We start from the raw sequence: 57,671 nt of genomic DNA, 5'->3' as shown, positions 1-57,671 counted from the left end.
GCGTTGAAATGACGCGGCAAATCTGGCGCATGGCCGGATATTCGGCGGCGTCGATTGGCACTTTGGGTGTCACCACGGCAGATGAAAGCGTCTCCACCGGCCTGACCACGCCGGATATCGTCACGTTCCTATCGAACATGACGGGTTTGGCGCGCGAAGGGGTGACGCATGTCGCCTATGAAGCGTCAAGCCACGGTCTTTCGCAATACCGCAACGAAGGTTTGCGGGTTGTTGCCGGAGCTTTCACCAACCTCAGCCGCGACCATCTCGATTATCACGCGACGATGGATGACTATTTCGCGGCCAAGATGCGCCTGTTTGATCACGTTGTCGAAGATGGCGGCACTGCCGTTGTCTGGATGGACGACGAATGGTCTGAACGGGCGGTCGAGCATGTCCGCCAGCGGGGTCTGCGGCTGCTCAGTGTGGGCGAGCAGGGGGCATCAATCCGCCTGCTCGCCCGTACACTTTCCCAATTAGGTCAAGTACTTGAGGTGGAATTTGAGGGCAAGGTCCGCAAGGTCAGCCTGCCTCTGATCGGCGCCTATCAGGCGGCCAATGCTCTGGTATCAGCAGGCTTGGCGCTAGCTTCCGGTTTGGACGCTGCGCATGTGTTTGATCAACTTGGCCGCCTGCAGCCAGTGCGAGGACGGCTTGAACGCGCCGCAATCAACCGCGCAGGCGCGCCGGTCTACGTTGATTATGCCCACACGCCAGACGCCATAGATGCCGCAATCGCCGCGCTACGCCCGCATGTGAAAGGGCGCTTGATCACGGTGTTTGGCGCAGGCGGTGATCGCGATGGCGGCAAGCGTCCGGAAATGGGCCGCGCAGCCTGTGCGGGGTCCGACGTGGTGATCGTGACAGACGACAATCCGCGCAGCGAAGATTCGGCGCAGATCCGCGCAGCAGTTCTGGCCGGATGCGATGCAAAGGCGCGCGAGATTGCCGACCGGCGCACCGCGATTGCCGCCGCGATTGCCGAGGCTGGCCGCGATGATATTGTGCTGGTAGCGGGCAAGGGACATGAACAGGGGCAAATAATCGGGCGGGGCGATGCCATGCGCGTCCTGCCATTTGACGACGTGCAGGTTGCAAGGGAGTGTACGGCATGACCGCTCATCCAGCGCTGATTGAATGGCCCGAAGATACCTCTGACGCCGCAGGACTGGCGTTATGGACCAGCGCGGAGATCGCCGCAGCGACTGGCGGCAGGTCCAGCGCGCCATTTGCCGTTTCGGGCGTAGAAATTGACAGCCGCGAAGTGCGGGAGGGCGATCTGTTCTTCGCGTTGAAGGGCGAAGCTTCGGACGGGCATCGCTTTTTGGAAGGCGCGTTTGGCAAAGGTGCCGCCGGTGCTGTGGTTGAACATGCGTGTTTTGGCCCGCACGTTCTGGTATCCGACACCGCGACCGCACTGGAAGATCTGGGGAAAGCCGCGCGCAATCGTGTGGATGCGGGCATTATCGGTGTTACCGGATCGGCGGGCAAGACCGGCGTTAAGGAAGCGCTCTATGCAGCGCTTGACCGGTCAAGCAGGGGGCGTGCGCATCGTTCGGTCAAAAGCTACAACAACCACGTTGGCGTGCCGTTAAGCCTTGCGCGCATGCCCGCTGCCACGCAGTTTGGCGTGTTCGAGATGGGCATGAACCACGCCGGTGAACTGTCCGCACTGACGCAACTGGTGCGTCCGCATGTTGCCATCGTCACGACGATCGCACCGGCCCATATCGGCCACTTCAACGGCGAAGAAGCCATTGCCGATGCCAAGGGCGAGATCTTCGAAGGACTTGAGCCGGATGGCGTTGCCATCGTTCCTGCCGATAGCCCCCATTTTGAACGCCTGCGCGCAAAAGCGGCCTTGCATGCAGGGCGTGTGATGAGTTTTGGCTCCCACGCCGATGCCACGGTAAGGTTGATTGATGCTGTGCCCGCATTGGGCGGCGGGACATTGGTTACCGCCGATCTGGGCGGCCGCAAGGTGTGCTACACCATCGCCCAACCCGGCGCGCACTGGGTGGCCAATTCGCTGGCCGTGATGGCTGCGGTTGAGGCCATCGGTGGTGATCTTGGCGCGGCGGGGCTAGCGCTGGCCGAAATGGAAGGGCTGGCGGGGCGCGGTGCGCGTCATACCATTCCCGGTGCAGGCGGCGATGGATCAGGCGCGGCGCTGTTGATTGATGAAAGTTACAACGCCAATCCGGCGTCAATGGCGGTGACGCTACAGCAACTCGGGCAAACGCCTGCCAAACGACGCGTCGCCATTCTGGGCGCGATGCGGGAACTTGGCGCAGATGAGGCGCGCTATCACGCCGAATTGGCTGGCCCGATTGCGCAAGGCAAAGTTGACCGGTTGATCCTTGTTGGTCCCGAAATGCAGGCTTTGGCCGACGCGCTGGGGAAAAATAGCAGCACCTCGCTTGCCGCTGCAATCGATGTGGCGCATGTGGAAAACACGCAAGAAGCGCAAGTATGCCTTGCTGCTGACGGCGTGCGCGGGGGTGATGCCATCCTCGTCAAGGGGTCGAATTCGGTCGGTCTGGGTGCCGTTGTGCGCGCACTTACTGCCAGGGAACAATGAATGCTTTACCTGCTGGCGCAATGGCTTGAATTCGAAGGATTCAGCAATCTTATCCGGTATCAGACCTTTCGGGCTGGTATCACGTTGATAACCGCCTTGGTGATCGGATTGATCATCGGTCCTCGCTTTATCAACATGTTGCGCATCAGGCAGGGCCGGGGGCAGCCCATCCGCGAGGATGGCCCGCAATCACACCTTGCCAAGCGTGGCACGCCCACGATGGGCGGCTTGATGATCGTGACCGCGCTCACATTGTCACTGCTGTTGTGGATGGACGTAAACAGCCGGTTGGTCTGGGCTTGTGTCGTCGTCACGATGGGCTTTGGCGTGATCGGCTTCCTCGACGATTACGATAAAGTCACCAAATATGCGCACAAAGGCGTTCCGGCCAAAGTGCGCCTTGCTGGCGAGTTTGTTGTCGCTGCCATTGCCGCCTGGCTGGCCGTGGGTGAGACGAACCTGTACGTGCCGGTGTTCAGCAACCTCTACATCCCGCTCGGCCCGTTCTATTATCTTTTCGCGATTTTCGTGATCGTTGGCGCCGGCAATGCGGTGAATTTGACTGACGGGCTTGATGGCCTGGCAATCATGCCGGTGATCATAGCCGCAGGCACCTTTGCGATTATCGCCTACCTTGCTGGTCGCACTGACTTTGCGGCCTACCTTGGCATTCCCCATGTGAAAGGCGCTGGCGAATTGGCGATTTTCTGCGCGGCGATGATGGGGGCCGGCTTGGCGTTCCTGTGGTTCAATGCGCCGCCTGCCGCTGTATTCATGGGCGATACCGGCAGTCTTGCACTTGGCGGTGCCCTTGGTGTTATCGCCGTTGCTGCGCATCACGAAATCGTGCTGGCCATCGTTGGCGGGCTGTTTGTGATGGAAGCTGTTTCGGTGATCGTCCAGGTTGCCGTCTACAAACGCACCGGAAAGCGCGTGTTCCGCATGGCGCCGATCCATCACCATTTTGAACAATTGGGCTGGAAGGAATCGACCGTGGTCATTCGCTTCTGGATTGTGTCGATTGTGCTCGCGCTGATCGGCCTTGCCACGTTGAAGGTGCGGTGATCGTTTCCAACGCCTTTGCGGGAAAGCGCTTTGCAGTGCTTGGCCTTGCCCGTTCGGGCGTCGCCAGCGTTGAAAGCCTGCTGGCAAGTGGCGCACAGGTGACGGTTTGGGACAGCCGCGAAGAACCCCGCGCAGCGTTTGAAGGGCGGGCTGATATTGCCGATCCTTTGGCGATTGATCTGGCAGGGTTTGATGGCGTCGTGGTTTCACCTGGCGTTCCGTTAAACCGCCATCCCATTGCCGATCACGCCCGCGCCGCCGGGGTGCCGGTGATGGGCGACATCGAATTGTTTGCCCAGGCCCGCGCCGATCTTCCGCCACACCGCGTGGTGGGGATTACCGGCACGAACGGCAAATCTACCACGACCATGCTGGTCCACCACATTTGCGCAGCGGCTGGCATGCCGGTGCGACTGGGTGGCAATATCGGCTTGCCTATCTTGGGCCAGGAACCACTGCCTGAAGGCGGTGTCTATGTTCTGGAATTGTCGAGTTACCAGATCGATCTGACGCAAAGCCTGGCCTGCGATGTTGCCGCACTTATCAATCTTAGCCCGGACCATCTTGATCGGTATGATGGTTTTGCAGGCTATGCCGCGTCCAAAGCCCGGTTGTTCCAGATGCAGCGGGCCAATCAACATGCGGTGTTCGGACGCGGTGATGAGCATACGCTGAAAATTGCCGGTGAAGCCTTTGCTGCCCATGACGCGGGATTTGTCCATATCGTTGCGCCTGATGCGTTGACGGGGCAGGCCGATTGGCCATCCTTGCAAGGGCCGCACAATTTGCAGAACGCTGCAATCGCGGTGGAAATCGTCCGCCAGCTTGGCATTGGCGAGGACGTTTGGCGTCCCGCTCTGGCCAGCTTTGTTGGCCTGCCGCACCGGATGGAGCGTGTGGCCGAGGCTGCGGGCGTTCTATACGTAAACGACAGCAAGGCCACCAATCCGGCCTCGACCGCGCCTGCGCTTGGGGCCTATCCGCGCATTCACTGGATTCTTGGCGGATTGCCCAAGAGCGATGATTTGGACGAATGCGCTCCGTATTTCAGCCACGTCGTTGCGGCTTATACCATTGGTGAGGCTGGCCCCCGCTTTGCCGAAATCCTCGAGCCGGTCATGCCCGTGACGCGCAGTGAAATGCTGTGTGATGCTGTGCGCCAGGCGATGGACGCTGCGCAGCCGGGCGATGTTGTCATGCTGTCTCCTGCATGCGCCAGCTTTGACCAGTTTCGTGATTTTGAGGCGCGTGGCGATAGTTTCCGCCAAATTGTTGAAGCCCTGATCCAAGATCACGCAGCGCCTTGCCCCGCCGAGGGCCGGCAATGAGCACGTCGCCAACCCCGACGCGCCTGATTACGACGCCTATGCCCGAAGGGGGCGTTCGCGTTGTCGGACATGGTTCACGCTTCCGTCGCAGCCGCCGCAGCGAATTGTTGATCTGGTGGCGCGAAATTGACCGGATGCTGCTTGGCCTCATCCTGTTTCTGGTGGTGATCGGTTCAATCGCGGTTGCAGCGGCCTCGCCAGCCAGTGCCAAGCGGCTGTCAACCGCAGCCAAATCGCTGGGTGATCTCTACTTTTTCTGGATACATTTGCGCTGGGTCGCTGTCGGGCTGGTGGCAATGTTCTTTGCCTCTGTCCTGCCCAAAGACGCTGCGCGACGGGCCGCAATCATTCTTGCCGCCGTGATGGTTCTCGCTCTTGTCCTTGTCCCGTTGGTGGGCAGCGAAGTGAAAGGGGCCAAGCGTTGGTTGTGGATCGGCTTCAGCTTGCAGCCGTCCGAATTCCTCAAGCCCGGCTTTGCCATTGCGATTGCGTGGATCTTGTCATGGCGGGTGCGTGATCCGAACATTCCGGTGATCGGCATTACATTTGCAATTATGGGTCTGGTCGGGATGCTGCTTATGGCGCAACCCGATTTTGGTTCCACGATCCTGTTCGGTGGTGTGTGGTTTGTTCTCGTTCTGCTTTCCGGGCTTTCAGCGCATCGTGTGCTGTGGTCCTTTGGCGGTGGTGTTCTGGTCGTGATTGCGGCCTATCTGTTTTATCCTAACGCAACGCACCGCATCGACAGCTTTATATCCGGCGGTAGCGAGTTCGATCAGGTTGATCTGGCGATGCGCACTTTGCTCAACGGCGGGTGGAGCGGGGCCGGTTTGTGGCTTGGCAGCCGCAAGAATGCCTTGCCCGAAGCGCACACCGATTACATTTTTTCGGTAATCGGTGAGGAATTCGGGTTAGTTGCCTGCGCGGTTGTGGTGATCGTCTATTGCGTGATTGCGCTGCGCGTGTTGATGCGCCTGCTCGACGAGGAAGACTTGTTCACGATCCTTGCTGCTGCGGGTCTGACCGCGCAACTGGTGGGACAGGCCTTCATCAATATTCTGGTGAACTTGCAACTTTTCCCATCGAAAGGCATGACTTTGCCCCTTATCAGCTATGGCGGATCATCGACCATCGCGCTGCTTTTGGGCATGGGCCTGTTGTTGGCGATTACGCGCCGCAACCCCTACCTTTCGCGGGAAAAGTTCGACATTTCGGATTTCACACAAAGATGACCGGCGTTTCCAGACACTATGTGCTTGCTGCAGGTGGCACCGGCGGCCACCTTATTCCGGCGTTTGCGCTGGCGGTAGAGCTTGAGCGGCGTGGCCATCATGTGGCGCTGGTTACAGATGATCGGGGAGCGAAAATCCCCGGTAAGCCCGATTTCCTGCCGGCGCACGTTTTGCCCGCCGGACGGCTTGGCAAAAACCCGTTGGCCTTGTGGAAGGGGCTTCGTGCGATCTGGCAGGGCCGCGCCATGGCACTGCGCCTGTTCGAAAGCTTTGAGCCTTCGTGCGTGATTGGCTTTGGCGGCTATCCGGCGTTGCCTGCTCTTTTGGCGGCGCGGTCGGCCAAAATTCCGACAGTCGTTCATGAACAGAACGCCGTGCTCGGCCGCGTCAACCGCTTCCTTGCCAAGCGCGTGAACGCAATTGCGACGGCGTATGGCGAGGTTGAGCGGCTTGATCCCAAGCTGTGGGGCAAAGTCCACCGCGTCGGCAATCCGGTGCGGCCCGAAGTGCTGGCGCTGCGCGGCGATCCTTTCCCCGAGTTTACCGAGGACGGCCTGTTTCGCGTGCTGGTAACCGGCGGCAGTCAGGGGGCTTCGGTGTTGTCCGAGGTCGTTCCTGACGGGCTGGCCATGCTTCCGCCTTCATTGCGCCATCGTTTGCAAGTAACCCAACAGTGCCGCGCGGAAGATCTGGAAGCGGTCCGTGCGCGCTATGCCGCTCACGAAATTCCGGCTGAACTCGGCACATACTTTGAAGATATGCAGGGACGGCTTGCGGCGGCGCATTTGTTTATCGGTCGTGCCGGTGCATCGACAATAGCTGAACTGACCGCAGTCGGCCGCCCTGCCATTCTCATTCCGCTGCCGATTGCGACTGACGATCATCAGGCTGCGAATACGCGCGAGATTGTTGCGGCTGGCGGTGCGCGGGCCATTCGCCAAAGCGGCTTCACCCCCAAGGAACTTGCCAAGCAAATCCAGACCATGGCGCTACATCCCCACACGCTCGCCAACGCCGCCCATGCCGCATGGAATTGCGGATTGCCCAATGCCGTCAGCGATTTGGCCGATCTGGTCGAAAGCTTCGGTGCAGAACCGATCATGGACGTGATGCGCGTTGATACCCGCGCAACGGCGGCTTCAGGGCAGGAGCAACTGGCATGATCCTTCGACAAGCTCAGGATGAGCGGAAACAGAATAGCCAAAGCCCGCTCGTGCTGAGCCTGTCGAAGCACGCATGCGCAACAGGAGCGCAAAAGTGAAGGGCGTCGGCACGGAAATAGGGACCATCCACTTTGTCGGCATTGGCGGCATCGGCATGTCCGGCATTGCTGAAGTCATGCACAACATGGGTTATGTGGTGCAGGGGTCCGACATGGCGGAAAGCTATGTCGTTGAAGGTTTGCGTTCGCGCGGGATCAAGGTGATGATCGGCCAGCGCGCCGAAAACGTGGATGGCGTGGCGGTTGTGGTAACGTCCACCGCGGTAAAGCGCGATAACCCCGAAGTTGTCGCCGCCCTTGAGGGCCGCATTCCGGTGGTGCGCCGTGCGGAAATGCTTGCCGAACTGATGCGGTTGAAAAGCACGGTTGCTGTTGCCGGAACACATGGGAAAACCACGACGACGTCGATGATCGCGTGCCTGCTGGATGCGGGCGGTGTGGACCCGACGGTGATCAACGGCGGTATCATCAATTCCTACGGTTCGAACGCGCGGTTGGGCGATAGCGACTGGATGGTGGTTGAGGCTGACGAGAGCGATGGTTCGTTCCTGCGGCTTGATGGAACGCTGGCGGTTGTCACCAACATCGATCCTGAACATCTCGATCATTACGGCAGCTTCGATAAAGTGAAGTCAGCTTTTGTCGAATTTATCGAAAACGTGCCGTTTTATGGCGCGGCCATGCTGTGCATCGATCATCCCGAAGTGCAGGCGATCATCCCCAAAGTGCGCGACCGCCGCGTGGTGACTTACGGGTTTTCCGCCCAGGCCGATGTGCGCGGCGAGGCTGTCACGCCTATTCCGGGCGGCAATCGCTTTGACGTGATGCTGCGCCAGCGTGATGGTTCGTTCCGCCGGATCGATGGTATCGAACTGCCGATGCCGGGGCGGCACAACGTGCAGAACGCGCTTGCTGCCGTCGCTGTCGCCGTTGAAATGGGTGTTTCGGACAACTTGATTTGCACGGGCTTTGCCAAGTTTGGCGGCGTCAAGCGCCGCTTTACCAAGGTGGGTGAAGTTGCGGTTGGTGCAGGTTCGGTCACCGTCATTGACGATTACGGACACCATCCAGTTGAAATCCGTGCCGTGCTCGCCGCTGCGCGCGAGGGTGTGCAAGGCCGGGTGATTGCCGTGGTGCAGCCCCACCGGTTCACCCGTCTGCGCGATCACATGGAAGAATTCCAAGGCGCGTTCAATGACGCCGATATTGTCTATGCAGCGCCGGTCTATCCCGCCGGTGAACAGCCGATTGATGGCGTTGATAGCGGCGCAATGGTTGAAGGCGTGAAAGCGCGTGGCCACCGCTCTGCGCATCTGATTGATGGTGCTGATGCTTTGGCCAAGGAATTGGCGGGTGTGGTGCAGGCAGGTGATATGGTCGTTTGCCTTGGCGCGGGCGATATTACCAAGTGGGCTGCCGGTCTGGCTGATGCGATTGTGCGTGAGAGGGCTTGAGAGTGAGCCCGCTCGCGCTTCCATCCGTTCGCGGAAAGCTGACGCCCGACGCACCACTTGCGCCGCTGGTGTGGTTCAAGTCCGGCGGCACGGCGGATTGGCTGTTTGAGCCCAAGGATGTGGCTGATCTGCAAGAGTTCCTTGCAGGTCTGGCGCCGGATGTACCGGTGATGGCACTGGGTCTTGGCTCCAACCTGATCGTGCGCGACGGCGGGGTTCCGGGGGTTGTGATCCGGCTGGGCAAGGCCTTTGCCAAAGTTGAAAAAGTGGACGCGGTTACATTGAATTGCGGGGGTGGGGCGAGCGGCATTCTTGTGTCATCGACCGCGCGCGACAATGGCATCGCCGGTCTTGAATTCCTGCGTTCGATCCCCGGCACCGTAGGGGGCTTTGTGCGCATGAATGGTGGCGCTTATGGGCGTGAAGTGAAGGATGTGCTGATCGATTGCGACGTTGTGATCCGTTCGGGCGAGATCGCGACGCTGCCGCTTTCGGAACTTGGCTACACATACCGGCACTCTGATCTTGTCGATGGCTGCGTGGTTGTTGCCGCACGGTTTCGCGGTGAGCCGGGTGATCCGGCAGCGATCCAGATCGAGATGGACCGCATCAGTGCAGCGCGCGAGGCATCTCAGCCGCTGCGGTCGAAAACGGGCGGGTCAACTTTCAAGAACCCCGATGGCGGCAAGGCGTGGGAACTGGTCGACAAGGCGGGTTGCCGGGGCTTGACCATCGGTGGCGCGCAAGTGAGCGAGAAGCACACCAATTTCCTGATCAACACCGGCGAGGGGACGAGCGCCGAGATCGAAGAATTGGGCGAGGAGGTCCGTCGCCGGGTGAAACAGAACTCCGGCGTGGATCTGGAATGGGAAATCAAGAGGATTGGCAGGCCGTGACACTTCCGAAACTTCATGTCGCGGTGCTGATGGGCGGCTGGTCCAGCGAGCGGGCTGTCTCGCTGATGTCGGGCGAGGGCGTGGCGAAGGCGCTTGAGTCCAAGGGGCATAAGGTGACGCGGATCGATATGGACCGCGATGTTGCCTTGCGTTTGGCTGAGGTGAAGCCGGACGTGGTGTTCAATGCCTTGCATGGCACACCGGGCGAGGATGGTTCGATCCAGGGCCTGATGGACATCATGGGGCTGACTTATACGCATTCAGGCTTGGCCACGTCGGTCATCGCGATTGACAAGGAACTGACCAAGCAGGCGCTGGTACCGCATGGTATTCCGATGCCGGGCGGGCGTATCGTTCGCACCGAAGAGTTGTATCGCGGTGATCCGTTGCCGCGCCCTTATGTTTTGAAGCCGGTGAACGAAGGATCGTCGGTCGGCGTGGCCATTGTGACGGCCGAGGGGAACTATGGCAATCCGATCAGGGCCGATGCTGTTGGCCCTTGGCAGGAATTTGACGAACTCCTAGCCGAACCGTTCATTCGCGGGCTGGAGCTGACCACGGCGGTGATTGGCGACCGCGCCTTGCTTGTCACCGAATTGAAGCCGAAGTCCGGCTTCTATGACTTTGATGCCAAGTATACCGAAGGCATGACAGACCACATCTGCCCGGCACAGATTCCTGATGAGATTACCCAAGCGTGCAAGGACATTGCTCTGCGCGCGCACCAATTGCTGGGCTGCAAGGGCACGAGCCGTGCAGACTTTCGCTGGGATGACAGTCAGGGCGTCGAGGGCTTGTTCCTGCTTGAGGTGAACACCCAGCCGGGGATGACCCCGCTGAGCCTAGTACCCGAACAGGCCAAGGCGTTGGGTATGGATTACCCCGATCTGGTCGAGGCAATCATCGCCGAAGCGCTTAACGATTCCGGAAAGGGCTGATCATCATGGCGCAGACGATCAAGCGGGGCGGCAAAGGTGTGCGGCGCGCAGCAGCGGCGCGCAACACGCAGCGCAAGGTGCAAACCGCGCGTCAGCAAACAGGCTCGCTTCTTGATAACGTGATGCTTTGGCTGCCGTTTGGCGAAGAGACGCTGCACAAGATTGTGATGACGATCGTGCTGGCGGTGGCAGCAGCTATCGTCTGGACGGTGGCGGTGATGGCGGGCATCCCGGCGCTGGCATCGGAGCAAGCGGCGATCATCGCTTCTGATGCCGGTTTCAAGGTGAGCCATCTTGAAGTGCGCGGCGTCAACCGCATGAACGAGTTGAAGATTTACGAACGTATTCTTGGCCAGAACGACCGCGCGATGACCACGCTCGATCTGGGCGGATTGCGTGATGAGTTGAACGAATTGCCGTGGGTGAAAGATGCCCGCGTATCGCGCAAGTTGCCCGATACGCTGGTGATCGACATTGTCGAGCGCAGCCCCCATGCGGTGTTGCGCAAACCTGATCGCATGGTGCTGATCGATGAGACCGGTGCCGAACTGGAGCCGATCAAGAAAGACCGCGCCAAGGGCATGCTGGTTTTGGCAGGCCCCGGTGTGGGACAGCAGGTTGAGGACTTGTCGCACCTTCTGGAAGCGGCTCCCGCGTTGAAGCCACAGGTTTCGGAAGCCGAATGGGTGGGCAATCGCCGCTGGAACCTGACGTTCAAGACCGGACAAGTTCTGGTCCTGCCCGAAGGCGATGAGAAGGCCGCGGGTGCGCTGTTGAGCTTTGCGCGGATGGACGGCGTCAATCGCCTGTTGGGCGGTAAGGTTGCGGCGTTCGATATGCGCGCGCCGGACCGGATTTACATGCGCGTCCCCGGCCATGCTGATGAAGTTGCGGAGGAAAAGCGCACAGTCGATCAGGCCAAGGCCGAGGCAAAGCGTGCGAAGGCCAATGCGGCGGCTGATGCCAAGTCTGATGAGGGATAAGCGACAGTTATGGCCGCGCCCCGTATTTCAAAGGTTTTTGCTGCCGTAAACATCGGCTCGTTTCGTGTGTCCGCGATGATTGCGGGGCTTTCCGAAACAGGCGAAATGGTGGTGCTGGGATCGGGCCACCGCGCTGCACAAGGGATCAAGCGTGGCTATGTGACCGATATGCAGGCAGCCACACATTCTGTCCGCGATGCGATTGAACGCGCTGAAAAAATGGCGAACATCGGCATCCAGAAGGTGTGGATCGGCTGTTCCGGGGCAGGGCTTGCCAGCACGACCACGCGGGTCGAAGTGGACATTGGCGGCCGGCGGATCGAACAGGACGATATCGAGCATTTGCTGGTGGCCGGGCGCGAGATGATCGAACCCGATGGCCGCACTGTGCTTCACGCGCAACCGGCACATTACACGCTGGATGGCGCGCACGGCGTACCCAATCCGAAAGGGCTGCATGCCGAGCGGTTGGCGGTTGATATCCATGTGATGCTTGCCGATGGCGCGCCGATCCGCAACTTGCGGGAAGCCGTGCAGAACGCGCACCTCGATGTTGAAACGGTAGTGGCATCGCCGATTGCCACAGGTCATGCGTGTTTGACGCCCGAAGAGCGCGAACTTGGTGTGGCGCTGGTGGAGTTTGGCGCCGAGGTGACGACCGTTTCGGTCTATGCTGCCGGCATGTTGCTGGGCATGATGGTCATCCAATACGGTTCGGGCGACATTACCGATGCCATTGCTTCGGCTTTTGGTATCCGCAGGTATCAGGCAGAGCGGCTTAAATGCATGTCAGGTTCCGCCATTGCCAGCCCTGCCGATCACCGCGAGATGATACCGGTGAATGCCCCGGGCGATCCCGAAGGCGGGCCAGTGGCGCGTCATGCCGATGACAAGAACCGCATTCCGCGCGCAGAATTGATTTCGGTGATTACCCAGCAACTGGGCTTTTTCACTGAAGAGGTGTCCAAAGCGCTGAAAGCGATGGGCTTTGTCGGACAAACCGGGCAGCAAGTGGTGCTGACTGGCGGTGGTGCGCAATTGCCCGGCCTTGCCGATTATGCGCAGTCAGCCTTGGGGCGGCCTGTGCGGATTGGTTCTCCGCCAACCATGCTGGGTCTGCCGCCCGGCCACGCAACGCCCAGTTCTTCGACTTTGGTGGGACTCGTGCTGTTCGCAGCGGCCGATCCTGTCGACATTCGCACCATTGGTTCGCCCTATAAGCCCAGCGGCAGTTATAAGGGCATGGAGCTATTGAATCGGCTGGGGCGGGCACTGAAAGATTACTTTTGAGGGCCTTATCAGGGGTTCCTCAACGGAAATGGCAGTATTTGCGGCAGTCATAGTGCTGCAACCTGTGGAAAAGGTTGTTCGGCCTTTGATTCGTTGGCGTTCCTTGTGCCAGAGGTTAACAGAGTATTTTGTTACGCCATGATCGGCGGATGACTGACCCGTTTGGGAGACCGACAATGAGCATCAACATCGGACCGCCGGCAATTGACGAACTTCGTCCCCGGATTACGGTGATCGGAGTTGGCGGCGCGGGCGGCAATGCCATCGCGAACATGATCAACGCCAAGATCGAAGGCGTCGACTTTGTCGTCGTCAACACAGACGCGCAGGCGCTGAACAATTCCATCGCGGAAAACCGTATCCAGTTGGGCCCTGATATTACCCAGGGTCTTGGCGCGGGTGCGCGTCCGGAAGTGGGCCGTGCTGCCGCTGAAGAAACGATCGAAGATCTTGAGCGTTCGCTGGAAGGCGTGCACATGGTGTTCATCGCTGCCGGTATGGGCGGCGGCACAGGCACCGGCGCTGCGCCCGTGATCGCCGAAGCCGCGCGTCGCAAGGGCGTGTTGACGGTCGGCGTCGTGACCAAGCCGTTCCTGTTTGAAGGTACGCGCCGCATGCGCGCGGCTGAAAGCGGCATCGAAGAGTTGCAAAAGCACGTCGATACGCTGATCGTCATCCCCAACCAGAACCTGTTCCTGGTGGCAAAAGCGGAAACGACCTTCAAGGAAGCCTTCCAGCTTGCCGACGAAGTGCTGCAGCAGGGTGTACGCTCGATTACCGATTTGATGGTCATGCCCGGCCTGATCAACCTCGACTTTGCCGACGTGCGTTCGGTCATGGGCGAAATGGGCAAGGCGATGATGGGCACAGGCGAAGGCGAAGGCCCGAACCGTGCGCTCGAAGCGGCTGAACGTGCTATTGCCAACCCGCTGCTTGATGGCGTGTCGATGCAGGGTGCAAAGGGCGTCATCATTTCGATCATCGGTGGCGATGATATGAAACTGCTCGAAGTGGACGAAGCGGCCAATCATATCCGTGAACTGGTTGATCCAAACGCCAACATCATCTGGGGTTCGGCGTTTAACCCCAACCTTGACGGCAAAATCCGCGTATCGGTTGTCGCAACCGGAATTGAACAAAGCGCGGAACAGGCAGAGGTCGCCTCGCGTCCAATGACGATGCCGTCCACATCGCGTGGGCCAGCAGTGCCGGCATCAGCATCAACAGTGCCGACATTCGCGCCGCCACCTGTTGCAACAGAACCTGCACCGCAGCCCGGCTTTGCACCGCCTGTTGATCAAACACAGCCAGTGGCCGCGCAGCCGCAGGACTACGATATGACCCTCAACCTGTCAGAAGCGCAGGAAGCACCAGCCGAATCGCAGGCTGATGAACTGCTGCTTGGCGGGCTTGAAGCACCGGCGGAACAAGCGCCATTTGCTGAACCGGCGATGCCACGCCTTGGTCAGCCGATGGAAGAACCGGTTCCCAAACCTGCTGGCGGGGGAAGCACCCTGTTTGAACGTATGGCCAACTTGTCACGCGGAAATCGCGATGACGATGACGGTGATGACGGCAGCGCGTTGAATATCCCGCGCTTTCTTGGCCGTCAGAACAACCAGTAAGTCTTATCGAAGCGGCGGCCCGTTGTTGCCGCCGCTTCATATTCAGGTCTGTATGAGCGCTGCTGGATGACGATTCGTTTTACATGCGCGCCAGGCCTTGCAGCCTCAGGCTACAGGCTATCGCTGGCCCTGCTCTTGGCGGCAGTGGCGCCCGCGGCATTGGCCCAAGTCGATGACAATCCCGATGGTCCTGTCACGGTTTCGCGCCCGGTGGTGCAATCCACAGCGCCCAGTGCCAGCCGTGAATTGAACGCAGCGCTTGCCCGTTTGGCCGCCGATCCGCGCAATGTTTCAGCGCTCTATGATGCTGCGGAAGCTGCTCTCCGGTTGGGTGATAGTGATGCAGCAATCGGATTTCTGACGCGGGCGAACGAACTTCAGCCGGGCAATTCCCGTTCAAAGATGCTGATGGGCAAGGCCTATCTTGTGGCTGAAAATCCGGTTGAGGCTGTTCGTGCCTTTGATGAGGCTGAGCGAGCCGGAGCGGATACGGCGGCCATGGCTGCAGACCGTGCACTGGCTTATGATCTTGTCGGCGATAATGGCCGTGCACAACGCTGGTACCCTGTTGCGTTGAGCAAGGGGCCTGACGATGAAACAACGCGTCGCTATGCGTTGAGCCTTGCGATTTCAGGTGACCGCCGCGGAGCAGAGGCGCTGATCGCGCCGCTTATCAACCGGCAAGATCGGCCAACCTGGCGGACCCGCACATTCGTGATGGCGGTTACGGGCGGGCCGGATGAAGCCGTCGCGGTTGCTTATGCGTCTATGCCGCAGGATTTGGCTGCCGGAATTGCACCCTATTTGCGGTATATGCCGCGCTTGACCCCGGCGCAGCAGGCAGCGGCAGCAAACTTCGGGCGCTTTCCAAGGGCTGCTGATATTGGCCGCGATGATCCGGGGATTGTGCAATATACAGCGCTCAATCCGCGTCGTCCGCGCATGGCCGAAGCAGGCTTGATTCCATCGGGAACTGCGCTTGGCCCGGCGGCAGGTTCGTCCAAGCCAAGCCGTGAAAAGCGCCGTCGTCCGGGGCGTGAAGAGCAGCAGATTGCGTCGGCTACGCCTGTCAGGCCAATGATCTCAACGATGCAACCAAAAGCGACGGTGCAAAGTGCAGCGCCACTTCCGCCTGCGCAGACCGTTGCGATCCGGCCCGCTGTTCCGGTGCCAGTGCCGCGTGCTGTGACGCCGCCTGCAAGGACGGGCGTTTTGTCCGTGCTCGATCTTCCGCCCGGAGCGCCTCGCCCGGCAGTTCCTGCGATCCGCCCTGCGCAATCAACCAGTGTCCCGGTGCCGACAGGCGGGTTTGGGACACAGGTTACGTCAGCGCCAGTGCAGGCTCCAATACAGACGCCAACGCCAACGCCGGCGCCGGCGGCGGCACCGACTCCAGTTCCAGCGCCTGTTCAAGTCAAGCCCCAGCCAGCACCTGTTCGCCTTGCGACGGCGGAAACGCCGACGGCTGCCGTTACAAGCCCGACAGAAACCTTGCTAAAGGCTGCCGCGCCAATTCCTGCGCCCGGGTTTGATCTGGCGTTGATGGGCGGGACTACGACCGTTGCTGCGGCATCACCTGTAGCTTCGTCGCCTGCGCCATCCCAGCAGGTGCAAGTGGAAGCGGCAGCACCGCAGGCCGTTTCGTCGGTGCCTTCAGGTGTGGTGACCACGGCGGTGAGCCCAAGTACCGCCGCGCCTGACCGGCCTGCTGATTTTGCCAGCCTGTTCAAGACGTTCACGCCACCTGCAGAAGAACGTCAGGCTCCTGTGGAAGCGGTGGACATTACCAAAATCGCGCCCAAACCGGTGGCCAAGCCTCCCAAAGCTGATCCGCGTGGCGAGCGTCCCGATGGACCTACCGATGTTTCGCGGACCAGCGCCAAGGAACCGGAAAAGGCCATCCCCAAAGACGCCAAGACCGCCGCCAAAGATCCCAAGAAGGCGGCCAAGGATGCAAAAGATGCCAAGGACGCGAAAGCGAAAAAGGCAACGCCAAGCCATCCGAGCCGGATCTGGGTGCAGGTGCTTACCGGTGCCAACAAAGATGTTATGGGCAAGGAATGGCGGCGGTTAGTGAAGGAAGCTCCGGTGGTTTTCCGTGGCCGTAAGCCCTACCTTTCGCCATGGCGCAGTAATTACCGTCTGTTAACGGGGCCGTTTGAAAGCGAAGCTTCAGCGCAAGACTTCATCACGAAGCTTAGCAAAGATGGTGTGGCATCTTACCAATGGACAAGTCCTGCCGGGCAAGCCGTGGATACACTCGCGTTGAAGTAACTTGGGCATGACCGTGATGTGTTCACGCCTTGTCCACAGCTTTCCCACAGGGTTATCGAGTTTTGCCCAACCGCCTGTTAACCGGTCATTGTCCATAAGGGGGTGAACCCGTCATGGATGCGGGTGACGGCAGGTCGGGCATATCGCCTTGCCGGGGGCCGACCATCCGGGGAGACCCATCGAGTGTTCAGGGGACGTACCATGCGGACCGGCCATGACGACAATGAGCGCGATGAGGCGGCTCCGGTCGACATGATCGCCTCATTGTTTGAGGCGCGCGGCTGGCCTTGCGAGTTCGTCTCGGACGACGAGGTCAGCGGCGAAATTCAAGGGTCATGGGCAAATTACCAAGTGCGCGCGATATGGCGTGCCGAAGATCATGTATTGCAGATCCTGTGTCTGCCCGACATCCGCATTGCCGATGACAAGAAAGGCGTAGTCTTCGAACTGATGGCGCTGATCAACGAACAAGTGTGGATCGGCCACTTTGACATCTGGTCCAACGGTTCGGTGCTGCTATATCGGCATGGGCTGATGCTGGGCGATGACGGGTTGTTGAGCTTGGGGCAGGCGCAAGCTGCGATTGAAGCTGCGGTTGATGAATGCGACCGGTTTTATCCAGCGTTCCAGTTCGTGCTGTGGGGCGACAAGAGCCCGGCCGAGGCATTGACGAGTGCAATGGTTGACGCAGCGGGCGAGGCTTGATCGCAGATGGCTATGACGCTTCTCCAGTTCGGCTGCGGCAATATGGGTGGGGCCATGCTGAAGGGCTGGCTCGACAGTGGCGTTGCGCCCGAAAGTTTTACGGTCGTCGATCCCTATTTGAAATCCGCGCCGGAAGGCCTGCGCTTGCTGGATGCAGCGCCTGCCGGTGAGGCGGCGTTTGATGTGGTGCTGCTCGGGTTCAAGCCACAACAGTTGCCTGATGCTGCGGCGATGGTGCTGCCGTTTGTTGGCCCTGAAACGCTTTTGCTTTCGATCCTTGCAGGCGTTGATCTTGGCACTTTGCGCAGTGCGTTTCCGGCTGCCAAGGCCATCGTGCGGGTGATGCCCAATTTGGCTGCGGCCCTGGGCAAATCGCCCATTGCGCTGTTTGGCGATGCCGACGGTACAGCGCGGGAGCAGACAGATGCGCTGATGGCGCCGCTGGGTCAGGCAGAGTGGCTTGACCGCGAAAATCAGATGGATCTCGTGACTGCGCTGGCAGGTTCCGGGCCAGCATTCGTCTATCGCTTTATCGATGCTTTGGCTGAAGGGGCTGCTGCGTTGGGCCTGCCCCGCGCGCAAGCAGACCGCTTGGCCTTGTCGATGGTTGAAGGGGCCGCCATGCTGGCCGCAGCGTCCGAACATTCGCCGGGTGAATTGGCGCGCCGCGTCGCCAGCCCAGGTGGGGTAACGCAAGTAGGCATCGATATCCTTGATGCAGACCGCCGTTTGGCGCTGTTGATGGAGGATACTTTGCGCGGCGCGCGGGACCGAAGCGCCGAAATGACAGAGCAGGCGCGGGCGCGCAGCTAAACTCCGCAACAATTCGTTACAAATCATTGTGGTCCGATTCTGCTGGTTTCGCTTGAAACCGCGCGATACTATGCCGATATTCGCACTACGTGGCCATTGGGGTCACAGAACGGAGCTTTGAAAATGGCAAATTGGAACGACCCTCAGCCCACCGGAAGGGGCTTCGGCGCGTCTCCGAGCCTTTCCGGCACGTCAACTCGCGGCGAAGTGTTCGACGCGGGTCTGCGTCGTCACATGCTGTCGATCTATAATTACATGGCCTCGGGTGTCATGCTTTCAGGCATTGTTGCGCTGATGGCAGTAACTTCGGGCATGACCCAGGCTGTTGCCGGCACGCCGCTGATGTGGCTGGTAATGCTTGCACCTCTGGCCTTCGTATTGTTCATGAGCTTTGGCGCAAACAAATTCTCCACTACGGCCTTGCAGGGCATGTTCTGGGGCTTTGCCGTGGCGATGGGCCTGTCGATGTCGACCATCTTTCTGGTTTACACCGGCGCCTCAATCGCAACCACCTTCTTCGCAACCGCAGGTGCATTCGCCGGCCTGAGCTTGTATGGCTACACCACCAAGAAGGACCTGTCCGGTATGGGTAGCTTCCTGATCATGGGTGTTTTCGGCCTGCTGATCGCTTCGCTGCTCAATATATTCCTGAAGTCGTCCGGTCTGGGTTGGGCCATCAGCTTCCTTGGCGTTCTGATCTTCGCAGGCCTCACCGCCTATGATACGCAGCGCCTCAAGGAACAGTACGCTCACGTTGCGGGCACAGAGTTCGCAGGCAAGGCCGTCGTTCTTGGCGCGCTCAGCCTCTATCTCGACTTCATCAACATGTTCCAGTTCCTGCTGCAGTTCATGGGTGAGCGTCGCTGATCTTGCTCAACTGATCGCAAACAATAACCCGGCGGGCCTTCGGTTCGTCGGGTTTTTTGCGTCTAGGGCTTTCTTCTGGCGCTCCAGTCGCGCTAAGGGATTTTTTTAAGCTTGCAGAAAGGATCCGGGGCCCAAGTTCCGATTGCAAATCGGAAAGTTCTTGGACCAACGGGATCATCTGGGGAAACGCCAATGCTTTGTATCCGGCGCGCGATAGCGCCATCACTCATGGTATCAGCGCTGGCCATTGGCTTGGCATCTTGCGCGCCGAAGGCTCCCCCACCACCACCGCCGCCGCCGCCGCCCAAAGTTGTGGCAATTCCGCCAAAGCCGATGCCGCCAAACGGGGCCTCCGGGAATATCTATCTTCCGCCCGCTGATGCGAGCGGTTTGCGCAGATCGATCAATCGCGACATTTCGAACACGCAGATCGTGTGGAACTTGCGGTCGGCCTATAATGTGGCTGCGCTTAACTGCAGCTCGCCAAAGCATGTTGACATCTTGCCACGTTACAAAGCTTTCCTGACGACGCATGCCAAGACACTGAATGCATACAACAAGAAGCTCGATGCCGAGTTCAAGACACGGTACGGTGCAAAGTACATTGCGCCCCGCGAAAGCTATATCACGTCGGTCTACAACCATTACGCATTGCCGCCCACGCTGACCGATTTTTGTGATGCCGTGAACGCGGTCATGCTGGATGGTATGGCGATAAAATCGGCCGAGCTAGAGCCGTTTGCCGTTCGCAGCCTGCCGAGCATCGAGGTTGTATTCGACGATTTCTATCGCCGGTACGAGGCTTACCGCAATGACCTAGCGCAATGGGAAGCGCGTTATGGGACGTCTGTCTCGGCCGCACCGCCCTATATTTCGGCAACCCGCCCCGCTGGTCCGACGTCCGGTGCCGGCGGAAGCTGAGGCTCCTTCGACTTGATCGATTAAGAATCAGTCTGGTCACAACAGAGGCGCTGCGCTATGGGCAGCGCCTCTGACGGCATTTGTCGTTGGAAATAATGCCGGTAACGGGACCATAGCGTAAATTTGGGGGCAACCCCGTTGGCTCCGTCAGGCATTAACAGAACCGCATGTTTCAAGCAGGCCTTGCGCGGTTTCTTTCTGTCGGCAACATTCGCTTTGGCAGTTTTTTCGGGCCTGTTGTTGGATCAGTAACCCGTCATGCATTTTCTCGACCAAGCAAAAATCTTCATCCGTTCCGGCATGGGTGGCCCGGGCGCAGTCAGCTTTCGGCGTGAAAAGTATGAAGAATACGGCGGCCCCAATGGCGGCAATGGCGGCAAGGGTGGCGACATCGTGTTCGAAGCTGTGGCCGGTTTGAACACGCTGATCGACTTCCGCTATACCCAGCATTTCAAGGCACAGCGCGGCATGGGCGGCGCAGGCGCCAATCGCACGGGCGCGGGCGGTGAAGATCTTGTGATCCGCGTTCCCGTTGGTACTCAAGTGCTTGACGATGATCGCGAGACGGTGCTGCTTGACCTGACCGAAGTTGGCGAGCGCGTAGTGCTTTTGCGCGGTGGTGACGGTGGGCGCGGCAATGCTTCGTACAAATCATCGACCAACCGTGCGCCGCGCCAGTGCGGCCCAGGCTGGCCGGGTGAGGAAATGTATGTTTGGCTGCGGCTGAAACTGCTGGCCGATGCGGGGCTTGTCGGCTTGCCCAATGCAGGCAAATCAACCTTCATCAACCAGATCACCAACACCAAGGCCAAAGTCGGCGAATATGCGTTCACCACGCTGCGCCCGCAATTGGGCGTGGTGCGGCATCGCAACCGTGAATTCGTTTTGGCCGATATTCCGGGCCTGATCGAAGGCGCGGCAGAAGGTGCAGGGATTGGCGATCGCTTCCTTGGCCACATCGAACGCTGCCGTGTGCTGATCCATCTGGTTGATATCCACAGCGATGTTGACCCGGTTGACGCCATGCACGTGGTTGAAGGCGAACTGGAAGCTTATGGCGCTGGTTTGGGTGAAAAGCCGCGTTTGGTTGCACTGAACAAGATCGATCTGGTCGACAAGGAACTGGTGCAGGCATTCACCAAGGAATTGCTGGATGCAGGCGCGGAGATGGTGTTCCCGATCTCGGGTGCAACAGGCAAGGGTATCGATGCGCTACTTGATGCGGTTCTGGGCCATTTGCCAGCAGCCACGATCACCGAACGCCCGACCGGTGAGGTTGAGGATGCTGATGACGCAAAGCCGTGGTCGCCAATCTGATCGCCGGACTGCGCCATAGATACGACCGCTAGACCTTCACGCCTCGTCACAATTACCCTAAGCGGCTCTCATATGAACATCCGCCAGCTTGCCCAATTGACCGACGCCGCCGCCTGCCCACGGATCGTGGTCAAGGTTGGATCGGCACTGCTAGTCGGCAAAGATGGCGAACCGCGCCGCGAATGGTTGGCGGCACTGGTGGCCGAGATTGCGGCGGCGCGGGCTGCGGGTCAGGAAGTGATCGTCGTGTCTTCGGGCGCGATTGCCTTGGGTGCGCGCAAGCTGGGGCTGGCCAAAGGCGGGCGCGGCAGTTTGTCCGATGCGCAAGCGGCGGCCTCGGTCGGGCAGATTGCTTTGGCAGGGCTATGGGCAGAATTGCTGGCCGGGCATGGGCTGACGGCGGCGCAAATATTGCTGACGCTGGAAGACCTTGAAGACCGGCGGCGCTATCTCAACGTCACGGCAACGCTTGGCACCTTGTTGGCAGCAGGCGCGGTGCCGGTGATTAACGAGAATGATTCGGTAGCAACCCAGGAAATCCGCTTTGGCGACAATGATCGCCTTGCCGCGCGGGTAGGGCAAGCAGCGGGGGCCAGCGCCGTGCTGCTGCTTTCGGACATTGACGGCCTGTACGACCGTGATCCGCGCCAGCCGGATGCGGTGCGCATTCCTGTGGTGCGTGGCGTGACGCCGGAAATCCACGCGATGGCTACGGGTGGGTCTTCGTCCGGGCTGGGTTCTGGCGGGATGACATCAAAGCTGCAAGCGGCTGAAATTGCAGAATTTGCGGGCATTGCGTTGGCTATCATTGACGGCCAACCGGTTTCACCGATTGCGCAGGCGTTGCGATCAGATCGTGGCACGCTGTTCCTGCCGCGCGGACGCAAGCAGGCGCGCAAGGCCTGGCTTGGCGGCAAAATGCGGATGCGCGGGGCAGTACATGTCGATGCCGGGGCGGCTTCGGCACTTGCGCGTGGGTCAAGCTTGCTGGCGGCAGGCGTGACTGCTGTTGATGGCCAGTTCCAGCGCGGTGACGCGATTGCGGTGATGGGGCCGGACGGGCAAACGCTTGCTCGCGGTTTGTCCGAGTATGACGCGGCCGAATGCGCCCGTATTCTGGGCCATCCGAGCCGCGAACACGAAGAGTTGCTAGGCTATGCGCCACGCTCGGCCTTGATCCATCGCGACCAGATGGTGCTGTTGTAATGGCAGCAGAATTGCTGGCGATTACCGGTGCCACCGGGTTCGTCGGGCAGGCCGTTCTCGAATATGCCGCCCGGGCCGGAATTGAAGTCCGGGCCCTTGCGCGCCGTCCGCAAGAAGCGCGGGCCGGCGTGGAATGGGTGCAGGGTGATTTGTCAGACCGGCGCGCGTTGCAGCGGCTTGTGGGCAAGGCCAGCGTGGTGCTGAACATTGCAGGTGTGGTCAATGCACCAGACCCGCAGGGCTTTGAAGATGGCAACGTTTGGGGCACGTTGAACGTGGTCAATGCCACGCTCGATGCGGGCGTTCCGCGCTTTGTCCATGTCTCGTCGCTATCGGCGCGCGAGCCGGGCCTGTCAGTCTATGGCAAATCCAAGCTGCGCGGGGAAAAGGTGGTGAAAGCCAGCAGTCTGGATTGGACGGTGGTGCGGCCTCCTGCTGTTTACGGGCCGCGCGATACCGAGATGTTCGAACTGTTCAAGCTGGCGCGGCGCGGGATTGTACCATTGCCACCGCAAGGGCACTTGTCGCTGATCCATGTAAGCGATCTTGCCCGACTGCTTTTGGCGCTGATACCAGGCAGTGAGGACGTGACCCATCTTACGTTTGAGCCTGACGATGGAACACCGGGTGGCTGGACCAACACCGCCCTTGCCAAGGCTATCGGCGTTGCCGTGGGAAAGCGGGTGACAGCTTTGAATCTGCCCGAAAAAGTGCTGCGGTGGGGCGCAAGCCTCGATGCGCGGTTTCGGGGTGACGGCGCGAAGCTGACACTCGATCGGGTCGGCTATATGTGCCATCCCGATTGGCGCGTGGGTGAGGGTAATCAGCCGCCGCCAGCATTGTGGATGCCGCAAGTGGAGACGCAGATGGGCCTGCACGCCACAGCGGCATGGTATCGTGAAGCGGGTTGGCTGAAATGATTTTCAGCGCAAAGGCTTAGAAAACCGGATCGTAGCCCGGCGGCAGTTCATCGCCCGACGTGTTATCGGTGGGCGAATGGATGCCGCATTCTGTCTTGTCCCAGCCCTTCCAGCGGCCCGATCGTGGGTCTTCACCGGGCGCGACGCGGGTGGTGCAGGGCGCGCAGCCGATGGACGGGTAGCCTTGTGATACCAGTGGATGCGGCGGCAGGTTATGCTCGGTAAAGTACGCTTCGAGCATGTCCTTGGACCACGACGCCAGCGGGTTGATTTTGAACCGGCCTTGCGCGTCTGACCGGTCAACTTCAAATCGTGGCAGGCCTGCACGGGTGGAGGACTGGAAGCCTTTGCGCCCAGTGATTGATGCGTCATAGTGGAGCAGCGCTTTGGCCAGCGGCTCAACCTTGCGGATTTCGCAGCAGCCGTCCGGGTCCCATGACCAGCGCAGGCCATTGTCATCCTTTTTGGCGATGACTTCGGCCTCTGGTTCAACAATCACCAAATTGGTGAGGCCAAGCACGTCGGCGAGCTGATCGCGGTAGGCGATGGTTTCGGGGAAGTGCTTGTGCGTTTCAAGGAACAGTACGGGCAGGCCTTTGTCCACTTGTGCCACCAGATGCAGCAGCACCGCGCTTTCCGCGCCGAAGCTGGACACCACCGCAAGATCGCCCGCCAAGCCGTCATGGATCACCGAACGCAGCATGTCCTGCGTGTCGGTGCCCCTGAACAGATTGTTGAGCCGGATCGCGTCCGTGTCGCTGAAACGAGGGCCGGTGTCGATCAGGTCGATCTTGCGGTCAAGATTGCGGGTCATGGAACGATCCATTGCGTGTGCTGTCCAGTCGGTTCGGCTGTTCGCCTCAGGCGGAGTGGCGCTTTGCCCAGATCGCGGGGCGGCCATCGACGGTCTTTTGATAGACGTCGGGCCATGTCGCGAACGCCTTTTCAGCGGCTTCTGCGGCGATCGGCTGTTGCGGAGCAAAGCTGTCAAACCCGCAACGGCGCATGTGTGAAAGCTGATCAAGCAGCACATCGCCCACCGCGCGCAATTCGCCAGCGTAGCCATGTTCACGCAGGATGCGCGCTGCCGAATAGCCGCGCCCATCGCCATATGTCGGGAAGTTTACTTCGACGAGCGCGAGACGATCCAGATGCGGCAGGAGCACGCGGGCGTCTTCACCCGGTTCAATCCGCACGGCGGTAGCGTTTGATTGGTCCGCAAAAGCGGCAAACGTTACAGCCGGATCGTTGACGGGTTCATCGTTGCGATAACGCAAGGTCTGCTCAACCATTTACAGTCTCCTTGGCATAGATCGCCTCTTTGAACGGGGCCATGCCGATGCGGCGGTAAGTGTCGAGGAAGCGTTCGCCTTCGGTGCGCTGGGCAAGATAGACATCTGTCGCCTTTTCCACTGCATCGACAACGCCGTCTTCATTGAAGCCGGGGCCGGTGATGGTGCCGAGCGAGGTATCAGCGCCTTCGCTGCCGCCGAACGAAAGCTGATAGTTTTCAACCCCCTTACGGTCGACACCCAGAATGCCGATGTGACCGGCATGGTGATGCCCGCAAGCATTAATGCAGCCCGAAATCTTGAGCTTCAATTCGCCCAGTTCACGCTGGCGGCCAAGGTCGGCAAAGCGCTCCGAGATCTTCTGCGCCACCGGGATCGAGCGGGCATTGGCCAGCGCACAATAATCCAGACCCGGGCAGGCGATGATGTCGCTGATCAGATCAAGGTTGGCGTTGGCAAGGCCTGCTTCGTCCAGCTTTTGCCAGATCGTGTAGAGATCAGCCTTCCTGACGTGTGGCAGAACGATGTTCTGGGCGTGGGTTACGCGCAGTTCATCGAACGAATATTCCAGCGCAAGATCGGCCATCAGGCGGATCTGGTCCGCGCTGGCGTCGCCCGGAATACCGCCAGTGGGCTTCAGGCTGATATTGACGATGGTGTAGCCAGCCTGTTTGTGGGCATGGGTGTTCTGATCGACCCACAGCGCGAAATCGGGATCGGACAAGTCCAGATCTTCCGATGCGTTGGCATCGAAACCGGGCTGTTCAAAGAAGCCCTTGATACGCTCCAGTTCTGCTGCTGGCGGTTCAAGGCCGAGCGTCAGGATGTGGGCGAATTCTTCTTCCACCTGGCGGCGGTATTCGTCCGCGCCAATTTCGTGAACGAGAATCTTGATGCGCGCCTTGTACTTGTTATCGCGGCGGCCATAGCGGTTGTAGACGCGCAGGCATGCTTCGAGATAAGAAATCATCTGCAACGGCGGCACGAAATCGCCAATCACCGGCGCGATCATCGGCGTACGGCCCATGCCGCCACCGACATAGAACTTGCAGCCGATTTCGCCCGCGTCATTCTTGACCAACTGGATGCCGATATCGTGCAGTTTCATTGCGGCACGGTCGGTTTCCGAACCGATCATCGCGATCTTGAACTTGCGCGGCAGGTAATCGAATTCCGGATGGAACGTCGACCACTGGCGCAGCAGTTCGGCATAAGGGCGCGGATCAACCAGTTCATCCGCCGCAGCGCCCGCAAACTGATCGGACGTGGTGTTGCGGATGCAATTGCCGCTCGTCTGGATGGCATGCATCTCGACCGAGGCGAGATCAGCCAGAATATCAGGCGCGTCTTCCAGCTTGATCCAGTTGTACTGAATGTTCTGGCGCGTGGTGAAGTGGCCATAGCCGCGATCATACTTGTCCGCGATGTCACCAAGCAGGCGCATCTGGCGGCTGCTGAGCGTACCATAAGGTACGGCGACGCGGAGCATATAGGCGTGGAGTTGGAGGTAGAGACCGTTTTTCAGGCGGAGGGGCTTGAACTGGTCTTCGGTTATTTCACCGGCGAGGCGGCGTTGCACCTGGTCGCGGAATTCCGCAACGCGCGCATCGACCATGGATTGGTCATATTTATCATACTGATACATTTCAGATCACCCACTTGGCGGCGGCTGGGTCCGCAGGCTTGAGCGAAAGGTCCATCCGCACGGTTGGCCCCAAAGCGCGGATACGTTCCTTGATATGGGCAGGACGCACCCCTTCAGAGGTAGTGTCTGCGTCGATAACGTGGGTGTCTGTGACCACTTGCTTGTCGTTTTCCTGCGCGATGATGGCATCTGCATCATCGCCCACGGCAACGGCATCATTGACAAGGCGCGACCAGCCCTGGCCGGTCCACCAGATCACGTCGCCAGTGCGCAGATCATTTCCGGTGATGATCTTCACTTTGCCATCTCCAAAACTTGCTTCAATTCCATCATGTCTCCCCGGCCTGCCACATCACCGATGATGATGAGGGCAGGGCTCTTGACCTTGTTTGTTTCCACTACTGCACCAAGGCCCGCCAAGGCCCCGCGCAGCACGCGCATTTCAGGGCGCGCGGCGTTCTCGACCACGGCCACGGGCATGTCCGGCGCAAGGCCGTCTGCCATCAATTTTTCGGCAATGGCGTCAGCTGTGGCGACGCCCATGTAAATTACCAGCGTGCGACCGATGCCTGCAAGGCCCGCCCAGTTCTGATCGGTCAGCCCCTTGCACTGGCCCGCCACGAAAGTGACGATGCTGGCGCTGTCGCGGTGGGTCAGCGGGATCATGGCAGAAGCCGCAGCACCCATTGCGGCGCTGATGCCGGGGATAACTTGCACCGGAACTCCGGCAGCAAAGCAATCTTCGGCTTCTTCACCACCACGCCCGAACACGAACGGATCGCCGCCCTTGAGGCGTACCACATCGTTGCCAGCCAGCGCCTCACGCACCAGCAAGGCGTTGATATCGTGCTGCTGCATGGTGTGGCGCGCGCGTTGTTTGGCGACCGAGATCATCCGGCAGCCTTTGGGGGCCATGGCGAGGATTGCAGGATCGACCAGCCCGTCATGCACCAGCACCTTGGCGTTCATCACCAAACGCGCCGCGCGCAGCGTCAAAAGGTCCGGATCGCCCGGGCCAGCGCCGACAAGGAAAACAGTTCCGATTCTTGAAACGGGATTGCTCATGTGGCGCAGATGGGGGCAAGCGACACGAGTGACCAGTGAGAATGGTTTGTCCTTGGCCTAGATCAGCTTTAGCGGCATCGCCAATTCAAGCATCTGCGGGCTTTTCGCGCGCTGCCAAAGCATCTGCAATGCGGCGCAATCCTGCGCTGTCCTTCAGGTTTACATCCTGTTGGGCGAAGGGAATTTCGATCCCGTGCTCTTTGAAAGAGCGCCAGACTTTCCACAACACGTCCGAACGCACGTTGCCAACCCCCGCTTCGGGATCGTCGATCCACACAACCATGGTCAAATCGATGCTGCTGGGGCCGAAAGCTGTGAGCAAGACGCCCGGTGAGGGGAAGCTTAGTACGCGCGGCGTTCCGCTGACCGCCTCTAGCAGCAGCTTTTCAACAACATCCAGATCGCTGCCATAGGCAACACCGACCGGAATGTTGATTGAAACCTCGCGCGAGGAATAGGACCAGTTTTCAACCTGCTGGGTCATCAGGTTCTCATTCGGTATCAAGTATTCGCGGTTGTCACGCGTGGTGACCGAGACAGCGCGGATGCCGATCTTCTTGACCTCGCCAAACGTGTTGCCCTTGCCATCAGCCACGGCGATGACATCGCCAGGCTTGATCGATCGGTCCATCAGCAGGATGATTCCCGCGATCAGGTTGCCGAAGGTCTTTTGCAGACCGAAACCGATGGCCAAGCCGAACGCGCCGGAAAACACCGTCAACGCTGTGAGGTTGATCCCCAGAACGTCGATCCCGATCAGGATTGCCAAGGCCCAGACCGCTATGGATGCGATCTTTTCACCCAGCAATTGCTGCGCGCGGTCCAGCCTGTCGATCCGGCGGAACATGCGACGGGCAAGTTTGCTGACGAGCTGGCCCAACACGAAAACCAGCATCACCACGATCACGATACGCAAAGCGCCCCAGACCGAGATGTGGTGATTGCCGATATCGAAACCGATGGCGTTAAGCAGACGGATGCCTTCTGCAATCTGCTGCTTCAATTCAATCACGCATGATCTCCATGGGCCGCCCAAACCGCCAGTGCTTGTTCAAGGTCGGCGATAAGGTTTGCGGTATCTTCAAGGCCGATGGACAAGCGAATGCCGAATGTGTCGGACGGTTCCATATCGGTCATTGGCCACGTGCTTGCAGTGCGGATGGCCGCAGGGTCAACAGGTGTGGCCAGGCTTTCAAACCCGCCCCAGGAAAAGCCGATGCCGAACAGGTCAAGTGCATCGATCAGCGCATCTCTTGCCGCCGATGTGCCGCCCTTCAACACGAAGCTGAACAATCCGCAGCCGCCGGTGAAATCGCGCGCCCACAACACATGGCCGGGGGAGCCGGGCAACATGGGGGACAACACGCGCGCCACTTCGGGCCGATGTTCAACCCATTGCGCAATCGCCAGTGCTGAAGCTGTCTCAGCCTCAAGCCGCAGTTTCATCGTGCGCAAGCCGCGCAACATTAGCGAGGCGTCATCGGGGGAGACAACATTGCCAAGCCCTTGGGCGCGCAGGCGCAGTTTGCGATACCAGTCTTCGCCTGCACTGGCGCTGCCCATCATGCAGTCAGAATGGCCAGAGACGTGCTTCGTCAGGCTCATCACAGAGATATCGGCGCCATGCTTCAGCGCCGCAAAGCCGAGCGAAGAGGCCCATGTGTTGTCGAGTATCGAGACGATTCCGCGCGCCTTGGCCGCAGCGGCAAGGGCGGGCACGTCCTGCACTTCCATAGTAAGGCTGCCGGGGCTTTCGAGGAGAACCGCCTTGGTGCGATCACAGCACGTAGCTTCGAACGAGGCCATGCTGGTCGGATCAAACCAGCGGGTTTCGATCCCGAAATCCTTGAGCAGCCCGCGGCCCATGACACGGCTGGGTTCATAGGCGTTGTCGGTCATCAATAGCACATCGCCGGGCCTGAGCACCGTTAACAGGACGCCAGCAATCGCAGCAACGCCCGAAGGATAAAGCACCGTCCCTGCCGCACCCGGTTCCAGTTCGGTCAACGCCTCTGCCAGTGCCCATTGGGTGGGGCCACCGCGCCGGCCATAGTAAAAGTTTCCGTCACGATTGGCAGGATGTGCGCGAAGAGCCGCCATGTCAGGATAGAGATGCGTCGATGCGCGCCACACGGCGGGGTTGACCACCGCGCCGGGGTGATCAGGCGTTCCGGTCCACTCTGCGCGGCGGCCTGCCAGGACTGTGCGAGTTGCAGCACCCGTGTTGTCGTTGTCTGAAGGTTTGCTCATGTCGCTATGCTGTTAGCAGCAAGCGCTACAGACTTCGACCTTTGTTGCCAAGAATGGCGGCAGAACTGACGAATGCACCGGTTCATCCGTTCGGCATAAGCAGGCAGAAGGTGGGGCGCTTATGCCGGGCCAGTCGCCTTGGGCGTTGCCGGGTCCATTCCCCATTCACCCCATGACCCGTCGTAGAGCGAGACGTCGTCTTTGCCGATCAGGTGTAGTGCAAAGATGAGGACGTTGGCGGTCATGCCTGAACCACACGACGAAATGAGCGGGCGGGACAGGTCTACGCCTGCGGCCTCGAACGCGGCTTTGATCGCGTCTGGCGTTTTCCATGTGCCATCAGGGGCAAACAGGCTGGAATAGGGCACATTACGCGCGCCGGGGATGTGCCCGCTGGCGAGCGCGGGGTTGGCTTCAGGAGTAGTACCGGCAAAGCGTGGCGCGCCGCGCGCATCGATCAATTGTTCCGCTTTGCTTGAGAGATTGGCGATAACGTCAGCTTTGGTGCGGACGTGGCTGTCGTCTGACCAGACGGTGAAATGGCGCGGGCGCAGGATTTCGCGGCCTTGGGCGCACTTGCGGCCTTCGGCTTTCCATTTGGCGATGCCGCCGTCCAGCAAAGCCACGTTCTGGCCGCCGAACATTGTCAGCATGAACCATGCCCGGGTGGAGGTCTTGATGGGGCTATCGTCGTAAATGACGACGCGGCTGCCATCACCAAGGCCCAAGGCCTGCATCCTGCTGGCGAATTTTTCAGCCGAAGGAAGCATGTTCGGCACTGCAGATGATGTGTCGACCAGATCAGCCAGGTCCATGAACACCGCGCCCGGAATGTGGCACGCTTCGTATTCCAGCAACGGATTGCGGCCATGCTCCGGCAAGAATACCGTAGCATCAACAATACGAAGGTCACTCGCGCCGATTTCGTCCGCGAGCCACTGGGTAGAAACCAGTGTATCCATGGTTTTATGTGCTCCTGCCTGCTTGGTGCGACCCATCTTGTGCGGGTTCAACACCATCAGATTAGCCGTGACGTCGGTGGGCGTCGAGACAGAAAACGTGATAGCACATAATCAGGCATAGGCAGGCACGACAAGCGCGCGCCGGCCCAGTTCCGAATAGACGCGTGGCCCTGCATCAAGGCGGAAAGGGCGCAGCCGTTCGTCCGGTGCGCGGTCATCAACGCCTATGACGTATGCCGTACGCAGTGTGAACGGCTGGCCCGCGCAGGTGCCGTGTACTTCAAGACGGACCAGTGGCACGAAAAGCGCTGCCGTGCCGTGATTGATGGGCGTGATGGCGGCCAAGGGGAGGCGGATTTCACCCTTGAGTTCAACTGCTTCATCTTTATTCGCGCGGTCCGTGCGGTGAAGGATCGGCGCATCGCCAAGGCCAAGCTGGTCTTCAGTGGGACGCGATGCGTGCGCTGATGTCATGTCACCGCGCACAACCAGCGATTCGATGGTGTCTGCGCACGTGATGATCAGGCGATAGGATAGCGTCGCGTTGACCAGGCTCGCGCTCATGCGGATCGCGACAAGGTCAAGTGCAATTGGCGAGGCGACCGGTCGAGGAGCGTCCGGTTTGCGCGCAGCTGGCAGTGGCTTGGGCGTTGCCGTGATGGGCAAAACGGGAGGTTGGACCTGAACCGATGGAGCGCCTGTGTTTTGGCGGCGCCACAGGAGCCAAGCGCCCGCAGCGAGGATCAGCGCAAGCGCAACCGCGATCCATGGCCACGGCATGCCTTCCGGCTGATGTGTTGGGGTCTGCGTTGATGGTAAAGGCGGAGGTGAAGCCTGCGGTTCGGTGGTTTGTGCGTTGGCGGGGAGGCCGGGCACAGGGGATGGCGTGGGCGTTGCGCTAGGCGCTGGCCGTGCGGTTGGTGCCGGGTTTTGTGATGGGTTTGGGCGTACAACAGGCGTTGGCGCAGTTTCGGCCCTTGTCGGTGGTGGAGCGATCAGAATTACGGGCGTCGGGGCCTGGGTCGGAATAATTCGAGGCGGCGGCGCGTCCGTGACAACTGGTCCTGCGGCGGTCGGGGTTGGCGTGGGGGATGGCGGCAACTGATAGCTATTGGCGTCTTGCGCGGCGACGCTTGTGCTGATCAACACGAGCCATAACGCTATTGGTATTTGCAATTTCACTTTCGGCCCCGTGTTCCTGCACATCGACGTGTTCCTGCACATCGTTTGGCGATCACGGTAGCGGGGTTTAATCGCGGCTGAACCATTGGGCACGAGCCGTTGACTTGCCCTGACGCTGCGACAAGTGCATGGCGCTGCTGCTTTGGCCTTTTCCAAAAGGCATATTACCAAAATTCAAGGACGTTAAGACCATGGCCAGCGAAGGACCGATTTACCTTGGCAAGACCAGCGCACTTGCCGCCAGCCCGGAAGAGGCGGCGCTGGATTATGTGCCCAACCCGCGTCCCGGCGCGCTTTACATGATCCGCTTTGCCGCGCCGGAATTCACGTCGCTGTGCCCCGTTACCGGACAGCCTGATTTTGCCCATCTGGTAATTGATTATGCGCCGGGTGAAACCATCGTTGAATCAAAGGCTTTGAAGCTGTTCCTCGGATCGTTCCGTAACCATGCAGGGTTTCATGAAGACGTGACTGTTGGCATTGGCCAGCGTCTGTTTTCGGAAATGAACCCGCTATGGCTGCGCATTGGCGGGTACTGGTATCCGCGCGGCGGCATTCCGATTGACGTGTTCTGGCAATCCGGCCCACCGCCCGCCGGGCTTTGGCTGCCGGATCAGGGAGTGGCGTCCTATCGCGGGCGGGGTTAGGACGCGAGCTCCACAGAAGTTGCAATTTCAACCATTTGCGGCTATGGCATGCTCATCGATGAGACGACCACTGTAGGCATCATCGGCTGAGAGACCCTATGCGCTCCCGCTTACGAAGTGGGAGTCCGTCATGGACCTCAATTTCCAATACGCCGAGCACCAGCAATCGCTGATGCGCGCGATGACCACTACGAATATCAGCCTGCGTACACGCCACCTTGAATCAGCTGATTCGGTGGCCGCGCGCATTCAGGCATGGCAGCACGCTGAAGGTGCGAATGCCGCCAATGGCTGGGGGCTCGTCATGGACGACGCCGAATTTCGTGATCTTCCCATTCAAAGGATAACCGCATGAGCCGCGCCATGAATCTGAGCTTACCAGAAGCAAAAGTCCGCACCCGCTGCGATCAAGCCGGTGTTTCCATCAGTGCGATTGAAACGCTGCCATCGGGCGGAACCCGCCTTGTGTGTACGCGCGAAGAAGGTGCCGATGAGATGCGTATCGTGTTCAAGAAGGACATGATCGAAGGTAACGTCGCACGTTACACCTTCCAGCGCAGCCAGAACTCGCAATACCGCTAGGGCATTGATCCCGGTCAGTTATGCACGGGACGGCAAGCCGTCGCTTGCATGACTGCGGGATGGGTCAGGCGGCATCCTGCAGGGGTGGCGGATTTTGGCCTGCCAGCTTGATCAAATTGCGGCCAGACTGCTTGGCGGTGTACAGTGCCTCGTCAGCGGCGCGCAACGCTTCGCTTTTTGAATCATAAGCGAACACGTCGGCAATGCCGCCCGAGAAGGTGATCTTCCCAAACGGCATATCGGTTGCGCGGTTGACGAGGCGTCTTTCGGAAATCTCCTCACGCGCTCCATCAAGCCTTTGCCATGCCTTTTCCGGCGTAATCGCACGGAAAATAACCGCGAATTCCTCGCCCCCGTGCCGCGCTACGTGGCAGCGCGCGTTGGAGATGCGGCTAAGCGTTTCTGCGACCACTTTGAGCACACGGTCACCCGAAGCATGGCCATGCGTGTCGTTGACGCGCTTGAAATGATCAATGTCGACAAATGCCACGCACAAAGATTCGCCAGCTTCTTTTGCGCTTTCGATTTCCTTGTCGAACATCAGTTCAAAGGCGCGGCGGTTGGGCAGGCCGGTCAGGTGGTCTTCGTCCGCGACCCGGCGCGCTTCGTCCAGACTCTGCTGTAACGTTGATGCGCGCTTTTCGGATTCACTAAGGTTGTGTTCGATTTCGCGGGTCCGGCTCATCATGGCCCGGGCCAATGAGGCCAGCTCGGTGATGACGATTCCCGCCTTGCTGACCTGTTCAAGATCATCAACGTGTTGTTGCAATGCAGCGCCATATTCGCTCGTTGCAGAACGGGCACTGTTGGTGGTCCGCGAGAACTCTTGCAGGCTCTCTTCAAGGCGGGCCATCAACGCTGCGAGCATTTCGGCGCTGCTTTCGCCGTCTGCTTCGCGCTGCATTTGTTCCAACCACTTCAGCGTGATCGGCAGACCGGTCTCTGTGCGTTCAAGGATCAACTGCGAAAGCTTCGGGTTGCCACCGGTGACGCAATCATAAGCGATGCCCAGTGTCCGGGGCATCACTTCAAGATCATGATCGATAAGGAAATCAGCCACTTTACCGATCATCCGGCGCTTCGCTGGCAACCAGATGTCGCGGGAAGTTATATCCCGTAATGATTCTGAATCAGCTGAAGGAGTGGCCTCAGCGGCTTGCTCGTCGTCAGACAAGCCTAGCCACTTGAGCAAACGGGACCGCGAACCGCGCGCTGATTCTTCGTGATTCATGTCTCGAAGAACGGCGGGCATTGCAGGGAATTAACCACTGCAACGCCCGGGATTTGGCGATTAGGTATTCTTCCGGAGAAAAATCTTCAAATTTTAACGAACGCGAGGCCCGCCAAACGGCATCGGCGGCGGAGGACGACGGTGTCCACGTGGCAATTGCGCCTGATATGCGCGGCCACAATGATCGACACAGTAAGGGAACCCAGGGTTCACCTTGTCACCGCAAAAGTGGAAATCAGGTTCACCGGGGTGGCCCATCGGCCAGCGGCAAATGCGATCATTGAGATCGAGCAGGCTGGTCTTTTCCGAGATTTCCGGGCTTGGCCGCGCAGGAACAAGCCGACGCGGCGGTGCGGGCGGGATTGGAGCCTGCTGGTCACCGGGGCCCTGGCGCAAGAAACCGCCGGGGCCGACCGAGACGATTCGCGGCATCGGTTTGGGCGCAGGTACATCAGCGCCCGGATCGGCTGTTATATCGCGCAGTTCAGGAGTTGCCGGAGCAGCACGCGGTGCCGGTGGAGGAGTGGGCGTAGGGGCCGGACGCGGCGGCGCTGCCATCTTCGGTTCGGGCGCCGGCGGCGGCGTTGGCTTGGCCACCTTTGGCGCTGCGGCAACAACCGGAGCCTCGGTCTTGTCGTTGGCTTTTACCGGGGAGGGGCGCGCTTTCAGGCCCAGACGATGGGCTTTGCCGATGACGGCGTTGCGGCTGACACCGCCAAGCTCTTCGGCGATCTGGCTGGCGGTTGATCCGCCTTCCCACATCTTTGCCAGCTTTTCGATGCGCTCTTCGGTCCAGCTCATGCCTTCAAACGTCCTTCATGCGGAGGGGCAGGGCCCGACCGTTTTCTTCTGTCCGGGCAACAATGCCCGGTCGGCAATTCTTGCCATTGGCTTGTCCGCGCGATACCGCACTGACATGGCCATTCAATCGTTGCCCCAAGATGGGGTCATCACCGACAAAGCGAACACCCGCAACGCCGGAACCTTCACTCCACCAGGGCAGCCGATATTTCGCGGCTTCAACAGGTTGGGGCTGTGGACCCTCTATATGAAGGAAGTCCGGCGTTTCTTCAAGGTGCAGACCCAGACGATCTGGGCACCTGCTGTAACCACGCTGCTTTATCTGATGATTTTCACGCTGGCTTTGGGCGGTGGAGCCAGTGGCAGCAGCCGGATTGTGCTGGGCGTGAACTTTGCCACGTTTGTGGCACCCGGCCTGATCGCGATGGCGATGATCAACAATTCCTTCGCCAATTCCAGCTTCAGCCTGCTTGTCGGCAAGATTCAGGGTACGATCGTCGATTATTTGATGCCGCCCATCAGCACGGGCGAATTGATGGCGGCGCTGGTTGGCGCGGCGGTGACTCGCGCTGTTCTGGTCGGATTCGCGGTTGCTGCGGCCATGGCGCTGTGGCCGGGCGTGGATTTGAGCATCGCGCATGTGTGGGCGGTGGTCTGGTTCGGCCTTATGGGTTCGATCCTGCTGGCGCTGATCGGGGTCCTGGCATCGATCTGGGCGGAGAAATTCGACCATAACGCCGCGATCACCAACTTCGTGATTACGCCGCTGTCGATGCTTTCGGGCACATTTTATGTGATCGATAATCTGGCCCCCGCGTTTCAGGCGGTTAGCCGTGCCAATCCGATTTTCTACGTTATTTCGGGCTTCCGCTTCGGTTTTTTGGGCAAGAGCGATATTGGCGATACTAACCTTGCGGTTCTGCATGGCGCGATTGGTCTGGGTGTGTTGAACCTTGCCATCGCGGCGCTGCTTTACATCGCGTTGCGATCAGGCTGGCGGCTCAAAAGTTGAAGGACGTTGGGGGGCGTTTATGCCCCCACACGGCTTTCAGTGCGACAGGCTGCGGTGCAGATGGTACCGACCGTTGCGAAAGCCTTCGAACATCTCTTCGATAGACGGATGATCAACCGGCCCTGCGTCTGCATCACCCAGCAGGTTTTGCTGGCTGACATAGGCCACATAGCTGCTTTCGTCATTTTCGGCGAGCAAGTGGTAATAAGGCTGGTCGCGCACGGGGCGGATGTCTTCGGGGATTGATTGATACCATTCTTCGCTGTTTGCAAAAACCGGATCAACATCAACCACAACACCACGAAAGCCGAATGTGCGGTGACGCACGACTTCGCCAATTGAAAAGCGCGCCGAAGAAACGGGGGGAGCCGAAATGTCACACCCGGCTTGGGGCGAAAAGAAACTCGCACGGTCCATACCTTGCATATAGGCACATGCCGCGCCGCAAACAAGCGAGCCCATGCAAAAGGTGGCCGCTTTTTGCTTGGCAAGACCGATACCATGCGCTAACGGCGCGCTTCCTCGACCGGGCAATGCCTTTATTGGCACCCAAGGACACTTCGCGGAGAGGTGGCAGAGTGGTCGAATGCACCGCACTCGAAATGCGGCATACGGGTGACCGTATCCAGGGTTCGAATCCCTGCCTCTCCGCCAAGTCCTGTTGATTTCATTGGTGAATTCAAGGGAATTTGGAAACGCCCTTGAAAATACCGTTGAAGAGGTTGCCGCTTAGTACGGTTGTGCCCTGAACTCTAGCGGTCACCCTATGGTCGATAATCGACCACACTGCAGTTTCCGGTTTCCACAATCATTGCATCTAAAGCGTTGTTCGAGTTGTGCTGTGGCATGCAACGGGACCAGCCCCGCCGATGGCAGAGTGTTATCAGCGTCTCAGGATCATGGACGGTAGAATGCGCGCAATTGGTATATTGAACTTGCAGGTGATAGCTGTGCCGACCGTAAGCTGCGATGCCGACTAGCCGTTTGCTTCCCATGCCGCCCTTGTGAACGAATAGGAAACGATTCGGAAAGGCTAGGGCCGCCCTGGTCCACAGGTGCCGTTGATTAATGTTGTGCAAAGTGGTCTGCCGATTAGCGTTTCCTGTTGCATCGCGCGCGCGCAGTGCGCCAACATTGGTGTTAGCATTTGTTTAGCGGATCGGCATCGTTGTCCAGATGCTGCACCTTGTGTTTTCACGGCTCCCTGTCCGGTATCGTTACCACCGCCATTGCGCGCGTACTCATCATGTACACTCGCTCTTGGCGCTTTGAACATTTGGGGCAGGGGCATCAAAGTTGAGTATCTATCAAGCGCTGGAAGCAGGCTTTCCGAAAGCCGTATCGCGCGGTCTGGTGGCTGAAATCGCCAATAGCCGGGACGTTGGGCAAGGCTTCGGACGTTGTCAGAAACTGCTCTTCACTCACGCCAGAATTCTGGCTGATGCTTTTGCGATATTGTCGTGACAAATCGGGATCGTCCCATTATCCGCGCCGAAATGCAGACGTTGCGAGCCTTGATCCTGCGGTGTCGAAGTGTTGCCATAACATTGGCAATGCTGGCGCTTTGCATGAAGGTTGTTGTTCCGTCGGGCATGATGATCGACTTGACCGCAAAAGTGCTGACTATCGAAGTATGTCATGACTCGCTTGGTGCGGTGACCACGACCAAGATTGTAGTGCCGGCGAAGCCTAGTGGCAGTGGCAAGTCTGAGGCCAATCATAAGGGCACATGCCCATTTTCATCGCTTTCCGGCGCAATGATCGGCGGAACCGACCCCGTCCTGCTGCTGTTGGCATTGGCATTCATTCTTGCACTGGCCTTCGCACCAGTAAGCATGGCCAGCCCAACGCGGCCGGCCTATCTTTCCCCACCATTGCGCGGTCCTCCCGCTCTGTCTTGAAGATCTGACCCGGTTTTCCGGGATAACAGATCATGTGCCGTCACTGCTTGCCAATCGCCGCGTCTGGAACAGATCGCATGGTGTTGGCTGAAAGCGGCTGTGGCGCATCCTTCACACTTCAAGACCAGTTTGATATTCAAGGATGACTTCATGCGAAGTTCATGGATCGCGCTGACCGCAGCGCTCGCCGTTTCAGCGCCTGTGTTTGCTGCTGAAGGGGAAACACAAAATCAGGCGCCTGCCGATGAGGTTTCGGCAGATGATACCAATGGCGCGACAATTCTTGTCGTCGGGCAGACCGATGCCCCGATCACGGTCGTGCCGCGCGGGCTTTCGGTATCGCTCGGCAAGGAAAGCTTCGATGCAATCAATGCGATCAACGTCGAAGACCTGATGAAGTACACGCCGAATTTTTTCGTGCGCAAGCGGTTCGCCGGTGATGATAACGCGGTGGTGGCGATGCGCGGGGCAAACACCGTGCAATCGGCACGAACGATCGTGATGGTCGATGGGTTTGTCGTGTCCAACTTTCTGGGCAATCGCTTCGATTTTCCGCCAAAGTGGAATGTGGTCGGCCCTGCCGAAGTGCGCCAGTTCGATATTGTGTACGGCCCCTATTCTGCCCGCTATGGCGGCAATTCGATGGGCGGCGTGATTTCGGTGACCACGCAGGAGCCGACCGAGACTTCAGCTTATGCCAGTGCCCAGACCTTTATCATGCCGTTCAAGGAATATGGCTTCGACCAGACTTTCACGGGCTACAGCCTCGAAGGCGGTGTGAACTGGAAGCAGAAGGACGGCCCGTTCTCGATCCGGCTGTCCGGGCGGCATTTCGAAAACACCGGCCAGTCGATGACCTACAATCTGTTGACTGCCGCTACCGGAAACGGCGCGGCGACAGCGGTTACGGGTGCGTTTGACGATCAGCGTCTGGCCACGCCGGTATTCGGCGCGGCTTCGCCCGTCGATGTCACGCAAGATCAGGTTCGCATGCGCGTGGGCTATGAAACTGCCGGTGGCTGGAACATCGATGCACTGGGTGTGATGTGGAAGAGCAAACAGGTGCTGACCGACACGCGCAGCTTCCTTGTCAATGCCACCACGGGCGCGCCGGTCTATCAGGGGCGTGTGACCTTCGGCGGCAAGACGTGGAACGCGACGGGGCTTACCCTGTCAGTATCGGAGCGGACCGAGTATCTCGCCGGGTTGAAGCTGGCGGGTCCGCTGGCGGGCTGGGATGTGGCGCTCAACCTTTCCCGGTTCTGGATTCCCGATCAGGACGGTCGGACATCGACCAACTACGCCTCGGGCACTGCGAACGGCGCGGGCACCAATACGTTGGGCAACACGCCGGGTTGGTACACCGGCGATCTGGTGATCGAGCGGCGCCTTGGTGCGCACAAGGTGGCGTTCGGTGCAAATGCCAACCTTTATGAAACCTCGACCGAGACTTTCTCGACCACCAATTGGCGCGAGGCAGCGTCACCGGTTTTCACCGCGGCAACCTATGGCAAGACCAGCTTGTGGGGCCTGTGGCTTGAAGACGCTGTCGAGGTCGGGGCGGACTGGGTGCTCACCGGCGGCGCGCGGTATGATCGCTGGAGCGCGTTCGATGGCGGCATTGCCAAGTCCTTTGCCGGGGTGCGTAAGGACGATCGCTATCCCACTCGCAGCGACGACAGCATCAGCCCCAAGCTCAGCCTGCAGGGCAAGCTGGCACCGCGCCTTGATGTGCAGATAAGCCTCGGGTTGGCGACGCGCTTTCCGACGGTGGGTGAACTGTTCCAGGGGCGCTTTGATGATATCGCGCAGGCCATTGATCCGCAAAGCTTCGATCCGAACCTGAAGGCCGAGCAGTCAAAGGACGCCAACCTGATCGTCCGATATGATGCAGGCAAAGTGCGCCTGACCGGCAGCGCATTCTACCAGATGATCGACGATGCAATCTTCAGCTTCAACGGGCTGAATCAGTTTGGAACGGTGATCTCCAGCTACAAGAACGTGGACGAAGTGGAGCAGTACGGGCTGGAACTGATCGCAGAAGCCCGCGACATTCTACCAGGTCTCGACATCGACGCCAACGTAGCGTGGATCAATGCCAAGACGATCCGCAACGATGCCAATCCCGCGGCAGAGGGCGTGCAATTCCCGCGCATCCCGAAATGGCGGGCCAATGGCAATATCCGCTACCAACTGGCCAAACCGGTCAAAGCCTCGCTTGGCTGGCGCTATGGCTCGCGGCCCAACTCCGACTTGTTCGGGCTGGTCCGTGGACGCGCTTTCGGCTTCCAGAGCGAATATCTGCTGTTTGACACGCGCCTATCGTGGGCTGTGCTCGACAATGTCGAGCTGAGCGCCGGGATCGACAACCTGTTCAACTACAAGGCCTATGTTGCGCACCCGTTGCCGCAGCGCACCTTTGTGGTCGACCTCAAGACGAAGTGGTAATGGCCGTGCCTTCTTCAGCCCTCACTGACACTGCCTCGAAAAAGGCCTCCTTCTATCGCACGATCTGGCGCTGGCATTTCTATGCCGGCCTGTTCGTTGTGCCCATGGTTCTGATCCTGTCGCTGACGGGGGCGGCCTACCTGTTCAAACTGCAGGTAGAACGTTGGGAGGAGCGCGCGTGGCAAGGCTTGCCGACAACTGGCGCGGTAACGCCGGAAGCGCAGGTCAGCGCTGCCCTTGCCGCGTTCCCGGACGCAAAGTTCCATTCCTATCGCCTTCCGAAAGAGCCAGGCGATGCGGCCATGATCCACATCGGATTGCCCGGCGATGGAGGCGGCAAGGACAAGGCGATGCGCGATGTATTCGTATCACCGCAGGGCAAGGTCATCGGCGCTATCGATCCCGAATGGCGTATCATGGAGATCGCTCATGACATCCATGGCCAACTCCTGCTGGGCAAACAGGGAAGCTGGCTGGTGGAACTGGCCGCAAGCTGGGCCATTGTGATGATCCTGACCGGCCTCTACTTGTGGTGGCCGCGCGGTCGCGGGGCCGCCGGAGTGTTGTGGCCCCGCTTTTCTGCGGGTTCGCGCATAGCATGGCGGGACATGCATGCCGTGACCGGCTTCTGGGTATCCGGACTGGCAATGGTCCTGCTCATCACGGGCCTGCCTTGGGCCGATGTATGGGGCAGCGCCTTCAAATCCGTGCGTGCCGAGATGGGTTGGGTGAAAGGAAAGCAGGACTGGACAATTGGCGGAGCGGCTCCGGCTGCCGACGAGCACGCACAACATGCCGAACACGATCATGCTGCGATGATGACACGCGATGGCCACACGCCCGGCATGAATCAAGCCGGGCAAAATCCTGCCATCACCTTGTCTGACGTTGTCCGTCTGGCGCAGCAGGAACGCCTCGCCTTTCCGGCAATGGTCACACCGCCCGGCGCGCCGGGGCGCTTCGGTCGTAAAGGGGAAGAGAACTGGACTATGCGTTCAGACAGTCAGAATCGCCCCTTGCGGACCACCATCACACTGGACAAGTCCACGGGCCGGGAACTGTCGCGCGAAACTTTCGCCGATGGCCACCCCATTGAGCGCGTGGTCGGATATGGCGTGGCGTGGCATGAAGGACAGCTGTTCGGCTGGGTTAACCAGTTGATCGGCGTATTGACCGCGCTGATGTTGGCGACCCTTTCTGTGACCGGGTTCGTGATGTGGCGCAAACGCAAGCCCGATCAGGGCCTTGGTGCGCCGCCGATGCCAAGTGAGCGGCCAATGAAGAAGCTGCTGCCTGTGCTTCTCATCATGGCTGCCCTGCTTCCGCTGCTTGCTGCTTCGCTTGTGGTTGTGGCAATTCTTGAAAGCCTTGTTCTCCCCCGAACCCCTAAGCTTGCCGGCTGGTTAGGGGTGTCGTAGCGCCCCGAAGGCGGCCGTGGAGGAGCCGATCCAGCGTTATGCAAGGTGATAGCCTATCCCCGGTTCGTTGCGGCTGGTCTGCAATCTCGTGAATTGTTCACTTGCGCGGTTGGGGCGAGGCAGCAATGCTGATCGGATGACTCCGCCAAAGAACCCCTGACCATGACCGCTAGCCTGGTTGCTTTGCTGGCGTTGGGCCTGCTTGGCGTTTTGTTTGTCGTGGCAAACGGGACAGAGCGGCGGACCGCTTCGCTGCAGGCCCATCCGCGTTTGCGCCATGGGGCCTATACGCTGGCGCTGGGCGTGTATTGTTCAAGCTGGACGTTTTATGGTGCGGTTGGAACGGCGGTCACCGAGGGTTGGAATTATCTGCCGATCTATCTGGCGCCAGTGGCTTTGCTGTTGCTGGCTCCCGGGTTTTTGCGGCGATTGGCCGAGGCGGTGCAGCAAGAGCGGGCATCGACGATATCGGATTTCATTGCTGCGCGGTTTGGCCATGATCTGGGGGTTGCGCGGCTCATCACCATCATCGCGCTGTGTGGCACTGTCCCGTACATTGCGTTGCAACTGCGTTCGATGGGCACGGCGGTTTCCGTGCTTGCCGGCAGGGATTTGGCCATTCCGGTGATGGCGGGGGCGGCCGGTTTTCTTGCCCTGTTCGCGATCCTTTTCGGGGCGCGGCGCTATGAAATTGCCGGTCGCAGCGAAGGGCTGGTGTTTACCGTAGCTCTGGAATCGCTGATAAAACTTGTGGCGCTCGCGCTTGTCGGCGCGTTTGCAGTCAGCGTAATCGCAGGCGCATCATCGGCAGATCTGGGCCGTGCCTCACAGGTGTTGGCAGACCAGTTTTCACCATCACACCTGACGCTTGAAACATTTGTCATCGCGCTCATTTCCGCATTTGCCATCATCGCGCTGCCGCGCCAGTTCTATATGGGGCTGGCTGAAGCGCATTCGCCCGGTGATCTGCCACGTGCTCGCTGGGGTGTGTCGCTCTATGTGATCATCATGGCGCTGATGATCATGCCCATCGCGCTTGGCGGGCTTGTGGCGCTCCCGGCAGATGCTTCACCCGACAGCTTCGTCCTCATGCTCCCGGCAAGCAGTGGAGCCAGCGCGATTGCGATTGCGGCCTTGCTCGGGGGGTTAAGCTCAGGCGCGGCGATGGTTATCGTCGATGCCACGGCGTTGGCGACGATGGTGTCCAATGACTTGATCTTTCCGGCTTTGTTGCGCGGTGAAAGTGGTCGTGCGGCGGATGATCTGGGTAAGCGGATGTTGGCTGTTCGGCGCGCCGCCATTGTCGGTGTGGTTGGTCTTGCGCTGCTGTGGGCCTTGCTGGTTGATCCGGCGCGGTCGCTGGCGTCCATCGGGCTAGTGGCGTTTGCGGCCATGGCCCAATTCGTGCCGCATCTGCTCCTAGCCGTTGCAGCGCCGGGCCGTGATGCACTTGCCGCCCGCGCCAGTTTGCTGACCGGGCTTTGCCTGTGGCTCTATACATTGGCCCTACCGCCCATTCTGCCGCTGGGCTGGGCCAATGCGCTTGCCGGCACGATCATGGATCCCGTGCGGTTGCTGGGCATTGGTCACGCATCGCCGTTGGTGCATGGCGTATTGTGGAGCCTTTCGGCCAATCTTGCCGTCCTTGCGTTGACCACCGCCGGGCAACGCCAGGCCCCGCGCTTGCCACGGTTCGTCAGCCCCAAACGCCCGATCGGCAATATGGGTGATCTTTCAACGCTTACCGCCCGGTTTGTTGGCACTGAACGCGCTGCGCAGGCCTTTCCGGAAACACGCCATGCCCAGCCGGTAGACCCTGCGGCGGCACGTTTGGCGCGGGAATTGATTGCCGGCGTAGTGGGCAACTCATCGGCGCGGGCGCTGGTGGCTTCAGCCTTGGCGGGCGGGCGGATGAGCCTTGAAGAGGTCACGCGGCTGCTGGATGAAAGCGGTCAATCGCTGCGCTTTTCGCGCCAATTGCTGGCCGCCACCTTTGAGAACTTGCAATCGGGTGTCAGCGTGATCGATGCCGATCTCAATCTGGTGGCATGGAACAGCCGCTATGTTGACCTGTTTGGCTATCCGCCGGGCATGGTGCGGATTGGTGTGCCGATTGCCGACTTGATCCGGTTTAATGTGGAGCGCGGCAATTTTGCCTGGACCCCTGATGAAGAGGTGGCAAAGCGGCTGCGCCATTTGCGCATGCGCAAGGCGTATCAATCAGAACGCGTAAAAGCTAATGGCCAAGTGATAAAATCGGTCGGCGGGCCAATGCCGGGCGGCGGCTATCTGACATCGTTCTCCGATATCACCGATGACGCGGCGGTGCGCGACGAACTGAAACGCACGCTGGACGAATTGGAACAGCGTGTTGCCGACAGGACGCAGGAGTTGCGCGAAGCGAATAACCGTCTGGCCGATGCGGGACGCGACAAAACGCGGTTTTTGGCAGCGGCCAGCCATGATCTGCTGCAACCCTTGCACGCCGCGCGGTTGTTCAATTCTGCGTTGGAGCGGCAATTGGCAGGGCCTGCCAAAGCGCTTTCTGCGCGGGTTGACCGGTCTATCGTCGGTGCCGAAGAGCTGCTGCGCGCCTTGCTTGATATATCCAAGCTGGACGCAGGCGGCATTCAGCCCAATCCTGAACCGGTCGCGCTTGGCGTGCTGCTGTCCGACATTGCAGATAACATGCGCCCGCAGGCCAATGAAAAAGGGTTGGTGCTGCGCACAGGACCATTGACCGGCGTGGTTTTGACCGACCCCGGATTGCTGCGGTCCATCCTGCAAAATCTGGTTGCCAACGCTGTGCGCTATACCGTGGATGGCGGGGTCCTGATCGGGGTCAGGCACCGCGGCGAATTTCTGCGTATCGATGTTTACGACACGGGCGTGGGTATCCCTGCTGACCGCCAGCGTGATGTCTTTGCTGAATTTACCCGGCTGGGGCAAGTTGAGGCCGAAGGGCTTGGGTTGGGCCTTGCGATAGTCGAGCGGATAGCACGGTTGCTTGGCGCGCGGATTGAACTGGCATCGCGGGCAGGGAAGGGCAGCCGCTTCAGCGTGCTGTTGCCTGCAGGGCAGGGCAACACGCTGCAAGATGCCGTGGCAGTTCCTTGGCCCACGGCTGTGAAATCTCCGCTCAATGTCCCGCGAACGCTGCGGGTGTTGGTGGTTGATAACGAGCCAGAGATTGTGGCCGCGACAATGGCGTTGGTGGAAGCACTGGGGCACAGTGCAACGGGTGCGGCCAATATTGCATCGGCGCTTGAACAGGCGCGCGATGCAGATGTGCTGCTGGCTGATTATCACCTTGATAATGGTGAAGATGGCTTGCGGCTGATTGATCTGGCGCGCAGCCGCAATCCGGTGCTGGCCGCAGCGCTAGTGACCGCTGAAAATGGCGCGGCACTGCGCAATCGCGTCAGGTTGGGGCGGATTGCCTTGTTTGTGAAGCCTGCCGATCCACAGGCCATTGGCGCATTTCTGGCCGAGGTATCACATCGCCAGATCAAGCCCGAGTGAACGGGCGACCAGCGCGGCCTGTGTGCGGTTCTGCACGTCCAGCTTGCGCATGATCGCGGTCATATGCGCTTTGACCGTCGCCTCGCTCATCCCCAGATCATAGGCGATCTGCTTGTTCAATTTGCCGTTGAGGACGCAGAGCAGGACTTTCAACTGCGTCGGCGTCAATCCTGCAACCTCGCGCCGCACTTGTTCTACAGGTTCTGTGGAAGCAGCCCTGGGGGCCGAACCGCCGTATAGAGCTTGTCTGATGGCATCTTCGATCCGTGAAAGGTCGGAATCCTTGCGCAAGAAGCCTACAGCCCCGAACGCCCGTGCCTCTTCGGCCACCAGCGCGCCTTCCGCGCTCGACACTACCAGAATGGGCACATCGGGCTTTTCGGCATGAAGCAGCGCGATGCCTGAAAAACCGATGGCGCCCGGCATTTTAAGATCGAGCGTGATCAGCGCCAGATTATCAGCCTCAGCCGCCGCTTTGGCAGCCGCCGCCAGCGTCCCTGCTTCAATGATGCGCGCAGATGGCGCAGCGCTTGCCACCGCCACGGCCAAAGCCTGACGGAACAGCGGATGGTCATCGGCGATCAGGATCGTTTCGTTCACACCCCTCCGATCAGGCCGGATATTTTGCATATCAACTACGGCCTGTTGATTTGCAGGGTATCGGTTACACAGGGAACGGCAAGGGTGTTGTGGGGCAACATGGCATTTGCCCCCGCAAACACCCTTAATACGCCGTCCAATATCCTCTAGACGCCCGCCAGATGTGGCCTGTTGGCTAGCAGGTTGTCCACTACGCCAGGGTCAGCCAGCGTTGATGTATCGCCAAGGTTCGAAACATCATTCTCGCCGATTTTCCGCAAGATGCGGCGCATGATCTTGCCCGAACGGGTCTTGGGCAAACCGGGGGCGAACTGGATCACATCAGGCGTGGCAATGGGGCCGATTTCATGGCGGACCCACGCGATCAGCTCTTTGCGCAAAGCCTCGTCAGGCTCAACTTCAGCGTTGCAGGTGACAAACGCATAGATGCCTTGCCCCTTGATATCATGCGGCATTCCGACGACCGCAGCCTCGGCAACCTTCTGGTGGGCAACAAGAGCACTTTCGATTTCGGCCGTGCCCATGCGATGGCCCGAGACGTTGATGACGTCATCGATCCGTCCGGTAATCCAGTAGTAGCCATCCTCGTCACGACGACAGCCGTCACCGGTAAAGTATTGGCCTTTGAACGTGCTGAAATAAGTCTGGAAAAAGCGTTCGTGATCACCCCAGACGCTACGCATCTGGCCGGGCCAGCTATCGGTCAAAACCAGACAGCCATCGGTTGCACCTTCCAGCAAGTTGCCTTCTGTATCAACCAGTTCAGGCGTTACACCAAAGAAGGGACGTGATGCTGAACCCGGCTTGAGCGCGGTCGCGCCGGGCAGGGGGGTGATCATCGCGCCGCCGGTCTCGGTTTGCCACCAGGTATCGACAATCGGGCACCGGCTATCGCCCACGACCTTGTGATACCACTCCCATGCTTCGGGATTGATCGGCTCGCCCACCGATCCCAGCAGCCGCAAAGATGCGCGGCTGGTTTTCTTCACCCATTCATCGCCTTCGCGCATCAGGGCGCGCAGGGCGGTGGGGGCGCCATAAAAAATCTCGACCTTGAATTTGTCGACCACTTGCCAGAAGCGGCTGGCATCGGGGAAATTGGGAACGCCTTCGAACATCACCGTCGTCGCGCCGTTCATCAGCGGACCATAGACAACATAGGAATGACCGGTCACCCAACCGATATCAGCCGCGCACCAGTAAATCTGGCCGGGTCGGTAATCGAACACATATTCATGCGTCATCGATGCCCACACGGCGTAGCCGCCGGTGGTGTGGAGCACGCCCTTGGGTTTGCCGGTGGAGCCAGAGGTATAAAGGATGAACAGCGGGTCTTCCGCGCCCATTTCCTCAGGCGCGCATTCGGCAGATTGCTGTGCGGCAGCGCTTGCCCAATCCACGTCGCGGCCTTCAACGAAGCCCACATCTGCACCCGTGCGGCGTAGCATGATGACGGTATCCACGCCGGGGCAATGGGTCAGCGCTTCGTCTACATTGGCTTTCAGCGGCACTTTGCGCCCACCGCGCAAACCCTCGTCCGAGGTGAGTACCACGCGGCTGTCGCAATCGCTGATGCGGCCAGCCAAGGCATCGGGGCTGAAGCCTGCAAACACGATGGAATGGATTGCGCCAATGCGGGTGCAGGCGAGCATCGCGACTGCAGCCTCGGGCACCATGGGCAAATAGAGCGTCACCCGCTCACCCCGCTTAACCCCGCGCGATTTCAGCAGGTTGGCAAAACGGCAGACGTCTTCGTGCAACTGGCGATAGGTAATCTCGCGGTGTTGTTCGCCAAGGCCATCGGGCTCCCACAGGATCGCAATTTCGTCGCCGCGCGTCGCCAGGTGGCGGTCAAGGCAATTGGCAGAAAGGTTCAGCGTGCCATCTTCAAACCAACGGATGCCAAAGTCAGCTTCGTTAAACGAGGTGTTCTTGACCTTGGTGAACGGTTTGATCCAGTCCAGTCGCTTGCCATGTTCAGCCCAGAACGCGTCAGGGTTCTCGACCGACTGGCGATACATGGCGTTGTAGCCTGCTTCGTCAACCAGCGCGCTCTCTGCCCATTCAGCCGGGACCGGATAAACTGCTTTGCCCACGTCAGGCTCTCCTCTTTCAGATTCTTCTCTTATGCCCCAGCCTACCGCAGACCGGCGCGGCGCGGCGACTAGACAAAGGTCGTAGATATAAGACCATCCTCTGTCTGGCTGGCAAGCCCCGTTCAAGCGAATGTCCCGGCAGGATGCCTCGTAAAGCAGGTGCCGGGAGAGGGAATATGCTTGGATACCGTCGGCGGACGTCTGCCCTGTTATTGGCAGCCACTGCCCTGACATTACCGATTGCCGCAAATGCAGCTGCCCCGACGCAGCGCGAAACTGAACTTGAAGCGCGCCTTCTGCGGCTTGAAGGAGAAATGCAGGCGCTCAAATCCGATCTGGCGCAGGCCAAGGCGGCTTCGGCCAACAATGATGGCGCGCAAGCCGTCGAGCTTGCCAAAGCGGCCGAAGCCAAGGCCGATGCTACTGCCGTCAAAGTGGCCGCGCTTGAAGCCAAGACACAGCCTGACGGTTTCAAGGTGGGCGCTACCACCTTCAAGATGGGCGGCTTTGTCAAAGCGGTTGGCAGCGTCACCCGCTTCGGCAATGGTGAGCTGGCCGGTGGATCATTGGGCAAAGAATTTTTCCTGCCGCAGCAAATTCCGGTCGGCGGCAGTGCCAGCACCGACGTAATCGGTCATGCACGCCAGACCCGCCTGTTCTTTTCCGCAGCCACGCCGGTCAGCGGCAAGGAATTGAAGGCGCATATCGAATTTGATTTTGCGCTGGCCGCAGCCCCTTTGGGCGCGCAACGTGCCACCAACGCCTATACGCCAACCTTCCGGCGCGGCTTTATCAGCTATGGCAATTTGCTCATCGGACAGGAATGGACCACGTTCCAGAATGCCAGCCATTTGCCAGAAACCACAGATTTTGTGGGGCCAATGGATGGCTCCATCTTTGTGCGGCAGATGATGGTGCAGTATCGCCAGCCGCTGGGTGGCGGGCTTGACCTTTATCTGGCGGCAGAAAATCCGCAGACCGAAACGATCACCTCAACCTCGGCAGCGATGGTTGACAACGATCAGGACCGGATGCCCGATTTCATCGCCAAACTGGCTTATAAGGACAAGACCAAGGAACTGCACGTTGCAGGCCTTGTCCGTTCGGTATCGGTGCATAGTGCAGGCACAGGTGACAGTGCGCTTGGCTGGGGAGCAACGGTCGGCGGCAAAATCCTGTTCGGGCCTGATTTGCGCCATGATATCCGATTTGTGGCTTCGGGCGGGCGCGGGATCGGGCGCTATTTCACCGTCGGCTATGCGCCTGATGCCATTTATGATCGTGCAGTCGCAGACCGGCTCAATCTGGTCGATAACGTCGCGGCCTGGGCTTCGGTGAAGCTGGGATGGACCGCAACGCTGCGTTCAACCTTCATGGCGGGCTATCAGCATGCCGGTTATCCCGGCGCCATCGGTACGCCCGCACTTGCCAACGTCGAGGCGTGGAGCGTTGCCGGCAACCTTTTCTGGTCGCCGGTGCGCAATCTGGATTTCGGGATAGAATATCGTCATGCCCTGCGCGAAGTTGCCAGTGGCCTGACCGGAACGATGGACCGCGTCGAACTTGCGGCTAAATATACATTCTAAGGGAGAGGCCCAATGGCAACCGTTGAAGGCACCGTGCCGATAAAAGAGCCGGTCAAGCATAACGAAAAGCTGATTATCACCGCGTCGTCGCTTGGCACGGTGTTCGAATGGTACGATTTCTATCTGTACGGACTGCTGACCGCGATCATAGCGGCCAAGTTCCTGACCGGCCTGAACCCCACTACATCGTTCATCATGGCGCTGCTGGTGTTTGCTGCGGGCTTTATCGTGCGTCCGTTTGGCGCGCTGGTGTTTGGCCGGATCGGCGACATGGTAGGTCGCCGCTACACCTTCATCGTAACTTTGCTGGTGATGGGGCTTTCCACCTTCCTCGTCGGCTGCCTTCCCACCTATGAAACCGTCGGCGTTGCGGCACCCATCATGCTGGTAGTGTTGCGCATGTTCCAGGGCCTTGCCCTTGGTGGCGAATATGGCGGCGCGGCGACATACGTTGCCGAACACGCCCCTGCTGGCAAACGCGGGCTGTACACAAGCTGGATCCAGATCACGGCGACAGCAGGGCTTGCGATGGCGCTGCTGATCGTGATCCTCGTCCGTTCGCCCGTTACCGGCGTTGGCGAAGAGGCGTTCCGCGATTGGGGCTGGCGCGTGCCTTACCTGCTTTCGGGCGTATTCCTGATGATCGGTTTGTGGCTGCGTCTCAAGTTGCATGAATCGCCGGTTTTCCAGAAAATGAAAGACGAAGGCACGTCATCAAAGCGTCCGTTGACCGAAGCATTTGGTGAATGGAAGAACCTGAAGATTGTGTTCATCGCATTCTTTGGTGCCATCGCTGGTCAGGCCGTGGTATGGTATACGGGACAGCTTTATGCGATGTACTTCCTTGAAAAGATGCTCAAGGTTGATGGCCTTTCAGCCAATACGCTGATCATCATCGCGCTGGCTCTGGCAACCCCGTTCTTCCTCTTCTTCGGCTGGCTTTCAGACAAAGTGGGCCGCAAGAAGATCATCCTGACAGGCTGTGCGCTGGCATCGCTCACGCTGTTCCCCGCGTTCCACATGTTGACCGAAGCTGCCAACCCGGCGCTGGCACGTGCGCTTGCCACGGCTCCTGTCAAAGTCATGGCTGATGCTGGCGAATGTTCATCGCAATTCGATCCTGTCGGCGGCAACAAGTTTGACACCACCAGCTGCGACATCGTCAAGAATGCGCTGGCAAAGGCAGCTGTGAATTACGAAAACGTCGAAGCCTCTGCCGGAACCGTGGCATCTGTCACCATCGGCGGGAAAGTCATCACGGCGCCCAATCCGGCCTTGCTGTCAGGTGACGACAAGAAAGCCGCGATTGCAGCCTTTACCGCGCAAGTTGCCGGAACGCCTGCCAAGGATGGCAAGCCTGCGGTGATGGGTGAACTTGAAAAGGTCGGCTATCCCGCCACCGCCAACCCGGATGAAATCAACAAGCCACTGGTCGTTGCGATCCTGTTCTACCTCGTTCTGCTGGTGACCATGGTGTATGGTCCGATTGCGGCCATGCTGGTGGAATTGTTCCCAAGTCGCATACGCTATACCTCAATGAGCCTTCCCTATCACATCGGCAACGGCTGGCTTGGTGGACTGCTTCCGGCAATCGGTTTTGCAATGGTCGCAGCCAACGGGGATATCTACTACGGCTTCTGGTATCCGGTAATCGTGGCGGCGGCGACGTTTGTCTTCGGGCTGTTCTTCCTGCCTGAAACATTCAAGCGCGCGATTGATTGACGCAAACTTTGGTCGGGCTGGCGCGGCGCGCTGGCCCGATCCATATTTTCAGCAACACAACAACATTCCGGGTGAGGTCATGAGCGAAGCCTATAGCAACGCATGGCAGGCAAGCATTAACCAACCAGAGCACTTCTGGTCGCAAGCGGCGCAGGCGGTGGACTGGATTTCACCGCCTGTGACCACTTATGATCCGGTTCAAGGCTGGTTTGCGGGCGGCACGCTGAACACTTGCCAAAACTGCCTTGATCGCCATGTGGCGGCGGGGCGGGGTGATGCACCTGCGCTGATCTATGACAGCCCGGTAACCGGCACGATCAGCCGCTATTCCTATGCCGAATTGTTGGAGGAAACTGGCCGCGTGGCAGCCATGCTGGCCTCGCTTGGTGTGGCTGCAGGCGACCGCGTGATCATTTACATGCCGATGATCCCACAAACGGTTTTCGCCATGCTGGCCTGTGCGCGGTTGGGTGCCATCCATTCGGTCGTGTTCGGCGGGTTTGCCGCGCTGGAACTGGCCAAGCGGATTGATGATGCCACGCCCAAAGTGCTGCTCGCCGCATCATGCGGGATCGAAGGCACGCGCACGATTTCATACAAGCCGATGGTCGATCACGCCTTGGAACTGGCTCACCATCAGGTTGATCATGTCGTTGTCTTCCAGCGTGATCGGGAACAGGCCGATCTTACAGGCGCGCGCGATCTTGATTGGGACCAATTGCGCACCGCCACTGCCGCTAATCCTGTGCCCTTGCCGGTTGCGGTTGCGGCATCTGATCCGCTCTATATCCTTTACACATCCGGCACCACCGGCACGCCCAAGGGTGTTGTGCGGGATAATGGTGGCCATGCCGTGGCGCTCGCGTGGTCCATGCGCAATATCTATGACATCGGCGTGGGCGACACGTTCTGGGCAGCGTCCGACGTGGGTTGGGTCGTGGGGCACAGCTATATCGTCTATGGTCCCTTGCTGGCCGGGGCGACCACGGTTCTGTTCGAAGGCAAGCCCGTCGGCACGCCTGATCCCGGCACGTTCTGGCGCACGATTGTTCGCCATGACGTGAAGACATTCTTTACCGCGCCCACTGCCATCCGTGCCATCCGCAAGGAAGATCCGGACGCGCTGTTCCTCAAGGAAATTGGCACGGGCCAATGCCGCGCGGTGTTTCTGGCAGGTGAACGTGCTGATCCCGACACGATCGGCTGGCTGGAAGAGCATTCGGGACTGCCGGTGATCGACCACTGGTGGCAAACCGAACTGGGCTGGCCTGCAATCGCATCGTGCGTTGCGCTGGGTGATCTGCGGCGAAAGCGCGGGAGCGCCGGGTTCCCTGTGCCCGGCTATGCCTTTGCCGTGCTGGATGAAAGCGGGCACATGGTTCCCACCGGCAGCAGCGGCGCGGTTGTGATCAAAGAGCCATTGGCACCGGGCGCGTTCCGGACGCTGTGGAACAATCACAGCGGCTATGCGCGTAATTTCGCAACCTTTCCGGGCTGGTATGAAACAGGCGATGCGGGCTTTATTGATGACGAAGGCTTCGTCCACATCATGGGGCGCACCGATGACATCATCAACGTGGCTGGCCACCGCTTGTCCACCGGCCAGATGGAGCAAATCGTCGCCAGTGTCGATGGCGTGGCCGAATGCGCTGTGATTGGCGCAGATGATGCGATCAAGGGCATGGTGCCGGTCGCATTTGTCGTCCCACGCGCCGGATTTGATGGCGATGATACGCTGGAGCGGCGGGTAATTGCGGCGGTGCGCGAAGAGCTAGGCGCTGTTGCCGCGCTCAAGACTGCATATGTGGCCACGCAATTGCCCAAGACGCGCTCAGGCAAAATACTGCGGGTGCTGTTGCGCAAGATTGTCAGCGGGCAGGAATGGACCGTTCCGCCGACAATTGACGATCCTGCGGTGCCAGCGACGTTGGCAACATTGGTTGCGCAGCATCAACATGCCTGATCTGTGTCGGTGATGCGCAAAGGCCAAAAATGACCCCGCCGAAGCGGGGCCATTGACAGGTTCTGTTATAGCGAAATCGCAATAATCAGCGAGCGCGCGAGGCGTTGTGGCCGCCTGCGCTGTACAGGACTTCTTCGATGCGCTCTCGCGATAGCTCTTGAACGTCAACGGTGACCAAGACACCCCGGCCGTTCATCCGCTCACCATAATACGAAGCATCATCGTCGCTAACGCCGTGCGATTTCAGCGTTTCGTTCAGCGTTCCCAATGCTGCGCCGGCAACTGCACCGATGGCAACGGCGCTGGGTACGGCGGCAGCGGCAATGGCGCCTGCTGCCACCAGCGGACCGACGCCCGGTATGGCAAGCGCGGCCACGCCAAGACCAGCGCCAAGCGCACCGCCACCCAAAATGCCCCGGAGCAAACTGGTGTGCTCTTCATCCACCACATCGCCGTCAGCATTTGCTGTGGTGGTGGTGCCGCGATGTTGGGTGATCAGCGATAGGTGTCCGTCGGTAACGCCCATGCTGCGTAAAGAGGAAACGGCATTGCGGGCTTCTTCATCGGTATCGAACATGGCCGAGACGATGCCGCCTTGATGCGTGCGGCCCATCGCGATGGCGGGCCTGTCCGAGCCATCGCCATACAGGCTTGGCTGCGTGCCGGTTGTGCCAAAAGTCTGGTCCTGCAGGCCGTTAAGATTTTGATTGTTCATAGTGCTCTCCATGGGCGCTTAGGACAGACGAGAGCTTGCGCCCGTCGTGCTGCCCGATGTCCATGAACAACGAAAATTGGCTTTTGTTTCAGGAGTTAACGCAACGTCGGCCAAGGCGCCCCGGACGAAAGCCGAAACGCCAACGGCACAGAATTCTGACAGCCTTTCCCGTTTAAAAAGCCGCTTGCAGGGCCAGCATCAGCACGTTGCTTTGCGCGCTGCTGTCAGACCACGTGCTGCCATCGGTAAAGTTGCCGCCCGATACAAAGTTCAGCGGGGCAAAGCCGTTTACCCTGATGTATTCGCCGCCCAGATCGACACTGGGTGACAATCGGTGCGACAGGCCGACGACAAGCTGGTCCTGACGCTGCCACGGTGCCCCTTCAGGCCCTGCGATGAACTTGCTGTATTCCACACTGACGTTGCTTCCGCCTTCCAGCACCGGCATCAGATAACGCCCCCCAACAGTAAAGGCGGTAACCCTTGATGCGGCAAATTGGGACAGCGGATTGCGTGGATCGGGAACCTGCGTGCCCGGCCATACTTTGGTGGTGCGGGCCAGTTCACCAATCAACCGCAACCGGCCCATATCAAGCTGGCCATAGGCCGACCATGCAGGGACATTGTCCGCGCACGGGTTGAAGTGGAACACCGGATAACCCTGGCAATAAGCAGACCCATGGATGTAGCTGCCGCCAACGCGCAAAGTGCCGGTATCGTTGAACGACAGCGTGTAGCTGCCATCAACCGTGAAGTTGTTCACCTTGGCCGGAACCGCAGTGCCATCGACCGGCGTATTGGCTGACCGGAATTGCGCTCCGCCCATCAGCGCCATCACCCGCACGTTCACGCCATTACGTGAATATCCCACTTGCCCGCCATAGGCGAGCGGGGCGAATGCGTGCCAATTGGTGGAATTGGTGAAGGGGCTGACGGTGTCCTGCAAGCCGAATGGCACGTCCATTTTGCCTATCGCCACATAGAACGGCGATTTGGCAAGGTTGCCTACCATCACATAGGCCTTGCGCACTTGCACCTGATTGCGCGCCAATGCTGTCAACGTGCCCGAAGCAAAGCTTTGCTGCGGATCATAGAGCATTTCGACATAACCGGTGACATAGTCTTCGGGCAGGAATGTCGCTGCAAGCTGGGCGCTGCTGACGGCCAGGTCCTGTGTGGCTTTGGTGCGCTGGTTATTGGGCGTCGGGTGACGCATCAGATAGCCGAACTTGTCTTTGCGGTTTGAAAACTGCGCATTGGCAATCACGGTAACGCCGCCGCTGAGGGTGACCATATCGGTCAACTTGCCATCGCGCCGCGCATTCAACTGCATCAACAGGCGCTGGTTTACGCCTTCTGCGTGATCGAGAATGGCATAGCCGTATGCCGGGTTGATCCCGACGACCGAACTATTGCGAACAGCGCGCTGTGGTTCGACAGAGGCTGCACTTGCGGTCGCCGCCGGTGCCTGTGCCGGGGCGAGCATCGGCGCAGGCGAATATGGCGTTACTGGCTCAACCGCCTGTTCGGGCGCATTGGAGCTGCGCAAATCGCGCACTTCGGCCTGCAGCTTTGCGTTGGCCGCCTCAAGCCGCTCCAGGCGTTCAACCAGCGCCTTCACATCGCCGGCATCGCTTGCGGCAAGAGCCGGGGAGGCAGCGACACAAGCCCAGGTTATCAGGCTGGCACTCGCCAGGAATTTCACGCGAAAGTTATCCTTGGTTCGGGACATTGTCTGTTCTGCCTGATCAGCGCGCGGCAACGGTGGCGTTGGCCATTGCGCGGTAATGTTCGGAAATTTCGGGATTGCCGGGCATGGTTTGCGCGGCTTGCTGGACCAGTGTCTTGGCCTCGACCAAAGAGCCGCCAGACTTGAACAGTGCCCAGCCTAGCGTGTCGACCACGATCGGATCCTTAGGGGCCAAAGCCATCGCCCGCCGTGCCAGCGGCACCGCCTCGGCAGCGCGCCCTTGTTCAATCAGCACACTGGCGGCGTTGTTCAGCAGGATCACATTGGTGGTAGCAGGATGGGCGCGCAACAGACCGGCATAGATCTTTTCGGCCTGTGCCCATTCGCCACTGCGGATTGCCTTGTCAGCGGTCACCATATCGCGCGCCAGCGGATCGCCTTGGGCCAATGCAGCCCCGCGCGCTTTATAGGCCGCTGCTGATGGCAGACTGAGCGTAGTTGCCAATTGCGTGGCCAGGCGCAGCGTATCGTCATTGGCATTGGCGGCATCGGCCAGCGGTTGCAGGACTTGCCATGCTTCCTGCGTCGATCCGACCTTTTGCAGCGCGGTTGCCAGCACAAAGCGCGCGCGCCCATCCTCGCCGCCGGTTGAAATGAACCGGCGCAAAAGGGCGATTGCCTGTTCGTTCTGGCCGCGTTTGGCTGCGACCAGACCGGATAGCATCGCGGCTGGCGGGAAGTCTTTAAGATCGCTCATCCCTTGGAGGATCTGGTTCGCCTTGTCAGTATCGCCTGCATCGTACGCAAGTTGTGCCAAGAAGAAGTTGATCGGCCTGCTACCGCCGCCCAGTTGATCTGCTGCATTCTTCAGCATGGTTTCAGCTTCGGCACGCTTGCCCTGATCATAGGCAATCGCAGCCTTGCCCAACAGGGCCGTTTGATGTTGCGGACGCAGCGCCAGCACGGCATCGAACCTGCGCACGGCTTCGGCAAAGTTGCGCTGCTGCATTGCCACGCGCCCGGCAAACAACAATGCGTTTATATCCTTTGGCGCAAGTTCAATTGCTCGTACGGCTTGGGCTTGCGCGTGTTTGTGATTGCCGTTTTGCAGCGCGCGCGTACCATCCAGAACAAGCAAATCCGACGACTTGGGATAACTGGCCAGCCCTTCATCAAGCAGGGTGTTTGCGCGGTCACTTTGCCCCTGCAGCAGATGCGCCGAAACCGCACCGGCATAGGCCAGATCGCTTGAAGGCTTGCCAGACCCCAGGACGTCGAGCGCCTCGCGTCCTTGGCCCAGCATCAACAATGCTTTGGCCAGCAGCGGCGCTGCACGCTGTGCGTATTGCGGATCATTCAGCAGTTTGCGGAATTCGGTTTTTGCAAGTTCAGGGTTTCCCGCCTCCAGCGCAATCCGTGCGTTCAGGAAGACCAACGCCTGATTCGAGGCTCCTGCTTTCAGGGCATTGCGAATGTGAATCTGGGCGCCTGCAATGTCGCCCTCGTTAAGAGCGGCCTCGGCTTTGTCCGATTCTGGAACAGAATCTTTAGAACACCCAGTTAATGCAAGAAAAACTGCAGCAAGAGTGATGTTAACCAGTTTCATTAGGCTCAGGACTCATTGCGGCAGCCAGAAGATGACGATTGCGGCGATGCAGATAGCGGACATGAATGTGTGGGCGCAGCGGTCGTAGCGTGTGTGGA

At 59.5% G+C, this 57,671-nt stretch carries 49 protein-coding genes, 1 tRNA gene and 1 pseudogene (1 of these 51 running past the window's edge); 33 read left to right on the top strand and 18 right to left on the bottom strand.

Annotated elements, in window-relative coordinates:
- The 20 genes from B7Y89_RS10510 to B7Y89_RS10415 all read left to right on the top strand — a co-directional run.
- Window positions 1-1,115 carry the 3' portion of a UDP-N-acetylmuramoyl-L-alanyl-D-glutamate--2,6-diaminopimelate ligase gene (locus B7Y89_RS10510; protein WP_292938297.1) on the top strand. The gene continues 334 nt to the left of window position 1, outside the view, so only the last 1,115 of its 1,449 coding nucleotides appear in the window; its start codon lies beyond the left edge, outside the window; it ends in the stop codon at window positions 1,113-1,115.
- Window positions 1,112-2,581, top strand: coding sequence for a UDP-N-acetylmuramoyl-tripeptide--D-alanyl-D-alanine ligase (gene murF, locus B7Y89_RS10505; protein WP_292938295.1), 1,470 nt, complete (start codon window positions 1,112-1,114; stop codon window positions 2,579-2,581). The genes B7Y89_RS10510 and murF overlap by 4 nt, the downstream gene beginning before the upstream one ends.
- Entirely contained in the window at window positions 2,582-3,646 is a 1,065-nt protein-coding gene (mraY, locus tag B7Y89_RS10500; protein ID WP_292938293.1) for a phospho-N-acetylmuramoyl-pentapeptide-transferase, read from the top strand.
- A complete protein-coding gene (gene murD, locus B7Y89_RS10495) occupies window positions 3,643-4,974 on the top strand; it encodes a UDP-N-acetylmuramoyl-L-alanine--D-glutamate ligase (RefSeq protein WP_292938291.1) in 1,332 nt (443 codons plus the stop codon). Before mraY ends, murD begins: the two co-directional genes overlap by 4 nt.
- A 38-nt stretch (window positions 4,975-5,012) precedes the next feature.
- Entirely contained in the window at window positions 5,013-6,206 is a 1,194-nt protein-coding gene (locus tag B7Y89_RS10490; protein WP_292938456.1) for an FtsW/RodA/SpoVE family cell cycle protein, read from the top strand.
- Window positions 6,203-7,369 carry an undecaprenyldiphospho-muramoylpentapeptide beta-N-acetylglucosaminyltransferase gene (gene murG / locus B7Y89_RS10485; RefSeq protein ID WP_292938289.1) on the top strand — a complete coding sequence of 389 codons (1,167 nt, stop codon included), beginning with the start codon at window positions 6,203-6,205 and terminating at the stop codon, window positions 7,367-7,369. Before B7Y89_RS10490 ends, murG begins: the two co-directional genes overlap by 4 nt.
- A 94-nt stretch (window positions 7,370-7,463) precedes the next feature.
- Window positions 7,464-8,882: a UDP-N-acetylmuramate--L-alanine ligase gene (gene murC, locus B7Y89_RS10480; protein WP_292938287.1), complete on the top strand. Its 1,419-nt coding sequence runs from the start codon at window positions 7,464-7,466 to the stop codon at window positions 8,880-8,882.
- A gap of 2 nt (window positions 8,883-8,884) precedes the next feature.
- A complete protein-coding gene (gene murB, locus B7Y89_RS10475) occupies window positions 8,885-9,778 on the top strand; it encodes a UDP-N-acetylmuramate dehydrogenase (RefSeq protein ID WP_292938285.1) in 894 nt (297 codons plus the stop codon).
- Window positions 9,775-10,716 (top strand): D-alanine--D-alanine ligase, encoded by a 942-nt coding sequence (locus B7Y89_RS10470; RefSeq protein WP_292938283.1) that lies wholly within the window; start codon window positions 9,775-9,777, stop codon window positions 10,714-10,716. Before murB ends, B7Y89_RS10470 begins: the two co-directional genes overlap by 4 nt.
- Before the next feature lie 5 nt (window positions 10,717-10,721).
- A complete protein-coding gene (locus B7Y89_RS10465; RefSeq protein WP_292938281.1) occupies window positions 10,722-11,699 on the top strand; it encodes an FtsQ-type POTRA domain-containing protein in 978 nt (325 codons plus the stop codon).
- A gap of 9 nt (window positions 11,700-11,708) precedes the next feature.
- Window positions 11,709-12,989: a cell division protein FtsA gene (gene ftsA / locus B7Y89_RS10460; protein WP_292938279.1), complete on the top strand. Its 1,281-nt coding sequence runs from the start codon at window positions 11,709-11,711 to the stop codon at window positions 12,987-12,989.
- Between the two features lie 176 nt (window positions 12,990-13,165).
- Entirely contained in the window at window positions 13,166-14,614 is a 1,449-nt protein-coding gene (gene ftsZ, locus B7Y89_RS10455; RefSeq protein ID WP_292938277.1) for a cell division protein FtsZ, read from the top strand.
- Between the two features lie 66 nt (window positions 14,615-14,680).
- Window positions 14,681-16,888, top strand: a complete 2,208-nt coding sequence (locus tag B7Y89_RS10450) for an SPOR domain-containing protein (protein ID WP_292938275.1) — start codon at window positions 14,681-14,683, stop codon at window positions 16,886-16,888.
- 201 nt (window positions 16,889-17,089) lie between these two features.
- Window positions 17,090-17,593: a YbjN domain-containing protein gene (locus B7Y89_RS10445; protein ID WP_292938454.1), complete on the top strand. Its 504-nt coding sequence runs from the start codon at window positions 17,090-17,092 to the stop codon at window positions 17,591-17,593.
- Between the two features lie 12 nt (window positions 17,594-17,605).
- Window positions 17,606-18,406: a pyrroline-5-carboxylate reductase gene (locus tag B7Y89_RS10440; protein WP_292938452.1), complete on the top strand. Its 801-nt coding sequence runs from the start codon at window positions 17,606-17,608 to the stop codon at window positions 18,404-18,406.
- A 123-nt stretch (window positions 18,407-18,529) separates the two neighbouring features.
- The gene (locus B7Y89_RS10435; RefSeq protein WP_292938273.1) at window positions 18,530-19,273 is read left to right on the top strand and encodes a Bax inhibitor-1/YccA family protein; all 744 of its coding nucleotides are present in this window, start codon (window positions 18,530-18,532) and stop codon (window positions 19,271-19,273) included.
- 192 nt (window positions 19,274-19,465) lie between these two features.
- Complete coding sequence (locus tag B7Y89_RS10430) at window positions 19,466-20,194, top strand: hypothetical protein (protein ID WP_292938271.1); 729 nt, start codon at window positions 19,466-19,468, stop codon at window positions 20,192-20,194.
- Window positions 20,195-20,452: 258 nt separating this feature from the next.
- Window positions 20,453-21,511 carry a GTPase ObgE gene (obgE, locus tag B7Y89_RS10425; RefSeq protein ID WP_292938269.1) on the top strand — a complete coding sequence of 353 codons (1,059 nt, stop codon included), beginning with the start codon at window positions 20,453-20,455 and terminating at the stop codon, window positions 21,509-21,511.
- A gap of 72 nt (window positions 21,512-21,583) precedes the next feature.
- Complete coding sequence (proB, locus tag B7Y89_RS10420; RefSeq protein ID WP_292938267.1) at window positions 21,584-22,717, top strand: glutamate 5-kinase; 1,134 nt, start codon at window positions 21,584-21,586, stop codon at window positions 22,715-22,717.
- Window positions 22,717-23,637, top strand: a complete 921-nt coding sequence (locus B7Y89_RS10415) for an NAD-dependent epimerase/dehydratase family protein (RefSeq protein WP_292938265.1) — start codon at window positions 22,717-22,719, stop codon at window positions 23,635-23,637. The genes proB and B7Y89_RS10415 overlap by 1 nt, the downstream gene beginning before the upstream one ends.
- 16 nt (window positions 23,638-23,653) lie before the next feature.
- Here the strand turns inward: B7Y89_RS10415 and B7Y89_RS10410 are convergent, their stop codons facing one another.
- From B7Y89_RS10410 to B7Y89_RS10370, 9 genes are all read right to left on the bottom strand, one after another.
- Window positions 23,654-24,451 carry a phosphoadenylyl-sulfate reductase gene (locus B7Y89_RS10410; RefSeq protein WP_292938263.1) on the bottom strand — a complete coding sequence of 266 codons (798 nt, stop codon included), beginning with the start codon at window positions 24,449-24,451 and terminating at the stop codon, window positions 23,654-23,656.
- Window positions 24,452-24,497: 46 nt separating this feature from the next.
- Window positions 24,498-24,929, bottom strand: coding sequence for a DUF934 domain-containing protein (locus tag B7Y89_RS10405; protein ID WP_292938261.1), 432 nt, complete (start codon window positions 24,927-24,929; stop codon window positions 24,498-24,500).
- Window positions 24,922-26,574, bottom strand: a complete 1,653-nt coding sequence (locus B7Y89_RS10400; protein ID WP_292938259.1) for a nitrite/sulfite reductase — start codon at window positions 26,572-26,574, stop codon at window positions 24,922-24,924. The genes B7Y89_RS10405 and B7Y89_RS10400 overlap by 8 nt, the downstream gene beginning before the upstream one ends.
- 1 nt (window position 26,575) lies before the next feature.
- Window positions 26,576-26,872, bottom strand: a complete 297-nt coding sequence (locus B7Y89_RS10395) for a DUF2849 domain-containing protein (protein ID WP_292938257.1) — start codon at window positions 26,870-26,872, stop codon at window positions 26,576-26,578.
- Window positions 26,869-27,639, bottom strand: a complete 771-nt coding sequence (cobA, locus tag B7Y89_RS10390) for a uroporphyrinogen-III C-methyltransferase (protein WP_292938255.1) — start codon at window positions 27,637-27,639, stop codon at window positions 26,869-26,871. The genes B7Y89_RS10395 and cobA overlap by 4 nt, the downstream gene beginning before the upstream one ends.
- 85 nt (window positions 27,640-27,724) lie before the next feature.
- A complete protein-coding gene (locus tag B7Y89_RS10385) occupies window positions 27,725-28,651 on the bottom strand; it encodes a mechanosensitive ion channel domain-containing protein (protein WP_292938254.1) in 927 nt (308 codons plus the stop codon).
- A complete protein-coding gene (gene metC, locus B7Y89_RS10380) occupies window positions 28,648-29,889 on the bottom strand; it encodes a cystathionine beta-lyase (protein WP_292938252.1) in 1,242 nt (413 codons plus the stop codon). The genes B7Y89_RS10385 and metC overlap by 4 nt, the downstream gene beginning before the upstream one ends.
- 119 nt (window positions 29,890-30,008) lie before the next feature.
- Window positions 30,009-30,851, bottom strand: a complete 843-nt coding sequence (gene sseA, locus B7Y89_RS10375; protein ID WP_292938251.1) for a 3-mercaptopyruvate sulfurtransferase — start codon at window positions 30,849-30,851, stop codon at window positions 30,009-30,011.
- A gap of 111 nt (window positions 30,852-30,962) precedes the next feature.
- Entirely contained in the window at window positions 30,963-31,415 is a 453-nt protein-coding gene (locus B7Y89_RS10370; protein WP_292938250.1) for a hypothetical protein, read from the bottom strand.
- Window positions 31,416-32,224: 809 nt separating this feature from the next.
- On the opposite strand from B7Y89_RS10370, the gene queF reads away from it, so the two are divergent.
- From queF to B7Y89_RS10355, 3 genes are all read left to right on the top strand, one after another.
- Entirely contained in the window at window positions 32,225-32,680 is a 456-nt protein-coding gene (queF, locus tag B7Y89_RS10365) for a preQ(1) synthase (protein WP_292938248.1), read from the top strand.
- 130 nt (window positions 32,681-32,810) lie between these two features.
- On the top strand, window positions 32,811-33,035 hold the full coding sequence (locus tag B7Y89_RS10360; protein WP_292938246.1) for a hypothetical protein: 225 nt from the start codon (window positions 32,811-32,813) through the stop codon (window positions 33,033-33,035).
- Entirely contained in the window at window positions 33,032-33,262 is a 231-nt protein-coding gene (locus B7Y89_RS10355; protein ID WP_292938244.1) for a hypothetical protein, read from the top strand. Before B7Y89_RS10360 ends, B7Y89_RS10355 begins: the two co-directional genes overlap by 4 nt.
- 64 nt (window positions 33,263-33,326) lie before the next feature.
- On the opposite strand, the gene B7Y89_RS10350 is transcribed toward B7Y89_RS10355, so the two are convergent.
- Together B7Y89_RS10350 and B7Y89_RS10345 are read right to left on the bottom strand one after the other, a co-directional pair.
- The gene (locus tag B7Y89_RS10350; protein WP_292938242.1) at window positions 33,327-34,322 is read right to left on the bottom strand and encodes a diguanylate cyclase; all 996 of its coding nucleotides are present in this window, start codon (window positions 34,320-34,322) and stop codon (window positions 33,327-33,329) included.
- Window positions 34,323-34,586: 264 nt separating this feature from the next.
- Window positions 34,587-35,294, bottom strand: coding sequence for a GcrA family cell cycle regulator (locus tag B7Y89_RS10345; protein ID WP_292938241.1), 708 nt, complete (start codon window positions 35,292-35,294; stop codon window positions 34,587-34,589).
- 115 nt (window positions 35,295-35,409) lie between these two features.
- Here B7Y89_RS10345 and B7Y89_RS10340 point away from each other — a divergent pair, with 115 nt between their 5' ends.
- A complete protein-coding gene (locus B7Y89_RS10340) occupies window positions 35,410-36,306 on the top strand; it encodes an ABC transporter permease (protein WP_292938239.1) in 897 nt (298 codons plus the stop codon).
- A gap of 36 nt (window positions 36,307-36,342) precedes the next feature.
- Here the strand turns inward: B7Y89_RS10340 and hspQ are convergent, their stop codons facing one another.
- Window positions 36,343-36,768, bottom strand: a complete 426-nt coding sequence (gene hspQ, locus B7Y89_RS10335) for a heat shock protein HspQ (protein ID WP_292938237.1) — start codon at window positions 36,766-36,768, stop codon at window positions 36,343-36,345.
- Between the two features lie 102 nt (window positions 36,769-36,870).
- Here hspQ and B7Y89_RS10330 point away from each other — a divergent pair.
- From B7Y89_RS10330 to B7Y89_RS10305, 6 genes are all read left to right on the top strand, one after another.
- Window positions 36,871-36,960, top strand: a tRNA-Ser gene (locus B7Y89_RS10330).
- Between the two features lie 642 nt (window positions 36,961-37,602).
- Window positions 37,603-37,770 carry a hypothetical protein gene (locus B7Y89_RS10325; protein WP_292938235.1) on the top strand — a complete coding sequence of 56 codons (168 nt, stop codon included), beginning with the start codon at window positions 37,603-37,605 and terminating at the stop codon, window positions 37,768-37,770.
- 32 nt (window positions 37,771-37,802) lie between these two features.
- Window positions 37,803-38,207 (top strand): DUF2946 family protein, encoded by a 405-nt coding sequence (locus B7Y89_RS10320; RefSeq protein WP_292938233.1) that lies wholly within the window; start codon window positions 37,803-37,805, stop codon window positions 38,205-38,207.
- Window positions 38,208-38,357: 150 nt separating this feature from the next.
- Window positions 38,358-40,655 (top strand): TonB-dependent receptor, encoded by a 2,298-nt coding sequence (locus B7Y89_RS10315; RefSeq protein ID WP_292938232.1) that lies wholly within the window; start codon window positions 38,358-38,360, stop codon window positions 40,653-40,655.
- Window positions 40,655-42,073, top strand: a complete 1,419-nt coding sequence (locus B7Y89_RS10310; RefSeq protein WP_292938230.1) for a PepSY domain-containing protein — start codon at window positions 40,655-40,657, stop codon at window positions 42,071-42,073. Before B7Y89_RS10315 ends, B7Y89_RS10310 begins: the two co-directional genes overlap by 1 nt.
- 162 nt (window positions 42,074-42,235) lie before the next feature.
- Window positions 42,236-45,595: a PAS-domain containing protein gene (locus B7Y89_RS10305; RefSeq protein ID WP_292938228.1), complete on the top strand. Its 3,360-nt coding sequence runs from the start codon at window positions 42,236-42,238 to the stop codon at window positions 45,593-45,595.
- Here B7Y89_RS10305 and B7Y89_RS10300 read toward each other — a convergent pair.
- Window positions 45,569-46,195 (bottom strand): response regulator transcription factor, encoded by a 627-nt coding sequence (locus tag B7Y89_RS10300; RefSeq protein WP_292938226.1) that lies wholly within the window; start codon window positions 46,193-46,195, stop codon window positions 45,569-45,571. The genes B7Y89_RS10305 and B7Y89_RS10300 overlap by 27 nt on opposite strands.
- Before the next feature lie 146 nt (window positions 46,196-46,341).
- Window positions 46,342-48,291 carry an acetate--CoA ligase gene (gene acs / locus B7Y89_RS10295; RefSeq protein ID WP_292938224.1) on the bottom strand — a complete coding sequence of 650 codons (1,950 nt, stop codon included), beginning with the start codon at window positions 48,289-48,291 and terminating at the stop codon, window positions 46,342-46,344.
- Between the two features lie 176 nt (window positions 48,292-48,467).
- On the opposite strand from acs, the gene B7Y89_RS10290 reads away from it, so the two are divergent.
- The 3 genes from B7Y89_RS10290 to B7Y89_RS10280 all read left to right on the top strand — a co-directional run bounded on the left by B7Y89_RS10290 (window position 48,468) and on the right by B7Y89_RS10280 (window position 53,562).
- Entirely contained in the window at window positions 48,468-49,877 is a 1,410-nt protein-coding gene (locus tag B7Y89_RS10290) for a DcaP family trimeric outer membrane transporter (protein WP_292938223.1), read from the top strand.
- Between the two features lie 12 nt (window positions 49,878-49,889).
- A complete protein-coding gene (locus B7Y89_RS10285) occupies window positions 49,890-51,599 on the top strand; it encodes an MFS transporter (protein ID WP_292938222.1) in 1,710 nt (569 codons plus the stop codon).
- A gap of 79 nt (window positions 51,600-51,678) precedes the next feature.
- The gene (locus tag B7Y89_RS10280; RefSeq protein WP_292938221.1) at window positions 51,679-53,562 is read left to right on the top strand and encodes an AMP-binding protein; all 1,884 of its coding nucleotides are present in this window, start codon (window positions 51,679-51,681) and stop codon (window positions 53,560-53,562) included.
- Between the two features lie 85 nt (window positions 53,563-53,647).
- Here B7Y89_RS10280 and B7Y89_RS10275 read toward each other — a convergent pair whose 3' ends face one another.
- The 4 genes and pseudogenes from B7Y89_RS10275 to B7Y89_RS10260 form a co-directional block, all read right to left on the bottom strand.
- Complete coding sequence (locus B7Y89_RS10275; protein WP_292938220.1) at window positions 53,648-54,277, bottom strand: hypothetical protein; 630 nt, start codon at window positions 54,275-54,277, stop codon at window positions 53,648-53,650.
- 172 nt (window positions 54,278-54,449) lie between these two features.
- Entirely contained in the window at window positions 54,450-55,982 is a 1,533-nt protein-coding gene (locus tag B7Y89_RS10270) for a hypothetical protein (protein WP_292938218.1), read from the bottom strand.
- 43 nt (window positions 55,983-56,025) lie between these two features.
- The gene (locus B7Y89_RS10265) at window positions 56,026-57,402 is read right to left on the bottom strand and encodes a tetratricopeptide repeat protein (protein ID WP_292938216.1); all 1,377 of its coding nucleotides are present in this window, start codon (window positions 57,400-57,402) and stop codon (window positions 56,026-56,028) included.
- A gap of 183 nt (window positions 57,403-57,585) precedes the next feature.
- Window positions 57,586-57,671, bottom strand: a pseudogene (locus B7Y89_RS10260) (IS5/IS1182 family transposase); the annotation flags it as partial.

Source organism: Novosphingobium sp. 32-60-15, from assembly GCF_002280675.1.
In the GTDB taxonomy this organism is placed as follows: Bacteria; Pseudomonadota; Alphaproteobacteria; order Sphingomonadales; family Sphingomonadaceae; genus Novosphingobium.
This window is presented reverse-complemented; position numbering and strand designations above follow the sequence as displayed.

Excerpts from the sequence above, each read along its gene's own strand:
- murF (WP_292938295.1), top strand. The coding sequence starts at position 1,112 with ATGACCGCTCATCCAGCGCTGATTGAATGGCCCGAAGATACCTCTGAC.
- mraY (WP_292938293.1), top strand. The coding sequence starts at position 2,582 with ATGCTTTACCTGCTGGCGCAATGGCTTGAATTCGAAGGATTCAGCAAT.
- B7Y89_RS10490 (WP_292938456.1), top strand. The coding sequence starts at position 5,013 with ATGCCCGAAGGGGGCGTTCGCGTTGTCGGACATGGTTCACGCTTCCGT.
- murG (WP_292938289.1), top strand. The coding sequence starts at position 6,203 with ATGACCGGCGTTTCCAGACACTATGTGCTTGCTGCAGGTGGCACCGGC.
- B7Y89_RS10465 (WP_292938281.1), top strand. The coding sequence starts at position 10,722 with ATGGCGCAGACGATCAAGCGGGGCGGCAAAGGTGTGCGGCGCGCAGCA.
- ftsA (WP_292938279.1), top strand. The coding sequence starts at position 11,709 with ATGGCCGCGCCCCGTATTTCAAAGGTTTTTGCTGCCGTAAACATCGGC.
- ftsZ (WP_292938277.1), top strand. The coding sequence starts at position 13,166 with ATGAGCATCAACATCGGACCGCCGGCAATTGACGAACTTCGTCCCCGG.
- B7Y89_RS10450 (WP_292938275.1), top strand. The coding sequence starts at position 14,681 with ATGACGATTCGTTTTACATGCGCGCCAGGCCTTGCAGCCTCAGGCTAC.
- B7Y89_RS10445 (WP_292938454.1), top strand. The coding sequence starts at position 17,090 with ATGCGGACCGGCCATGACGACAATGAGCGCGATGAGGCGGCTCCGGTC.
- B7Y89_RS10440 (WP_292938452.1), top strand. The coding sequence starts at position 17,606 with ATGACGCTTCTCCAGTTCGGCTGCGGCAATATGGGTGGGGCCATGCTG.
- B7Y89_RS10435 (WP_292938273.1), top strand. The coding sequence starts at position 18,530 with ATGGCAAATTGGAACGACCCTCAGCCCACCGGAAGGGGCTTCGGCGCG.
- B7Y89_RS10430 (WP_292938271.1), top strand. The coding sequence starts at position 19,466 with ATGCTTTGTATCCGGCGCGCGATAGCGCCATCACTCATGGTATCAGCG.
- obgE (WP_292938269.1), top strand. The coding sequence starts at position 20,453 with ATGCATTTTCTCGACCAAGCAAAAATCTTCATCCGTTCCGGCATGGGT.
- proB (WP_292938267.1), top strand. The coding sequence starts at position 21,584 with ATGAACATCCGCCAGCTTGCCCAATTGACCGACGCCGCCGCCTGCCCA.
- B7Y89_RS10415 (WP_292938265.1), top strand. The coding sequence starts at position 22,717 with ATGGCAGCAGAATTGCTGGCGATTACCGGTGCCACCGGGTTCGTCGGG.
- B7Y89_RS10410 (WP_292938263.1), bottom strand. The coding sequence starts at position 24,451 with ATGACCCGCAATCTTGACCGCAAGATCGACCTGATCGACACCGGCCCT.
- B7Y89_RS10405 (WP_292938261.1), bottom strand. The coding sequence starts at position 24,929 with ATGGTTGAGCAGACCTTGCGTTATCGCAACGATGAACCCGTCAACGAT.
- B7Y89_RS10400 (WP_292938259.1), bottom strand. The coding sequence starts at position 26,574 with ATGTATCAGTATGATAAATATGACCAATCCATGGTCGATGCGCGCGTT.
- cobA (WP_292938255.1), bottom strand. The coding sequence starts at position 27,639 with ATGAGCAATCCCGTTTCAAGAATCGGAACTGTTTTCCTTGTCGGCGCT.
- metC (WP_292938252.1), bottom strand. The coding sequence starts at position 29,889 with ATGAGCAAACCTTCAGACAACGACAACACGGGTGCTGCAACTCGCACA.
- sseA (WP_292938251.1), bottom strand. The coding sequence starts at position 30,851 with ATGGATACACTGGTTTCTACCCAGTGGCTCGCGGACGAAATCGGCGCG.
- B7Y89_RS10370 (WP_292938250.1), bottom strand. The coding sequence starts at position 31,415 with ATGAGCGCGAGCCTGGTCAACGCGACGCTATCCTATCGCCTGATCATC.
- queF (WP_292938248.1), top strand. The coding sequence starts at position 32,225 with ATGGCCAGCGAAGGACCGATTTACCTTGGCAAGACCAGCGCACTTGCC.
- B7Y89_RS10360 (WP_292938246.1), top strand. The coding sequence starts at position 32,811 with ATGGACCTCAATTTCCAATACGCCGAGCACCAGCAATCGCTGATGCGC.
- B7Y89_RS10355 (WP_292938244.1), top strand. The coding sequence starts at position 33,032 with ATGAGCCGCGCCATGAATCTGAGCTTACCAGAAGCAAAAGTCCGCACC.
- B7Y89_RS10345 (WP_292938241.1), bottom strand. The coding sequence starts at position 35,294 with ATGAGCTGGACCGAAGAGCGCATCGAAAAGCTGGCAAAGATGTGGGAA.
- B7Y89_RS10340 (WP_292938239.1), top strand. The coding sequence starts at position 35,410 with ATGGCCATTCAATCGTTGCCCCAAGATGGGGTCATCACCGACAAAGCG.
- hspQ (WP_292938237.1), bottom strand. The coding sequence starts at position 36,768 with ATGGGCTCGCTTGTTTGCGGCGCGGCATGTGCCTATATGCAAGGTATG.
- B7Y89_RS10320 (WP_292938233.1), top strand. The coding sequence starts at position 37,803 with ATGCAGACGTTGCGAGCCTTGATCCTGCGGTGTCGAAGTGTTGCCATA.
- B7Y89_RS10315 (WP_292938232.1), top strand. The coding sequence starts at position 38,358 with ATGCGAAGTTCATGGATCGCGCTGACCGCAGCGCTCGCCGTTTCAGCG.
- B7Y89_RS10310 (WP_292938230.1), top strand. The coding sequence starts at position 40,655 with ATGGCCGTGCCTTCTTCAGCCCTCACTGACACTGCCTCGAAAAAGGCC.
- B7Y89_RS10305 (WP_292938228.1), top strand. The coding sequence starts at position 42,236 with ATGACCGCTAGCCTGGTTGCTTTGCTGGCGTTGGGCCTGCTTGGCGTT.
- B7Y89_RS10290 (WP_292938223.1), top strand. The coding sequence starts at position 48,468 with ATGCTTGGATACCGTCGGCGGACGTCTGCCCTGTTATTGGCAGCCACT.
- B7Y89_RS10285 (WP_292938222.1), top strand. The coding sequence starts at position 49,890 with ATGGCAACCGTTGAAGGCACCGTGCCGATAAAAGAGCCGGTCAAGCAT.
- B7Y89_RS10280 (WP_292938221.1), top strand. The coding sequence starts at position 51,679 with ATGAGCGAAGCCTATAGCAACGCATGGCAGGCAAGCATTAACCAACCA.
- B7Y89_RS10275 (WP_292938220.1), bottom strand. The coding sequence starts at position 54,277 with ATGAACAATCAAAATCTTAACGGCCTGCAGGACCAGACTTTTGGCACA.